Genomic DNA, 57,671 nt, shown 5'->3' on the forward strand with positions numbered 1-57,671 from the left:
TGAAATTACATTTACTGAAAAATCCCTGTCTCCAACAACTTCTATTAGATGTTGCAAGTAAACACCGCTCATATTTGTTCCTGCAAAGTAAATTTCAGGAGTCTTTCTTTTATCTTTTGGCAAGTTATTGTAAAAGCTGTGCGATAAAAATTCAATTGCAGCCTTTGCTCCTAAATATGACCCTCCAATTCCAATTACAACTAAAACTTCTGAATCATTTTTAATTTTTTCAGCCGCTTTTTTAATTCTAGCAAATTCATCTTTATCATAAGTTTCAGGCAAGTCAACCCATCCTAAAAAGTCGTTTCCTGCTCCAGTTTTTGAAGTTAATACTTCATTTGCCAATTCCACATAAGGCTTAATTTGTTTTAATTCATTTTCGTTAAAAAAATTTTTTGCAAATTGATAGCTAAAATTTAATTTCATTCTTTTTTATCTCCTTAATATACAATTTTATTTTAGTCCTTTGTAAAAGTTTATAAAATTCCATTAATAAAGGTTTTCTCAGTTTTAATCTTCTATTTCAATTTTTTAGCAAGAGATTTTAAACTCATTACTTAAATTTTATACCCATTACTTTTACAATTTCCTAATACAATTTTATTTCCTAAATTTTTTGAAAATCAAAAAACTTTTATTTATACATAGTAATACAACCTTAAAATCAAACAAAAATAAATCTTCGTAATTTCAATTTAATATCTTGATTTTGAAGCAGTTTCATAATAAACTTGCCTGATAACCACATAATTTTCAAATTACAAGCCACAAGTAAGCTAGCAAAATAAAAAATATACAAAAAAACTCTCCTCCGTTTTAAAGTAATTTTTTATCAAACTTTTTTTCAATTAAAGTATAACAAAAAACAAACTTTTTTTCAAATTTTTCCACTTATATTTTACAATTTTAAAAATTTTTTCCTAAAATTTTAAGTTTTATTATACAAATATCCTTAATATCTAGTCAATTTCCCTTTGCTTATTATCCCCTTCACATTAAAGTTTTCATCAAAATACGTCAAATCTGCAAAATAACCTTCCTTTATAAATCCATATTTTTCATCAATAGCCACCGCTTCAGCAGGATAGGAAGTTGCCATTCTAAGTGCTTCCTCAAGCGAAATATAAACTTCTTCCACTAGATTTTGTACTCCTTTTATCATAACAAGCGAAGATCCCCCCAAAGTTCCCTCTGGAGAAATACATTTTCCATCCCTATATAAAACTCTGTTTCCTTCAAACATAAATTCTGTCATATTATCAGTTCCAGCAGGGCTCACCGCATCTGTCACAAGATAAAGTCTATCCTTCATTATCTTCTTAGCAATTTCCACAGAAGCAAAATCTATATGAAGCCCGTCAACTATTATCCCGCAATTCGTAGTATCATTATTAAATAAAAATCCAACAACTCCAGGCTCTCTCGAATCCAGTCCTCTCATTGCATTATACAAATGCGTTCCGCAATTATAATATTCCTTCTTTTCCACACACTCTTTGTAAGTTGCATTCGTATGCCCAATAGCCACATTAATCCCAGCATTCCTCAATTTCTTCAAATGTTCAACTTTAGCCTTTTCAGGTGCTATCGTTATTATTCTAGTAACTTCTGGTCCTGCCTTAGCTATTTTCTCAATCATCTCATCCGACAAAACTCTTATATATTCAGAACGATGAATCCCCTTTTTTTCCACACTTATATAAGGTCCTTCAATATGAAGTCCCAAAACTCCAATTTCCTCATTATCTTCCATTCCCTTCACAAGCTCAATGGCCTTTTCTATCTTCTCATCTGGAGAAGTTATGAGCGTAGGCAAAAACGAAGTACACCCATATCTTTTATTAGTTTCATTCATTATTTCCAACGCTTTCCTAGAAATATCATCATTAAACAGCACTCCTCCACACCCATTAATTTGCAAATCAATAAATCCAGGCGACAAAACCATCCCCTCAACATCAATAACTTCCTGATTTTCCAGCTCTTTTTCATCAATCAAAGAAAAATCCACTATCTTTCTTATAAATTTCCCTTCCAAAACAACCGCATTTTCCCCAATAAACTTCTCCCCATCAAATATCTTTGCATTTTTTATAATCATCTTAACAATAGCTCCTCTCTTTATTTTTATTTTAGAATATTTTAGTTAATAACTGTTTTTTCTTATTCTACTTAGTATGTTTTTTCAAAACAACTATTATAATTAAATTAAAAATATCGTGATTTTTTTGGAATAAAATTGACTGTTTGAGCTTTTTAATAATCTTTAAACAGATGAAATAACTATTATCAAAAAGCGAGTTTCAATTTTGTTTCAAAAAAGTACTTAGACAAGCCAGGGATACAAGGGAAATGGCGATTGATTTCCCTTGCTTTGAAAAAAAGAAAAAACATAAAAACTATAGAAAAACATTCATTAACAATAAGAAAATTAATAAAACTTATTTTGCCAATTCTATTAAATATTTTTTATATTTTTCTAAATCCAAATTCTTAGCTTCAATTTCCTTAAAATACCTATAAGTCTTAACTTTTATATCCGAAGCCGCCATCTCATCAATTACCAGCACTGCCCTTCTATGCAGCTGCAAAGCCGAAATTGTCCAAAGATGATTAACTCCGCCTTCTACTCCATGATAAACCGCACGAGCCTTTTTATACCCATTTGCAAGGATCATAACCTCCTTTGAATCCATAAGTGTCCCCACACCAATTGTCAAAGCTGATTTTGGTACTTTTTCAATATCATTGTCAAAAAATCTGGAATTTGCCAAAATTGTGTCATAAGTTAAATCCTTATCACGTGTATGCGAAGAAAGCGATGAACCTGGCTCATTAAATGCAATATGCCCATCTTCTCCAACTCCGCCTAAAAACAGCTGAATCCCGCCAGATTTTTTTATTTTTTCCTCATAGTTATGACATTCTTCCTCTAAATCTTCAGCACATCCATTTAGAATATTTATATTTTCTTTTTTTATATTAATATGCTTAAAAAAGTTCTCATTCCTGAACCTCCCACGACTAAAGTCGCAGGGTTCTAAAATCTTTAAAAACATTTAAAAATTTTCTAAGAAGTTTGATAGCTTTACACTACCCTTATTCTTTTAGGCGTGTTCAGCTCACCTCTATTGTATAGGATACTTAAATCCACAACTTTACTTTTTTTTAAAATATTTAATGCTCCATTACAATCTGAATTTATAAATTTACCTGTACTTGTTTGATATAGTCCTCTTTTTATTCTTTTTCCACTGAATTTATATTCTTGCGGATTTTCTTTATCATATATTGGAATTTCATCTTCATCAAAGAAACTTGCTTTTGATGTATAACTTTCTTCTTGCAGTTTAAATTCTATTCCATCTAGTTTACATAGATATTGTAATTTATCTCTTATTTTTCCATATGGTATATTTACAAAATTTTGATTATTTATACTTCCTATATTTGAATTTCTTTGAAAATCTTCATTATATCCTAAAACTACTTTTCCTATATCATTATTAAGACAATAATTTACAATTATTCTTGCTGCTTTTGAAAGATAATCTTCTATACGATTATTTCTCTTTCTAGCTATTCTCTTTTGCCTTAATGTTATATGCTCTATCTTTTGCTTATCTTTTATACTTTGTAATTTTGCATTTATCTTGTTATAGTATTGATTTATTGATTTTAATTTTCTACCATCTATTATGAATGAAACTCCATTATTAGTTACACAAGTACATAGATTGTCTATACCTAAATCAATTCCTAGTGCATTGTTTTCATTTAATTCCCTTCGAACTTCTTCTACCTCATAAGTATATTGAATTTCAAAGTACCTAGAATATTGTTTTGGTATTATTCTAATTTCTTTTATCTTCTTGTCTTTTAATACTGATGGTAGTTTTATTGCGATTTCCTTATGTGTCTTTCTAAATGAATTTGAATAAGGAACTATCAGAATATCATCTTTTAATCTTACAAAACCTATAACAAGAGTTGTAAAACCATCTTTAGCAAGATAATTAGGTAATTTTATTTTTTTATTATCGTATTGACCATTCTTAGCAAGTTTTAAAAGTCCAAAAAATGATTTGAAACTTCCGTCTACTTCTTTTAGAATTTGTTGAGCCATATTAGAATTTAATTTTTTATAGTTCTCACTATTTTTAAGCATTTTATAGTTTTCGTTATAACTTAAATACTTTTTATTTTTAAAATAGTATTGTCTAACATTGTATATAGCCTGATTCTTTAAATTTTTAGCTATATGGCACAAATATTTTAAATTTCTAAACTCTTTTTTACTAAGATGTTTTACCTGTTGTTTTAAAGTTAAATACATAGATATCACCTTTTCATCAGAGATATTATACCATGTATTCTACATTTTATCTGTCAAAAAAGTAATATTTTTTATTTATTTTTAAATATTTTTAAAGTTTTTAAAACCCCACAACAGCGGGAAGCGTCGTTCACATAAGTACGCTACTACTTATGCAGTTCTCTTATGAACTTCTTGTTATCTCTAACAAGCACAGACTATATCTTATCCATATCCTATTTCAAGGACTTAGGCGAAACCACTTCCAATACCAATCGCTTGTATTGTACTCCCCTCACGAGGGATAGTCGTTGAACTTTCCTTTTCAGGCTTAGCTGCTGATTGTCTATTATCATAATGTTTAGGATTTAACCTTACACCATCTAGTATATTTTTTCTGCTTTCGCTACCATCACACTTATACCATATTCTCACTTAGGTATTATGTTGTGGTTATACTAGCTTTAAGAGTTCCCAGCAATTCAGTTTCTTTGTTGCACGGTTTTGCTCCGTGTCTACATACAAGTTTCCCTATATGCTTACTAAAACTTCGTGCAATTCATACCCTATGAGTACATGTCTCACGACTAAAGTTGCGAGTGTTCTTGCACTATTTAATAAAATAGTGATAACTTTGCGGATCTTCAGGCTTTAATCCCACATATTCATCCATATTAAAAGTCATGACATTTTCAAACGACAATATCCCTTTATTATACAAATTTATCAATTCCCGATAAGTCGCAAGTGGCGTAGATCCCGTAGGAAGTCCCAGCACAAAGGGCTTTTCCCTTGTAGGCTTAAATTTTAATATTTTTTTAGTGATCTGATAAGCACTCCATCTTGCCACTTCATCAGCATTTTTTAAGATAATTACACGCATTTCATTCACATCCTTAATTTTAAATTTTAAATTTTCATTAAAATATTTCTTACTACTATTATATACCCTTTTTTTATTAAGTCAAGTCTATTTTATTAAAATTTTGTTTGGAAAAAACTAAAAAAAAATTGTATAATTTATCTAGTGATGATAAATAAAAAGCTGTAAATTACAGTAATTAATTAGGAGGAAAATATGAAAACATATTTAGTGACAGGTGCTGCCGGCTTTATTGGCTCTAATTATTTAAAATATATTTTAAATAAATACAAAGATGATGATATTAGAGTAATTGTGGTCGATGTGCTTACTTATGCAGGAAATTTAGGCACGATTGCCAATGAAATTAAGAATGAAAGAGTAAAATTTGAAAAGGTTGATATTCGTGATCAAAGGGAAATTGCCAGAGTCTTTTCTGAAAATGAAGTTGACTTTGTTGTGAATTTTGCGGCGGAATCGCATGTTGACCGTTCTATTGAAAATCCGCAAATTTTTTTGGAAACAAATATTCTTGGTACGCAAAATCTTTTGGAAAATGCAAAAAAAGCGTGGACTATTGCAAAAGATGAAAATGGCTACCCAATTTACAAGGATGGAGTAAAATATTTACAAGTTTCAACTGATGAAGTTTACGGAAGCTTGTCAAAAGATTATGACATAGCCATCGACTTAGTAATTGATGATGAGGAAGTGAAAAAAGTTGTAAAAAATAGAACAAATTTAAAAACTTATGGAAAAAATTTCTTTACAGAAAAAACTACCCTTGATCCAAGAAGCCCGTATTCAGCTTCCAAAGCGAGTGCAGATCACATTGTAATTGCCTACGGTGAAACTTACAAAATGCCAATAAATATTACAAGATGTTCAAATAACTATGGTCCTTACCATTTTCCAGAAAAATTAATTCCACTTATGATTAAGAATGTGCTAGAGGGTAAAAAATTGCCCGTTTATGGAAAAGGGGACAATGTAAGGGACTGGCTTTATGTGGAGGATCATTGTAAAGGAATTGACTTGGTTCTAAGAAATGCTGACATTTATGAAATTTACAATATTGGAGGCTTTAACGAAGAGCAAAATATTAATATTGTAAAATTAGTTATTGATGTTTTAAGAGAAGAAATTGAAAATAATGATGAATATAAAAAAGTTTTAAAAACTGACTTGCAAAATATAAATTATGATTTAATTACTTATGTTCAAGATCGGCTTGGGCACGATATGAGATATGCCATTGATCCTTCAAAAATTGCAAGAGATTTAGGATGGTATCCAGAAACAGACTTTGAAACAGGTATCAGAAAGACTGTAAAATGGTACTTGGAACATCAGGACTGGGTAAATGAAGTAGTTTCAGGAGATTATCAAAAGTATTACGAAGAAATGTATGGAAATAAATAATTAAATTCATAAAAAAAGGAGTAGACTAATGAATAATTTTACAATAAAAGAAACCCCAATAAAAGGCTTAGTAATAATTGAGCCAAAAATTTTTGGAGATAAAAGAGGATTCTTTATGGAAACTTATAACAAGAAATCTTTTGAAGAATTGGGACTCACAATGGACTTCGTTCAAGATAACCATTCAAAATCTAAAAAAGGCGTTTTACGTGGACTTCACTTCCAGACAAAGCACTCTCAAGGAAAATTAGTACGTGTGATAAAGGGAAGCGTTTACGATGTGGCAGTTGATTTGAGAAAGGACAGCGAAACTTTTGGAAAATGGCATGCGGTAAAATTATCTGCCGAAAATAAACTGATGTTTTATATTCCAGAAGGCTTTGCACATGGCTTTTTAACACTTGAAGATGAAACAGAATTTACTTATAAATGCACAGATTTATATGCCCCAGAATATGATAGTGGAATTTTGTGGAATGATGAAACAATAAATATTGACTGGAAGTTTGAAGAATTTGGAATAAATTCTGACGAATTAACAATTTCTGAAAAGGATAAAATTCAACAAAAGTTTGATAAAACAAAAAATTATTTTGAATAAAAAAATAATCCAATTATTTTATATAAAATTGAGAGTCTCTCATAAATAAAAAATGATTTTTTTGACATAAATTTTATATATTCCAGAGAATTAAAAAATACTATTCTTACAGACTTTATAAAAAGGATAAAATATATTTCTTATAGAGTGTGTCTATAATTTTGTGTAAACTAATAGATAAATCCAGTAAATTCAATACTTTACTGCTCTATTCACGCAAAAATTTTTACACACTCACCTCAAAAATATTCTGTTTTTTTATAAAAAAATATAAAATAAACAAAAAAAGGCAGAAAGATTTCTTTTACAAGATTCTCTCCACCTAAATTATTTTCACTTTTATTAATTAAATCGATACTATTCCCCGTTTAAAAAGCAAATATTTATTTTAATTATTTGAAAATAAATATCAGGTTTAAACTACTAAAAAGATTTATAATATATTCATTATTTAAATGGGGTTTAGTATGAATTATTTTTTCTGATAAACTCTTACATAATCAACTTTCATTTCTGTTGGAAAATCTACATCTCCATCTTCTCCCGTTTTTTTGCTCAAAGCCACATTTATCATTATAAAATATGGTTGATTAAACGGATTTTGCAACCCTTTTTTCTCTAATTCCTTGTAACTAAATCTTTTGTATACTTTGTTATTAAATAGCCACTTTATTTCCTTATCATCCCATTCTACTGCATAAGTATTGAAATTTGTCAATTTCTCTTTAGACCATTTACTTATTTTATAGTCACTGCCTTCAAATGATTCATAAGTATTGTCACTTCTTAAAACATGCGCTGTCCCTGTAACACGATTCATCTCACCGCCATCAGTTTCCACTATATCAATCTCACCAATTGCAGGTTTTCCATCAGCTTGAGAATATCCTTCAGGCCATAGCCAGAATGCAGGCCAAGTTCCAATTCCCTTAGGCATAGCTGCTCTCATTTCAATTTTTCCATATTTCACATTATAAAGGTTTCTTGTATGAATCGCTCCTGAACTATAAAGAATTTTTCTTTCAATACCATCCACATTTACCTTTTTATCATTTTCCTTTTTCAATGTTATAACCATATTTCCATTTTCAACTTTAACATTATCTCTCAAGTAATAGTGTTTTGCATCAAATCCATACTGGTTTACTAATTTCCCATTTTCATCAATATAATTCCCTGCATTCCAAGGATTTCCATTCTCCCAGTAAGCCCACTTTGTACTGTCTAAATAATCTCCATTAAATTCATCATCCCAAACTAATTTCCAGCTTTTACCTTTTACTTTAGAAATAAACTTATTTAATTTACCTCTTTTAGTTTTTACACTTTCTTCAGCCTTATTTAAATTATTTTCAAGCTTTTCTTTTGCCTCAATTACACCATTTTCAAATTGTTGAGGAGTTATTCTTTTTTCATTTTTTCCTGCAGCAAATATTGTATTTCCAATTAATGTAAACAAAACTATTCTATAAAAAATCTTTTTTTTCACGACATTTATCTCCTTTTTTAAGTTATATTAGTCATTTGTAAAAGTTTAAAATTTCAAATAATTATAATGCTTTTATAATTCTAATTCTTACTATTTTTTATCCAGTATTTTTACAGTAAAATTTTAATATTTTTATTAAAATACTGTGTTTAGTTAAATTTTTGTATTATTACTTTTACAATCGCCTATAAGTTATATTTTTTCATTTATAAAATTATAATATCAACATAATTTTCTATTATTATAACATTTTAATAACAATAATTTCTAGTATTCTTTTAAATTTTCAAAAAATTTTAATATTTTTATTAAATACTCTATTTTCTAAATTTTAAATAATTTTAATTACATTTATATTTATCCATACATTCTCTATTTTTTATTTTTCTTTTCTTATCAAAAAACCATCCCCACTTATTAAAATACTTAATCGCCGATTTCATATGTAATATCATTAGTTTTTTTGACTTATACGAAGCTTTCTCATGCTCATGAAATATTTCAACTTTTGGATAATAAATGACTTTATATTTTTCCCCAATTCTTCGACATAAATCATAATCTTCCATATACATAAAATACTGTTCATCAAATCCACCAATTTCTTTTAATACAGAGACTCTCAAAAAAATGAAGCACCCTGAAAGAATTGGTACTTCCATTATATCATCAAAATTTGCCCATTTCATTTCATAATCATAATTCATTTTTTCAACAATGTTCTTAAATGGCAAAAACCTTCTAAAAATAAGATTTACAGGTGTTGGAAACAATCTACAAGTATAACTAAATTTTCTTTTAAAATCTCTAATTTTGGGTCCTATTTGTCCAATTTCATTATGATCTCTCATATATTCAATAATTTTTTCAATCACATTTTTTTCAAAATAAATATCTGCATTAATAATTAAATGAAATTCTGATATTTCAGAGTTATTAATTAATTTGTTAATAATAACATTATGTCCAGCTCCAAACCCCTTATTAGAATCATTAAAAATATATTCTATTCTGGCATCACCAATATTTTCAAAAAAATTCTTCAATTCATCTGTTTCTGAATTATCCGAAATCCATAATTTAAAATTCAAGTTAATACTTTGAAAACATTTAATTATTTTTTCTAAATCACTTTTTGGTGTATTATATGTTACAATACATACTGTAAAATCATACATAAATAACCTCGTATCTTTATTTATAAAATTTCTCATAAAATAAAAAAAATGGCGTCCCCGGTTGGACTTGAACCAACGGCCCTCTGATTAACAGTCAGATGCTCTAACCAGCTGAGCTACGGAGACACACATATTCAAAAAAGTTTGGCAACCGCCTATCTTCCCAGGACAAGTCCAAGTATTTTAGGCGCTAACAGACTTAACTGCCGGGTTCGAAATGTTACCGGGTGTATCCCTGTCGCTATCATCACCAAACTGGATATATATGCTGCCTATCAAGACAATGAGAAATAAATAGCAGAAGTAAAAGATCACCTTAAAAGCAGACGTAATATTAGTACTGGTCAGCTGAATGCATTGCTGCACTTGCACCCCCCCAGCCTATCAACCATATGTTCTCTATGGATACTGCGAATACTCATCTCAAAGCTGGCTTCCCGCTTAGATGCTTTCAGCGGTTATCCGTGCCAGACGTGACTACTCAGCCGTGCCACTGGCGTGACAGCTGATGCATCAGAGGTCTGTCCAACCCGGTCCTCTCGTACTAAGGTCAGATCTTTTCAGTATTCAGGCGCCTGCAGTGGATAGGGACCGAACTGTCTCACGACGTTCTGAACCCAGCTCGCGTGCCTCTTTAATGGGCGAACAGCCCAACCCTTGGGACCTTCTCCAGCCCCAGGATGAGACGAGCCGACATCGAGGTGCCAAACACTTCCGTCGATATGGACTCTTGGGAAGTATCAGCCTGTTATCCCCGGGGTAGCTTTTATCCGTTGAGCGACGGTCCTTCCATGCGGAACCGCCGGATCACTAACTCCTACTTTCGTACCTGCTCGACCCGTCAGTCTTGCAGTCAAGCTCCCTTATGCGTTTGCACTCTCAGGCTGATTTCCATCCAGCCTGAGGGAACCTTTGAGCGCCTCCGTTACTCTTTGGGAGGCGACCGCCCCAGTCAAACTGCCCGCCTAGCACTGTCTCCGTTGCCAGATTAGAATTCCGGCAGCATATGGTTGGTATTCCAACAGCGACTCCGCAATGGCTGACGCCACTGCATCACAGTCTCCCAACTATCCTATACACACACTGCCAGAACCCAATGCCAGGCTGCAGTAAAGCTCCACGGGGTCTTTCCGTCCTACTGCAGGTAGCCGGTATCTTCACCGGCATTACAACTTCACCAGGTCTCCAGCCAAGACAGCTCTCAAATCATTTCACCATTCGTGCAGGTCGGAACTTACCCGACAAGGAATTTCGCTACCTTAGGACCGTTATAGTTACGGCCGCCGTTCACCGGGGCTTCAAATCGGAGCTCTCACCCCTCCTCTTAACCTTCCGGCACTGGGCAGGTGTCAGCCCATATACGTCGCCTTTCAGCTTAGCATAGACCTGTGTTTTTGGTAAACAGTTGCTTGAGACTCTTCACTGCGGCCTGTTTCCCCTGGGAGCGTCTCTCTCTTCAGGTATGTCAGGCACCCCTTCTCCCGAAGTTACGGGGCTATTTTGCAGAGTTCCTTAGCTAGAGTTATCCTGTCGGCCTTAAGTTTCTCACTCTGTCCACCTGTGTCGGTTTACAGTACGGGCGCTGCTTCTCATCGATAGAAGTTTTTCCTGGCAGTGTAGGATCTGCGACTTATGCAAATGCACTTCCCCGTCAGGTCTCACGTCTAGGCGCGCGGATTTTCCTGCGCGCCCACGCTGGGCCCTTAGAAAGGCTAAACCGTCAGCCTTCTCACATACCTTCCTGCGTCACTCCGTCTCTCAAGCGATAACAGCGGTACAGGAATATTAACCTGTTTTCCATTCGCCGTCACAATTTTGCTTATGCTTAGGTCCCGACTTCCCCAGGGCGGACAAGCCTTCCCCTGGAAACCTTGGACTTCCGGCCGGCGGGATTCTCGCCCGCCTTCTCGCTACTCATTCCTGCATTCTCGCTTCTGATACCTCCAGGATGGCCTTGCGGCATCCCTTCGACGGCCTACAGAACGCTCTCCTACCAAGATACAAGGTACCTTCCGCAGCTTCGGTTTATGTCTTAGCCCCGTTACATCTTCGGCGCAGGCACTCTCGACCAGTGAGCTATTACGCACTCTTTCAAGGCATGGCTGCTTCTAAGCCAACCTCCTGGTTGTCTATGAATGTCCACCTCCTTTCCCACTTAGACATAATTAGGGACCTTAGCTGGCGGTCTGGGCTGTTCCCCTCTCGTCCGAGGACCTTGTCATCCACGGACTCACTCCTGAACATAATATATGGTATTCGAAGTTTGCTTGATTTCGGTAAGCAGTACGCCCCCTAGATCATACAGAGCTCTACCCCCACATATCTCAGTTCAAGGCTGCACCTAAATGCATTTCGGAGAACGAGCTATCTCCTAGTTCGATTGGCTTTTCACCCCTAGACCTGCCTCATCTCCCAACTTTTCAACGGCGGTGAGTTCGGCCCTCCACTGAGTCTTACCTCAGCTTCAGCCTGGACAGGCCTAGATCACTAGGTTTCGCGTCTATGGCCGGCGACTTGTCGCCCTGTTAAGACTTGGTTTCCCTTCGGCTCCGTCTATTAACCTTGCCACCAGCCATAACTCGCAGGATGATTAACCAAAATCCACGCAGTCACCCGGAACGGGCTCCTACCGTTTGTAGGCACACGGTTTCAAATTCTGTTTCACTCCCTTGCTCAGGGTTCTTTTCACCTTTCCCTCACGGTACTCTTCACTATCGGTCAACAGCAGTATTTAGCCTTGCGTGATTTGGTCCACGCTGATTCACGCCAGATTCCTCGTGCCTGACGCTACTCGGGTGCTTCCAGTCTCCACATACGCTTTATGTTCTACAGGACTTTCACCTTCTTCGGTCCAGCTTCCCAGCTGGTTCCACTTACATATGCAGATTAAACATTATGACAATCCGTTAATGGAAGTCCCGCAACCCCGTGCCAGCAACGCTGTCCGCTTGGCACTGGCACGGTTTAGGCTTTTCCCCGTTCGCTCGCCGCTACTCAGGGAATCGTTTTTACTTTCCTTTCCTCCTGCTACTTAGATGTTTCAGTTCGCAGGCTTGCCGTTTCACGCATGCCCTCCAGGCATGCAGGTTTGCCATTCGGAAATCCGGGGATCAGCGATTATGTGCATCTCCTCCCGGCTTATCGCAGCTTATCACGTCCTTCGTCGGCTGCTGTTGCCTAGGCATCCTCCGTGTGCCCTTTCTAGCTTTTTTATCCAGAATAACTTTTTTTACTCCAGTTCAGTTATAATCTTTTACCTACTATTCATTTCCCATTGTCCTAAATAATAATATTGGTGGAGATAAGCGGGTTCGAACCGCTGACCTCTGCCTTGCAAGGGCAGCGCTCTCCCAACTGAGCTATATCCCCAAGACATCTTATGGTGGGCATGGCTGGACTCGAACCAGCGACCCCTGCGTTATCAGCACAGTGCTCTAACCACCTGAGCTACACGCCCATAAGATACATAAAGAAGCAGTGCTTATCGCTCCTTAGAAAGGAGGTGATCCATCCGCACCTTCCGGTACGGATACCTTGTTACGACTTCACCCCAATCACTATCCACACCTTAGATGCTTTCCCCCTTGCGGTTGGACCGGCAGCTTCAGGTGCAGACAACTCTCGTGGTGTGACGGGCGGTGTGTACAAGACCCGAGAACGTATTCACCGCAGCATTGCTGATCTGCGATTACTAGCGATTCCAGCTTCATGAAGCCGAGTTGCAGGCTTCAATCCGAACTTGGACCGGCTTTGAAGGTTGGCTTGGCGTTGCCGCCTTGCAGCTCTCTGTGCCGGTATTGTAGCACGTGTGTAGCCCAGATCATAAGGGGCATGATGACTTGACGTCACCCCCGCCTTCCTCCTGCTCTTCGCAGGCAGTCTCGCCAGAGTCCCCAACCTAATGATGGCAACTGGCAATAGGGGTTGCGCTCGTTGCGGGACTTAACCCAACATCTCACGACACGAGCTGTCGACAGCCATGCACCACCTGTCTCTGCGTTCCCGGAGGCACAGCCTGCTCTCGCAGGCCTTCGCAGGATGTCAAGATCTGGTAAGGTTCCTCGCGTTGCGTCGAATTAAACCACATGCTCCACCGCTTGTGCGGGTCCCCGTCAATTCCTTTGAGTTTCAGCCTTGCGGCCGTACTCCCCAGGCGGATTACTTATCGCATTTGCTTCGGCACGGACACTCTTCATGCCCACACCCAGTAATCATCGTTTACAGCTAGGACTACCAGGGTATCTAATCCTGTTTGCTCCCCTAGCTTTCGCACTTCAGCGTCAGTTACCGTCCAGTGAACTATCTTCATCATCGGCATTCCTGCACATATCTACGAATTTCACCTCTACTCGTGCAGTTCCGTCCACCTCTCCAGCACTCTAGCCCTGTAGTTTCCGGGGCAGGCCTGCGGTTGAGCCGCAGGTTTTCACCCTAGACTTACAGGGCCGCCTAGATGCCCTTTATGCCCAATAATTCCGGATAACGCTCGCGACATACGTATTACCGCGGCTGCTGGCACGTATTTAGCCGTCGCTTCTTCTGCAGGTACCGTCATTTTTTTCTTCCCTGCTGAAAGCACTTTACAATCCGAAGACCTTCATCGTGCACACAGAATTGCTGGATCAGGGTTGCCCCCATTGTCCAATATTCCCCACTGCTGCCTCCCGTAGGAGTAAGGGCCGTATCTCAGTCCCCTTGTGGCCGTCCACCCTCTCAGGCCGGCTACCTATCATCGCCTTGGTGGGGCCGTTACCCCACCAACAAGCTAATAGGACGCAAGGCTCTCCTGCAGCATTCCTTTTCATCAGGCTGGACATGAGTCCGCCTGACTTTATCAGGTTTTATCAGTCGTTTCCGTCTGTTATCCCTGACTGCAGGGCAAGTCCCTTACGCGTTACTCACCCGTCCGCCTTGGCTAGGCTGTGCAAGCACAGCTTCGCCAAAGACTTGCATGTGTTAAGCATTCTGTCAGCGTTCATCCTGAGCCAGGATCAAACTCTTCATTCAATATATTCTTATATATTTAAATTTCACCTAATTAGTCTTGACGCCATCTTTTTCAAGATGCTTGACTTGTTGATTATACACTTAATTGCTTCTTTACATTATTAATATCTCTATTGTCCATGATACATTTTCGTATCGACAAGATATATATTATCATAAAAGGGATTATTTGTCAACTACTTTTTTAAATTTTTTAGTATACTGTAAAATTTGATTTAAAGATTTATGTTAAATACTATATTTTAAGTGTTTTATACTAGATCTATTTATTTAAAAAAAAGGAAATTATATTTTAATTATCTTAGCAATAAAGAGTTTTGACTCTTATTAAACAAATTACAGCTAATCCACTATTTTAAATATAAGAAATAATACTAAATAATTATACTTTTTTCAAAAAAAAGGATGTCTCATAAGTTAAAAATAATTTTATTAATAAATATTATATATTTTGTAAAAAGCATAAAAAGCAAAAGATATTATTTTTATTGATTTAAAAAATATAGTAAAATAAATAAAATTTATGATTTGATAATTTTATTTATCTTATGAGACAGACCTCTTACTTACTTTGTTTTTATCTTTTTTACTTTATGTTTAATACATAATTTTGTAATTAACAATTATATTTTTATTAAATTTTTTAAAAATATACTTGTTTTTTTATAAAATCAGGCTATTATATTATTAATAGAATAATTTTTAAATTTTTTATATAAAGTTATTAGGAGGTTTTCATTATGATTTCTTTTATTTTAGCAATAGTTGCTCTTATTTTGGGTTACGCATTTTACAGTAAATTTGTAGAAAAAGTTTTTGGAATAGAACCTGATAGAACACCACCCTCAATTGAATATTACGACGGTGTCGATTATGTGCAAATCAGCACTCCAAAAGCATTTTTGATTCAATTCTTAAATATTGCCGGAACAGGACCGATATTTGGAGCGATTGCAGGTGCTTTATGGGGACCAGCCGCATTTTTGTGGATTGTTTTTGGATGTATATTTGGAGGAGCAGTTCACGATTTCTTGATTGGTATGCTTTCGCTTAGGGATAAGGGAAGCAGTATTGGAGAACTTGTCGGACAAAATTTAGGTGTTGTCATGCAGCAGATTATGAGAGTTTTCTCAATTGTTTTACTTATTTTAGTTGGAGTGGTATTTATAAAATCACCTGCTGATATTCTTCACAATTTAATTCCGGGTGTAAGTGCCATGACTTTTACAATTATTATAATTGCTTATTATATTTTAGCAACAATTCTCCCACTTGATAAAATCATTGCCAAAATTTACCCAATCTTTGGTTTTGCATTGTTATTTATGGCGATTGGTATTGGGACAATGTTAATTTACGGGCAATTTAAAGGTGCTTTTGCAATTCCTGAAATTACTGAAATTTTTAAAGGAAATCCGCATCCTAAAGGAACTTCAATGTTTCCCTACTTATTTATTTCAATAGCCTGCGGTGCAGTAAGCGGTTTCCATGCTACTCAATCCCCAATGGTTGCACGTTGCCTAAAAAATGAAACTGAAGGAAGAAAAGTTTTTTATGGTGCCATGATTTCAGAAGGTGTAGTTGCGCTAGTATGGGCTGCCGCTGCGATGACAGTTTTTGGTGGAATTAAGGAACTTGCCGCTGCCGGAACTCCTGCAGTTGTTGTAAATAAAGCATCTGTTCAATTGCTCGGTGTATTTGGGGCATTTCTAGCTGTACTAGGTGTCGTTGCTTGTCCTATTACTTCGGGAGATACTGCCTTTAGAGGTTCAAGATTAATTATTGCTGATATTTTCAAAATTAAACAGGCTCCAATAAAAAACAGATTTTTAATTGCAATACCTTTATTTGTCGTTGGTATTTATTTAACAACTATTGACTTTAACGTTATTTGGAGATATTTTGCATGGGCAAACCAAACTTTGGCGGCAGTTTCATTATGGACTGCAACAGTATGGCTTGTTAAAAAAGGAAAACCATTCTTATTCGCATTAATTCCTTCAATGTTTATGACAATGGTTGTTACAACTTATATCATAATCGCTCCAGAAGGATTTGTAAGATTTTTCAAAAATGTGCCTGTTCACACTATTGAGTTTTACGGTACTTTAATCGCAAGTGTAGTTACAATTATCTGCACAGCATTATTATTCAACTACAAGCATCATTTACACGGAAAATCTCATCACGCTGAACGTTTAAACGTTGCAAAATAAACAGGCTAAACAAAAAATACAGTCAAACAAGGTTTTATTCAGGATTCTTTGCTTGACTGTTTTATTTATTTTATTTTTCTCTTTGTTTTTTAAAATTTTTCATATATAATATCCCTAAAAATAAATTGACAGAGTAAAAAATATAGGGGCGGTCATTAAATACCACAACAAATCTTTTTTGACTGCTTTTTTTAAAATATTTTACTTTGTGATATTTCTTTCAAAACTTCCCTAATCGGACATTCTCCTCCTCTCAAATATGGAATGTTTGTGCTTTTTCCTGTTTCATTAACAATTTCTGGCAAGCGTTCCATCTCTATTACCTTTTCTAGTGAACTCGTTCTTTTGCCGCTAAAGTACAGTTCATACGCCTTTTCCCTGTTTTTTCCATAGTTTGCAAAGAAAGTGTGGTATAACGCTCTTGCCTTTATCTTCCTTCTTGAAAACGCTTTCGGCCTGCTTGACAAAAATCTTGAGCATTCGTGGGACACAAGGGCTTCCGTCCTTGAGCCTATGTAATCCTCTTCAGTATATATCCTTCTTATCTTCTCATACTGGTTAAGCAGCATCTTCATCTGCTCCTTTCTTCTCTGGCTCACATTCTCCTTTTCCTTGAAATTCTCATAAAAATTTTCAAGTCCTGCAAAGTTATCTTTCTCAAGCCACCTGTAAAGATTTTTTGATATTCCCTTGTCCTTCTTGGAAATTTCAACTATAGCTTTTGCTAGATGAAACTTGTCATAAATGTGTATCGGATTGTAAATCCTAAGCTCCCCTGCAAAGCTGTCTATCCATATTCCCCCCATCAGAGTTCACAATCAGCTTCTTCTTGTCCATATTGTATCTCTTTTCAAGATAGTTAAGCACATATTCCGACACTTCCTCAAGGGATACGGATGCAGGGAACATTATTGTGTGTTTGTCAATAAGTTTGTTTCTGTCCCTGCAGAGTTCCTCAATTCCACGATGTATTGAAACCATCCTCATATATGTGTTTTTACTTCTTCTGCACTTCATATGGTCTTCATCAATCTCCATATATACTGGCGAATCGTCATCCCTTTCAAATCTTTCAATATCAAGTTTCGGCATTTCAAAAGAATTGACAAGATTGTACACAGTAGCCCTTGAAACACCGTAAGTCTTTGCAAGAAATGAAGCCGTAGCATATTGATACTCAAAAAGTATAGTAAAAATCAGCTCCTCAGAAAGCCTTCTGTACCGCTTAAGCCCAATTTTTTCATCAATGTAGTAGTGAATGCCTGTTTTCTTGTCTGCATATTTTCGACGTTCAAAAGTGACATGCCCGAAAGCAGTAGTAACAGTTCTTTTAACAAATCCTTTGCTTTTAAATTTATCTTTTCTTTCATCGGAATGGAAAAAGGCATCATCAACTCTTTTGACATAAACTCTAAACAGCGTTTCAAAGGCCTTTGAGACAAACAGCTTAAACTGCTGCTCAAACGGAAGCCTGAAGGAAAAAATATTTTTAAAAAAAGTCTTTACAAGTGAGGAAAAATCTGATATTCTAATCATAGAGGGAACCACCTTTCAATAGAGTTTGGCGATTATATTGTAACTGGTTTCCTCTTTTTTGTTAATTAAAAATTTGATTAAATTTATTTGCCCCTATATTTTTTACTCTGTCAAATAAATTATTTAGGAGAAAAAATGTTAAACTTTATACAAAATATTGATATTTTTATTATTAAACAATTTTACAATTTTCAACACAGCTTAAATTCCAAACTCCTAAGCAACATACTAATATTTTTTACCAACTTAGGAAATTACGGATTAGTATGGATTGCAATAACATTATTTCTGCTCTCTAGCAAAAAATATCGAAAAATCGGATATTTAGCGGTAATTTCATTGATTATAAATGCAATTATTGTAAATGTCATTTTAAAAAATCTTATGCATAGAGCAAGACTCTTTACAGAAATATCCGACATTATTCTTTTAGTCAAAGCCCCAAAGGATTTTTCGTTTCCTTCAGGACATACCTCAGCATCTTTTACAATGGTATATATTTTTTACAAACATTTAAAAAATACTTTCCAGCTGTGCTGATAACAAGCATTATTATTGCCTTTTCAAGACTATACTTAACTGTACATTTTCCAAGTGATGTTTTGGCTGGATTGCTTATTGGATTGTTTGCAGGATTTTTGGGGGAAAAATTTTTAATAAGAAAAATAATTTGATGAAAAGTTAGGATTTCCTAGCTTTTTTTGTATAAAAATTTATTTTTCATAATTAATACTCTGAACATTTTATAATTAGTTGCAGTATAAAAATTATAATTCCAAATATCATCCAAAAATTTGATTTTTTTCTTTCATAAGTTTCTTCCTTTATATTTCTGCCTTTAGAATTTTTTTCTATAAAATATATCAAATCGTTATCGTATTCAATTTCATAATTTTTTTCTGAAATTTTATCGCCCGCATATTCTCCCATTTCTTGCAGAAAATTCTGTGCATCTCTTATTGTTTCTCTCCCAAGTTCGATCAATCCTGTTTCATTTAATACTTTAAATGCCCATTCCTTTGATTTGTTCCCATTTTCCTGTCTATTATTGTAATATATCATATCACTAATTACAGGGGCATATTTCATATTAGCGGCTTTTTCATATAGCTTGTATACTTCCTCTTCACTTTTTGCAAATTCCCTACTGCATTCGTAAAGTATCCCAAGTTCATAAATAGATTTTACATCTCCCATTTCCTGCCCAATTTTATACCATTTTTCAGCTTCTTTCTTATTTTCTTCAACCGTATCAAAATATTTTCCCAGTTCATAAGCCGCCTCTTTCACTCCTAGAGAATAAGCCTTTTTATACATATCTTTGGCTTTTTCTCCATTGCCTGCAACATAATATGATTTTGCAAGCAACAAATATCCTCTTTCATTATATTGTGCTGCTTCAAGAAATAATTTTTGAGCATTTCCATAATCTTTCTTTTCCAAAAGTTCATTTCCCTGATTAATCAGTTCCATGTATTTTCTGTCTTTTTCATTTCCGAGCATAAATTCAATATTCTTGATTATTTCAGAATTCAATCCCATAATTTGCTTTTCATTTAATAATTTTTCCTGCCATTCTAGTATTTTTTCTCTTTTATTCTGCTTAAAGTAAATTCTTACAAGATTGTATATTAATTCAGCATTTTTTGTATTAGCAATTTTTAGATAAATACTTTCTGCTTCTTCATAATCCTTCTTTTCTTCAGCAATTTTTCCTAGTCTAATTATTGAATTAATTTCGCCATTTTCTGCACCTGCCACATACCAGCCTTTTGCAATTTCATCATTTCCCGATTCTTCTTCAATCAGCCCTATGTAATACATAGCCTCCTTTATTCCTGAATTATATGCCAAATTTAATGTGTTTACAGCACTTTGGTTATCTTTCTCGCAATAATAGTAATACTTTCCAAGCTCGTAATTTGCTCTTTGGCTGAATTTCAAGGATTCAGCTATTCTATCCCTTGCTTCTCCAAAAAATCCCGACATTATAAATATATTCGCTGTTCTAATATTTTCTTGATATTCCTCGCTTTCCTTTTTATCATATTCTATAAAATCTTTCCCATAATCTTCTGTAACAATATCATCCAACGAAACTATCTTCACGCCAAATTTATCTACATTCGCTGTTTTTCCATTTTGTTTAGGCTCACTTTCCGAAGAAATTCTATTTTCATCATAAGCACTTTCACTAAAACTTGCTCTTTCTTCAGCTTCATATTTTTGAATTTCACGAACTTTTCTTTTTCTTTTTTCCCTTTCCTGCATTTCTCTCGAAAAGTCATCAAATTCATCCATTTTTTTACGATTTCTAAAATTCATTATTATCAAAATTACAATTCCAATAACTACGACTAATACCGATATTAATATTTCCATATTTTCTCTTTTCTCCTGTACTCGCTGTTATATTTACGATTTTATCCATTATCTTAAACATTATCAATTCAGAATCTATTTTTATCATTCAATGTAAACGCTCATTATTTTTTATTATTTTCTTCCAAAATCTTTTATTTTCAAAAAAATAAAAACTATCACAGCACAGAAGATAAAAAATGACACAAGATTATTAGCATTATTACTATTATCAATACAATCCTGTCTTTCCTTAGCGTCAACAATACTTTCACAATTCCTCTGTCTTGAACTTCCTGAATGAGATCCGTGGCTTCTCCAAAAAGATGACGAATTTTCTTGCTCATCATCACCAGATTTTTTAGATTTCCCATTTCCTTCTCCATCTGAATGTCCACTTGAATGCTCTCCACTACTATGTTCTCCACCATAATGTCCACTATAATGATAACTTCCACTACTTCCATGTGAATGACTATGCCCTCCACCGTGAGAATGTCCACTGCCACCTCTTCTTACTAATTTTTCCATTTTAATCTCCTTTTTTATTCGCTAATTTTTTCTAATTCATTTGAAACTTCCAATTTTTTCACATCATATTTCCCCATATTTTCATATTCATAAGACTGATTAATCCCATTCATAAACATATCTCTACTTTCCACATCTTCCGTCAAATTCTCCTTCAAAAGCATCTTTAGTTCCAAATCATTAATCACACTTCTTTTCATTGCCGATAAATAATTATTTTTACTGATATTTTGCCAATTCACACACATTCCAAGACTTTTTATCAACATCTGATCCAGCCAAATCCTAGTAGCTCTCCCATTTCCCTCATAAAATGGATGCATTATGTTCATCTCAACATATTTCTCAACTATTTCCTCAAAAGTATTTTCAGGCATTTTAGAAACTGTCTTTAAATTATCTTCAAGATACATTGCACGACAAAATACTGTATCACCTTTCCGAATGTCATGTTTCCGTATTTTTCCTGCAGTCCCATAACATTCCTGAAACAAATACCTATTTATTTCCTTCAAGCCTTCAAAAGTTCCCACTTGAATATTTTTCAATATTCTATTATCAAACAATTCCCTTGCCCTTCTTTTACTCAAAAATTCTTCTTTGTCTTGTGAAACTAGCCTTTTTAAGATTTTGTCACTTTCATTTTCCAAAATGTATTTATTATTTACCATTTATTTTCCCCCTTTTTCCTAAATATAAGTATCAAGAATAGTATATAATTTTTTTAATAATTTTTCTACCCATTTTTTATATTTTCTAGAAAAGTTCCAATCAAAATCTGAATGATTTTCAAAATATCTATTACTGTGTTTTTTACTCCTTTTTTATTTTTTATCTTAATATTTGTCGCAATATATTATAAAATTTACGATATAAAAAAGACTAGAATTTTCTGTATTTTTTCTAGCCTTTTCTATTAGTCATTATTACAACTGCAAACCTCATCATTTAATACATGAAAAAGTACATGCTCTGCTTCTTTATTTCCTTTACTTATTGCTAATTTTAAATATTTTATTGCTTCATTTTTATTTTCATAATAATTTAGATAAAGATATGCCAAATTTATTAAACAATCTGTATCTTCTGTTTCTTCAAAACATTTCTGATATAATTTTTCCGCTTCTTCATATTTTTGATAAACATTTTCATATAACCCACCTAAATTATTATATGCAAAACTACATTTTTTATCTATTGTTAATAAAAAATACTTCTCCGCATCTTCGTAATTATTCTTGTCGATATTAAGTACTCCAAGATTATTTATTGCAACTATATTTCCTTTTTTCACTGCTTTATTAAAATATTTTTCTGCTTCTTCAAAATTATTTTCAATTTCTAAAAAATAAAATCCGATATTATTTATAGCCATATCACTTCCTAATTTAGATGCTTTTTCAAAATATTCTAATGCTTCTTTATAATTTCCTTCTTGAAATTTCCTTTCTCCAAGTTCATTTATTGCATAGTAATCATTTTTTAGTACTAAATTTTCTAATTCTTTATATCCTTTTTCTTTATATTCTTTATACAATCTTATTCTCCCTAAAATAATATAATATATTTTTATAAATATAAGGAGAGTAAGAAAATAAAATTTCTGTACTCTCCCTATAAAAATTATCCTTGTTGTTGCCACATATGATTTCCGCTTGATGTATCAGGACATCTTCCTCCTGCTTTACCACTTGGTCTTAAAGATGAATGTATTATATTACCACATGCTGAACATTGCCAAGTTACAACTGCTCCCATTTTCTCACACCTCCTCTCAATATTATTTATTATCAAATTTACCTATTTTGATAATAAATCAGTTTCTTTCTCCCTTTTTACAAATTAACTTACACAATATTAGTATAATCTTTTTTTTACTTTGTCAATAATTTGTATTTATTTTTTTGAAATTTTTTAAAAATAAAAAAGGCTAATACTCCCCCCTATTTTTTCTAGCCTTCAAAAATCACACTCAAATTAATTCATAAAAATATAACAAATATTTTTAATTTAATAAATATTTTTTATCTATAACTCAATTTCTTCCATCTCCCCACTCTTCACATCCCACTCTTCCATCTTCTCCATCTCTTCTTCTTCCAGCCTATCCAGTTTTTCCTGCACTTCCATCAGTTTTTCCATATTGTTTTCTTTTCCAGCTTTTTCGTATTCTGCATTCAAGTTTTCTCTCATTTCTGTGATTTTTTCCATTTCCTTTTCCAGTTTTTCAATATCACGTTTCAATTTTGCGATTTTTCTTGACTGTTCCTTCTGCTCCTGATATGAAAGTTTTTTCTCTTCCTTCGTTTCGATGTCTGTTCCTTGAGAAGCTGATTTTGCTGTTTTTAGGCTTTCTTTGTAATCTTCGTAATTTCCTTTAAATTTTGTAAGACCATTTTCGTCAAGATAGTAAATTGTATTACAAACTGTGTCTAAAAAATGACGATTATGCGACACGACAAGCATTGTTCCGTCAAAATCTTCCAATGCGTCTTCTAAAACTTCAATTGAGTAAATATCCAGATGGTTTGTCGGCTCATCTAAAATTAGGAAATTTGCTCTTTGCATATACAATTTTAAGAATGAAACTCTAACTTTTTCTCCACCGCTCAATTTTTCTACTTTTTTCAAAACATCATTGCCTGAAAACAAGAAAGCTCCCGCAAGTGTTCGTAAATATTCTTCCGTCAAATTTAGAGAATTATTAATTTCCTGCAAAATATTGTTTGCTGGTGTCAAATCCATGTGATTTTGGTCATAGTAACCGACTTTTACACGAGAACCGTACTCGACAGTTCCCGAATCCTGCTTCAATTTATTTACCAAAATTTTTAGCAAAGTTGATTTCCCAATTCCATTTTTTCCAATAATTCCAACTCTTTCGCCACGAAATAGCTGAAAACTCACATTATTCAACACTTTTTTGCCATCAAAACTTTTTGAAATTCCCTTCACTTTTAAAACATTGTCCCCGGTAATTGTGTCTGTCTCAAATTTCAATTTCATTCTTTGTGGATTAAAAACAGGGTCATCCATCCGCTCAATTCTATCCAGAATTTTTTGTCGCCCTTTTGCTTGTCTAGCCTTTATTCCAGCTCGAAATCTGTCAATGTATTCTTCCATTTTCTTAATTTTTTCCTGCTCTTTTTCGTAACGCTTCATTTCCCCCTTCAAAATCATCTCTTTTTGAATGATAAACGCAGAAAAATTCCCATCATACTTATGCAATTTCTTATTCTCGATTTCAAAAATTTTGTTACAAACATTATCCAAGAAAATTCTATCATGTGAAACAAGCAAAAACGCCTTCGCATACCGTTTCAAGTAATCTTCCAGCCACTCAATCGAAACCAGGTCCAAATGGTTTGTCGGCTCATCTAAAATTAGTAAATCTGGCTCAGATAGCAGCAATTTTGCAAGTGAAACCCTAGTCTGCTCTCCACCGCTCAAATCTTTCAGCACCAAATTGTAATATTCCTCAGTCAGCTCCAGCCCAGTCAAAATCTGCTTTATCTTATACTCAATATCATATCCGCCCTTCGCCTCATAAAGCGACGACAACTCCGCAGACTTATTAATCAATTTTTCCAGCTCATCATTTTCAGCCGTTCCCAAAAGCAAATTAACCTTTTGAAGTTCGTGCCAAATTTCCCTCTCTTCTGCAAAAACCGACATCATCTCTTCATAAATCGTATTTTTCTCATCTGAAAACTCATGATTTTGCGACAAATATCCAATTTTCATCGAAGCACTTTTCACAATATTCCCAACTTCATTCAAATTATCTTCCGCCCCATCAATTCGCTCTCTATCAAGTAACATCCGAATAATCGTCGACTTCCCAGCTCCATTCACCCCAACAAGCCCAATCTTATCCTTCTCCTCAATCGTAAAATTAATATCCTTCAATATATATTCCCCAGCAAACTGCTTATACACCCTATTAAATTGCACTAAACTCATCAAATTCCCTTCCTTTTCTCTATTTTTATCAAATTATTTTTTTATCCTATATTTTAATTTTATTCGTTAAATTATATCATTTTTGATATTTGTTTACAATGTTTGAGAAATTTTCAAAATATTTAAGTTTGACAAAAATATTAAACTGTGATATTATAATACCTATAAATTTTTAAAAAAGAAGGTGATTTTATGAACAAAAAGAAAATTAACACTATTGTTGGTTCAATTGGAGCATTTATTGGAGTTTTTGTGTTTATAACCTATATTCCTCAAATTATCGCTAATTTAGGAGGAGAAAAAGCTCAGCCTTGGCAACCGCTCACAGCTTCAATTTCTTGTCTAATTTGGGTTATTTACGGATGGACTAAAGAACCTAAAAAAGATTTCATCCTTATTGTTCCAAATTTAGCTGGTGTAATATTAGGATTTTTAACTTTTATTACAGCTTTATAAATTTTTATTTATAAAAAATGAAATTTACTATTAAATATTTTTATTATACTTTTATTTAAAAGCAAAAAGAGGTTTTATGCCTCTTTTTTTATTTTATCAGAAATTTTTATTTATTTTTTCTAGTATATAAGCAAAAAATATGTTATTTTATAAAGTTTTTCTAATATAAGTTGAAAAACTTTTTAATTTAGTATATAATTTCTTGTATATATTAATATAGGTGGTGATAAAATGATAAAAAGAGAGCAATATTTAAAAGAAATTAGAAAATTTATGGATAAGCCGATAATAAAAGTTATTACTGGTATGCGTAGAAGCGGGAAATCTATGATTTTAAAATTAATATCTAAAGAACTTGAAGAAAAGGGAATTAATAAAGAGAATATTATTTTTATTAATTTTGAGTCTTTAATGTTCGCCGAATTTGCAAATTTTCAAAAATTATATAGCTATATTATTGAAAAATCAAAAAATTTAGCTGGTAAAATTTATATTTTACTAGATGAAATTCAAGAAGTTGCTTCTTGGGAAAAAATGATAAATTCATTGCTAGTTGACTTAGATTGTGATATTTATATCACTGGTTCGAATGCTAATTTATTATCTTCGGAATTGGCTACCTACATTACAGGAAGATATGTTGAAATAAAGGTTTTTCCTTTATCTTTTAAAGAATTTATAGATTTTTCCAAAATTCAAAATCCAGAAAAAATTTACAGCAATGAAGAATATTTTGAAAAATATTTGCAATTTGGAGGTTTACCTGCCATCCACAATTTCAATCAAGATAAAACTTCAATTTATCAGTATTTGACTGATATTTATAATTCTGTCTTGCTAAAAGATGTTGTTGCGAGAAATAATATAAGGGATATTGAACTTTTAGAACGAATAATTTTATACATTTTTGACAATATTGGAAATATTTTTTCTGCAAAAAAAATTTCAGATTTTTTGAAAAGCCAAGGTAGAAAGTTAAGCGTTGAAACCGTTTACAATTATTTAAAAGCACTTGAAAATGCGTATATTATTTCAAAAGTTCAAAGATATGACATAAAAGGAAAATCCATTTTAGAAACACAAGAAAAATTTTATCTTCTTGACTTAGGTTTAAAACATTCTCAATTAGGATACAAAGCAAACGACATCGCTGGTCATCTTGAAAACATCATCTATTTAGAACTGTTAAGAAGAAAATACAATGTAAATATCGGAAAATTAAAAACAAAAGAAATTGATTTCATCGCACAAAAAGGAGATAAAAAATTATATATTCAAGCAACTTATCTTTTAGTCTCAGAAAACACCATTGAACGAGAATTTTCTCCATTAAAAAACATTGAAGATAACTATCCAAAATATGTTCTTTCTATGGATAATTTAGATGAATATAATATAAATGGAATTCAGCGAAAACGAATTATTGATTTTTTATTGGATTTATAATTTTGGAATTATAGTAAAAATTTTTATTTTATAGTGAAACTTCTATAAAAATGACCTAGAAATATGGTATAATAATATTATGGCATATGAAAAAGATTATAGGAAAAGAATTTTAAATTTTTATTACGGAAATGGAAAAACAAAAACGTTACTTCAATTTGGCATAAACTCTGACACATTGTACGGATGGATAAAGCTTAAAAGAGAGACAGGGAAATAATCTATGAATATTATACTGGGAATACGGATGGAACAAAAGGGAAGTCACTATTGAAGGGAAAAGAAGCGGGTTAAAGTATTCAAGAATAAATCTGGTTGCTAGAAAAACAGGAAATAGATTGACAGGGAGCATGATATACAAGGAAACCATGGAAAGTGAATTTTTTGAAGAATGGTTCAGGAAGATATATTTAAGAGATATTGAAAAATTAAAGGAAAATGCGATAATAGTGATGGATAATGCTAGATTTCATAGAAAAAGGGTATTAAAAAAGATAATAAAGGAAACAAGGCAGCATCTGTTATTTCTTCCATATAATCCGATAGAAAAAGTATGGACTAATATCAAGAAGAAATTAAAAGAGATAACCCATAACTTTAATACACTTGAAGAAGCAATTACTGCTGTTTTATTTGATAAATCAGTTCAATTTTAAACAGGTTTTACTATACTTACTAAACACAGCTTTTCATCGGTATAAACAATACAGAAATTTCACCATTTGGAAAGCCTTTGTACGTAAAGCCTGAAATTAAACATAATAATAGTAAACTTGATTTTTATCTGGAAACTGAAAAGGATAAAATTTATGTTGAGGTAAAAGAAGGATCGGCTTTTCTAACTTTATCGCCATGAATTTGCTTTAATATCAAAAAGGCATTTTTAACATTTTCCGGAATATCAATGTGAGCTATATAGCCTGTTCCTCTAGGACCATATCCATTTTCATCATCTGTAAGCCTTGGAATTTCGCCCATTAGCAAAGTTATGTATCTGTCAATGTCCCACATTCCAAATATATCGTTTTCAAAGCATAGTTTTCCATCTTTAACACAGACTTTGGATGAATAGACCGCAAAATTAATAATTTTTATATTTTCTGAAAAGTATTTTTTTAAAATAGCTTCCATTCGCAGCTGCATTGTTGCATCTTGAGAAATTATTATGTTTTTAAAAGTTATATTTTCTTCTTTTAGTAACTTTAGTAAATTCGTAATGTTATTTCCACAGTTTGTGGAATAAATTTCAAGAAAATCAGGCTGTAAATTATACTTATACTTTAAATAATTTCTAAAAATTTCAGCTTCAGAAATTTCGGATAAAATGGAATTTTTATCAGAATCCGGATATAATTTATAAAACTGCTCTTCCAATGAGGCTGTTGTATGTCCTCTTCCTCCAACAATAACATATTTTTTAGCAACATCATTTTTTCATAGCATTTGCCAAAACATCCCCACCAGCCAAAATAGAACCGCCAAAAAGCACCATCACATCCGCTTTTTCAACTCCATATTTTTTTATCAGTTCAAAAGCTGTTAATTCATCAATATCTCTCTTTCCACAAAAATTTCCTAATACATTGATACAATTTGCAATTTCATATTTACTAATTTTCTTATCCATTACAATTTTGCCCTTTCTTTTCTACTTTTAAACCAAATTAATTAAACAATTATAAAATTATTTGGTAATTCTTCTTCGTTTACATTTTCAGAATTATTACATATTATTGCGTCAAAGTCGGACGTGTTGACAAATGTGTAAAAACCTCGTATTGACAATTTTGAGTCGTCTAGCAGCAAATATTTTTTTACAGCCAGCCCCATTGCTTTTTCCTTTATAAGCATTGTTTCCATCTCAGTTGTATAAACAACCTGTCTTTCAATATCCAGTCCTGCACAGCCTAAAATCGCATAATCAAAATTGAAATTTGACAAATTATTTAAGGCAATTGAACCAACAGACATATCATACTCTTTTATATATTTCCCACCTATCACAAACAATTCAGAATCGCTGTCATTAAAGGCTTTGACAACAAGCATACTGTTTGTTACGATTTTTACATTTTTTCCCTTCAAATATTTTACTATGGGAGCTACTGTAGTTCCGCCGTCAAGAAAAATACAGTCGCCATTTTTTATAAATGATGCCACTTTTTTGCACACTTCATCTTTTTTTTCATAATTTTCTGTGCGATCCTTCATATCCTTTTCATCCTGATTGGACATAACCGTTTTTTGATTTATGCTTTTTGCACCGCCATGGACTCTAATAATTTTTCCCTGTTTTTCCAGAAATTCTGTATCCCTACGAATAGTAGTTTCCGTAACATTCAAAATCTGAGCCAGCTCTTTTGTATTTGCAATACCCTTTTCATTTACCATTTGTACAATTTTTTCAAATCTTTCGCTTGCAAGCATTTAATTTTTCACACTCCTAATTTTTCTTTTTTGTATTTAATTTTATGAAAATTAATGTTTAAATTATATTTTCTATCTTATTTTTTTAATATAACATAATTTTTTTCAAAAATCAAACAAAAAATTAAATAAAAGGATATTTTTTTATTACGCATAATTACCAGTATCCAATGGCATTTCTTTCTTTTCAAATAATATTTTAGTTTTTATTTTTTCTCTTTTAAACATTTCTGAAATTTCTTTTACTGTATCAACTCCTTTTATATTTTCAATAACTGGAGAAATATAATCTGCTCCTGCTCGTGCTGCAAGTAATGCCTGTGCTGAATAAGAGATTGATGTTATATTTACTTTTATTCCTTCTCCCGAGAGAACTTTACACGCCTTTAAGCCTTGAAGAGACATTGGTATTTCAACTATTTTGTCTAAATTAATGTTTGCTAGTTTTCGTCCCTTTTTTACCATTTTTTTCCAATCATCATTAGTTTTTATATTTTTCCCGATTAATTGATTTATAAAGATTTTCATAATTTTATCCTCCATTTTTATATTTGTATTTATATATTTGTTTTTTATCAAATAATATTAATATTCGCCTGTACTATTATCATTTTCAACGTTCAAATTCAAAACAACTGGAACAGATTTATAACCAATCCCCATTCTATCTATTCCCATATCTATCAGTTCAAGGAAATGCTCTCTTGTCCGTATTGCTCCACTTCCCTTTACTTTACATTTATTTCCAACTTCTTCTTGCATTATTTTTATAACTTTAGGAATCGCCCCTTTATTTTCGTGTCCAGTCAAAAAACCTGTACTCGTCTTTACAAAATCGGCTCCCGCTTCAATACAGCATTTGCAAGTTTTTCTAATTTGCTCCTCATTCAAGGCATCCGTTTCAAAAATAATTTTTATTTCCTTTCCAAACTTGTGTGCCACTTTAACACACGCTTTTATATCTTTCGTAACTTCCTCATATTTTCCACTTCTTATCAGCCCAAAATTTGCAACTATGTCGATTTCCTTAACCGTATCATATTTCGCAACTGCTTCAATTTGCTTAACTCGTGATTCAGTAGAACTTGTTCCAAATGGAAAATCCGTTACAGGACACAGCATTGTGTCGCTTCCTTTTACATATGGCTCGCATAATTCAATATACGCTGGATTAATGCAAATCGTAGCACACCCCAATTTCACCCCGTCTTTTATCAATTTAACAATTTCTTTTTCTGTAAATTCAGGCTTTAAAACTGAATAATCAATATACTCCGCCAATTCCTTTAAATTCATTTCATTTGCTTTTTTAGTCAATTTTTTCATAATATTTTCCGATAACACTTTTCAATTTTGTTTTATTATGTGCATCATCTTTCCTCCTGAAAACATAATAACACATAAACACACATTTGTCAACAAATTTTTTTCATTTTTGTTTGAATTTTTATGAAAATAGCAAAAATTAACAATAAAACGAATAAAAAACATAAATTTTAGTACATTTTAAAAAAAATCAGAACAATCTTTAAAGATTCATCACGACTTATTAATTTAATTTTCGTTATTTACTAATTTTTTTAACTTTTCTTTTGCCTCCTCCACAACATGTAATTTACTCCCATTTTCAACAACCTCTTCATATAATTTTCTTGCTTCTTCCCTTCTTCCAATTTTATTTAACAAAGTAGTTTTTCTAATATTAATTGATAATTTGGAATTTTCATCTAACACTGATTTTTTGATAAATCAATATTTTCTAAAAATTTATATGATTGTTCTATATCCCCCTTAAAATAATATCCAAGACTAAGATTAATATTTAAAAGTATCTTATATTTTTTATATTCATGTTTTATACATTCTATAAATTTATCTGGATTCAATTTCTCATATAAAAAATTCATATTATGTTCATATTTTTCATTCAATGGAAAGTGAATTTTTTGAAGAATGGTTCAGAAAGATATTTTTAAGAGATATTGAAAAATTAAAGGAAAATGCGGTAATAGTGATGGATAATGCTAGATTTCATAGAAAAAAGGCATTAGAAAAGATAATAAAGGAAACAAGGCATCATCTATTATTTCTTCCGCCATATACTTAAATCCAATAGAAAAAGTATGGGCTAATATCAAGAAGAAATTAAAAGAGATAGCCCGTAACTTCAATACACTTGAAGAAGCAGTTACCTCTATTTTATTTGATAAATCAATTCAATTTTAAACAAGTTTTACTATAAAATATTACATTTTTTCAATTTTAATGATATGACTGTTTTGTAAAAATAAACCATAATACTAAATAAAACTAACTAACCAAGTAAGTTCTCTTTTTTTACCGTATCAAACAAAGCTATAGTTTTACCCTACTACTCTCAAAACTCTACAATTTCTCACAAATAAAAACGAAATATCTTCAATCAATATTTCTGATTTAGAAACAAAAATTCCACTTCCCTTATCTATTTCCCGCAAAATCAATCTATCATTCTCAAATTTTTCAATTATCCCAAATTTCTCAAAATATGATTTTTCATACTCAAAATGTACTAATATTTTATTTTCAAAACATTTTTTCAAGATTTCCTTTATTTCCATATTTGAAATATCAGGCAAAATTTCTTCTAAAGATACATTCTCTGTTTCTATACGATAAACTTTTTCTGTAATTTCCCAAATGTCTGATGTTTTTATTATTATAAACTTGCAATCTGCCCAGAACAAATCATTTTCATAAATTAACGTGTAATTTTCATCTTGAAAAATAACACTTCCTTGAATATCATTTCTCGCTATTACAATTTTATTTTTCTGAATTTTATCATCTTTAACGATAATATCTTTAACAACATTTTTCCCTATCTCTATACTTTTCATTTCACTTTTTCTTATAAATTCTTCTGATTCCCTATCACCTTCATCACACCATTGAAAGTGTAAAATTTCTTTTGATTCTTTTACTAAATATCCTTCTCTCTGATAGTCATCTTCATAAAATAATCTTAATTTAATTTTATTCTTTTTGAAATATTTAAACAATTCCTTAAAAAATTTATTTTTTTCAAGTTCAATAATTTTTCTGTCACTAGATTTTCTTTCTTCTATTTTTTCCTTCATTAATTCCAAATATTCTGTATTTTTCCCAAATTTTTTCAAATCATCTATCTTTATAAATCTAAATCCACCATTTTTCCCATACAGACTGATTGATGTAAAAATAGCAAATTCACCATTAATTCCTACAAAATTCCCAGCATCAAATCTCCCTTTAGACAAACGCCAATATTCCAACAACTCATCTTTCCCTATTTTTTCTAAAATTTTTTTCATAAAATTTCCTCCTTAAAAAATCATCTTCCCATAACATTAAGTTTCAATTCCCCCAACAATTTTTTATCACAAAAAACAGTCGAAATCAAAAGTTTTTCATAAATAAATTCTTTTTTCTCAGCAAAATTATTTTTCTCCAAAGTAACATCCAAAAATTTCAAAAATCTTTTTTCAATTCCCAAAGCAAAAGCATAAATATACATTTGCTGAAAATTTTCGATTAATTCATTTTCACTTGAAAAAGTGGGAACTTCTAATTTTTCAAAATTTAAAATGTATTTTCTGAATGATTCAATTTCATTCATAGCCAAAAGTCCATTTTCAGTATATCGCGCGATTAACTTTTTGTAAATAAAAAATAAAATTATAAATGTCAGTGGAATTAAAATATAAAATCTTAGTCCAAATATGAACGCAATATTTGGCAACATAAAACTATACAACGAAAATAAAAATACCAATGCAATAAAAATTTTTAGTATTTTTGGGATATACTTAGAAAATATCGGTAAAAATAATATTCTTAGCCAAAGACTTTCCAAGAAAAAAACGATTATTGCAGCTAAAACTATAAGTCCAAAATTTCCTTCTGTACTTCCAAATTTTACATCTTTACTTGTCATTATAATTGAAGCTAAAATAACTCCAAAATAAAAAATATAAAACCCTGAATTTTTCTTGTAAATTATAAATTCTTCCAATTTTTCAGGCGACCAAAATGAACCTAAAAACTTTTTCTTCGTCCTTTTATAAATTTCAAACATTTTTTCAAAAAAAGGATCTAAAGATTTTTGATTATATGAACTCCTTGAAGAACCGTTACTCGAATTATACGACGAAGAATCCGAAGAACCCTTTAAAATTACATTTATCAAAAAAGCTACTAAAAAAGTTATTAACACTTGCAAGACTTCTCTAAAAATCTCTTTTCTTTTATCAATATTTTTTTCATCCATTTTTGGCAATTTCTCTCTATTCCCAAAACTTTGATAATCACTTAAAATCCCATTTTCAGAATCCGACAAACTATCTAAAACCCATCGCTCTTCCGCAAAAAGCTCATCTTGTCTGTAGTAATTACTTTTAGATTTTTCCAAATTTTTCTTATACAAAATATCCGATTGAAAATCCATATTTTCAAAAAGTTTTTCTCTTTTCGCAGTTATAAAATTTTTCTCAACCAAAGAAAATATCCCAATATGAAAATTTTTCTCCGTCCTCGAATTATTCAAAATTCCAACTCCCATTGCAGAAATACTTTTCGGAACTTTCAATTTTGGTAGTACATCTTTTTTGAAAAAGTTTTTACCCCAAAATTTTACTGTCAAAAAGCAGTAAATCAATAAAATTGTAATCGCAATTATATAAATAATTGTTATTTCTCTCATAAAATCCTCCAATAATAATTAAAAAATTTCAAATGAAATTTCTTCATTATTCCTTATCATTCTCAACTTCTTTCTCATCATTCCACTCGTCTCTAGATTTGCTAGAATTAAGAACATATCTCGATCCTGAAAACATTATTTTTGAGAACATACTTTTCATACTTCCACTTCCTCCAGCATACACAAATGTTTTTTCAAATGAATAAACCCTTGTCAATTCCAATAATGAAAATAATCTTAAAATAAATCCTATAACAAAAGCAAATCTTATAGTGTAAAATTGTTCTCCAAAAATATAAATTACACCATTATTAATAAATTTTCCTAAAATTCCACCAAATATTCCTGCTACTATTGCCATTGTCTTTTTTCTACTTCCAAGAATATTATTTACCTTACTTGTAAATATTTGCAATAGATATCCAGCCGTCGGTAAAGACGACACAATCGAGATAAAAAAAGAACTCATATTAAAATAAATCGCCAGACTTAACAGTACAAAGCTCTGCATTCCTACCGAATACCCATTAAAGAACATAACTTCTAATATTGTATATTTTTTTGTATTTTCTATCGAACGTTCTCTATTCATATTTTCCTCCAATTTCTCCTGTCGCCACTAATCGACGATCTAAAAAAATAGGCAAAGAGAATTAAATTCAAAACTGAACAATCTCTTTGCCTAACTACATATTTATTTTCTAATTTTAATTATTTATTACCACCAAATAATTTACCAATCATTCCAGTCAAATCATCCATTACATTTCCATCTTTATTCGCATCCAACAAATTTGTAATCATACTCATAATTCCACCTTCTCCAGCAAAATTCGCTGCAAGATTTGAAGTTAAATTACTAATTCCTTGTGCGTCTAAATTATTTTCCTTTTTTTGCTGCCCCAATACTCCTAAAACTAGTGGTGCTAAAGTTTCTAGAATTTTTATACTGCCTTGTGCATCTAAACCGCTTGATTGGGAAACAGCATTTGCCACATCCTGTGTATTTCCACCAAATAAATGGTTCAAAATTCCTGCTCCATCTTTTAAATCAGGATTTTGCAAATAGCCCCCAAGATTATTTAATACTGCTCCATCGTGCTGTTCCAACGCTTTATTCAATCCCTGTGCTTTTTCACTATTATTTGCATTTTTATTAACTGCCGCCAATATTGCAGGTAGAGCTGCTGCTACTCCTTTTTTCACTTCTTTGCTGCTCCCACCAGCTTGCTGAGCTAATTTCTCTAAATCCTGTCCTTGTAAAAGTCCCAATAATGCTTCTAAATTCATTTTTCCTCCATTTTTTATTCAATTTAAAGTTATTTATTTTCTCCTAATTTTGCCAATGTTTTTTCATCTACTTTTTTCTTGTTAATAAAGTTCAATCTTTGAATACTTGTTACAGCTTTTTCATCTTCTGATTCTCTGGCAAAAAATATAAGCTCTCCTGTTACAGAATCTATTCTTATTCCATAAATTATACCATTTGTATAAGTTAGAAGGCTTGTTAATTCTTTTTCTCCTAAACTTGACAAAATTTTTGTATAAATTGCTCTCGCTTCTGAATCTTTAATATTTTCATCAGACACTTGTATTAAATTTACAACCATATTTTCAATAATTCCCAAATTAGCTCCATTTACATTATTAACTTTCAAAAATATGCTAGTTGCACTTATTCCACTATAATCAAGGGCATAAATAGCATCTCCTCTTGAATGTATTTTGGCATAATAATAATTTTTATTCTCATAGGTTAATTTTTCAAAATTTTCAATACTTATCTTATTTTCTTTAGATTTTTTTGAAAATGTTTCAATTATTTTTTCTATTGAATTGTTTGAAAAAATATTTTCCTTTGCAGTTTTGCTTTGTATATTTTCAAGGTTATTCTTTTTTTCTTTCTTTACACTTTCTTTTTTATCACAACCTATCAAAAAAATAAATAAAAAAAGTAAAATTATATTCATTTTTTTATTCAACATTTTTATTACCACCTAATTCTTTTTATACAGTAAAACCACTTCAAAACCGAACTTAAATATTATATTTTATTTCACTATTTCTAAATTCAATTTTACTTAATTTTAGTTCGATATTAAATGGATTATGTATATTTGATACATTATACAATATTAATCTTAATTTTTCCACATTTTTTCATAAAAAAAGACTATTTATAAATAAGCTAATACTTATTCTTTAAATAGTCTTGATTTTTCTAATTACAGCAAATTATAAATATACAACCATAATTTTTTATAAAGACAAAAACTTATTATTATTTTTCAATTCTTGTATAAGGCATTAAAGCTATTTGTCTAGCTCTTTTAATTGCTTTCGCAATTTTTCTTTGAACTTTAGCTTCTAATCCTGTTACTCTCGCAGGAGAAATTTTCCCCTTATCATTCATAAAGTTTTTCAACAATTCAACATTTTTATAGTTAATATCTTCTACTTTAAATTTAACTTTTGGTCGTCTTTTTCTTCTTTTAAATTCCGTAACTGGTTTAGCTCTCATTAAATTTACACCTCCTAAAAACTTTTATAACAATTTTTATTATAAAACTTGCCTAGCTATTAAAATGGAAAATCTTCATTATCATCTGTATCATCATCATTTTCGTATGTATCGTTATGAACTGGCTTATTGCTATTATTTCCGCTATAAGATTGGTTTTGATTATATCCACCACCATTATTGCTACTTCCTGAACTTTCAACAAATTCAAAGCTATTTACAACAACTTTTGTTGATTTTCTTTTTTCACCATTTTGTTCATAACTACTTACATTCAAACGTCCTTGTAAAAGAATCTTTCTACCTTTTCTAAAATATTCAGCAATAGTTTCCGCTGTCTTTTCCCAAGCAACACAATCAATAAACTCAGCGTCATCTTTTGTTTTTTGTACAGCTAACGTAAAATTAGCATACGCTTTACCTCCTGAAGTATACTTCAATTCAGGATCTCTTGTCATTCTTCCCATTAACATTACTACGTTCATAAATTCCCCCTAATTTTGATATTTATTAAATTTTAAAATAAAAACCTCAAATTTTTGTATTTATCAATCAGAATACTTTAAATTAGTCATTTTTAACAATCATATATTTTAAAATTGATTCATTAATATTTAGTTTTGATTCAATTTCAGTAAATTTAGTTCCATCTGCTTGGAATGTTGTTAAAACATAATATCCATTTTCTTTTTTCTTAATTGGATAAGCTAATTTTCTATCTCCCCAAACTTCTGTTTTAACTTCAGTTGCTCCAGCAGCTTTTAATGTATCTTCTACAAATGCAACTCCAGCTTGTTTTTCTTCATCTGTTAGTTGTGTAGATAAAATAAACATAATTTCGTAATTTCTCATTTTCTTTCTCCTTTCCTATGGCTTTTAGCCCTACTTCTAAAATAGAGCAGGTTCTTTAATTATAACAAAAAAGCCTAATAAAATCAAGTTATTTTCAAAATTTATTTTAAATTCTTTTGAAATTACATCAAAATATACTCAAATTACTTTAACTTTAATCAAGCAAACTTAACATTTTAACAAGAGATCCAAAATTTTTAAGTTAAATTTCAAAGTAATTTTTCCACATAAATTTATCAAAATTTTGTAATTTACTTTAACAATATTAGACTTTTGAATCTAATTATTCTTCAAAAAATGGTGGTAATACAAAATCTCCTGGATCTTCCACTTTTTCTTCATCATCTTCATAATCATTTTCTTCGTTTTGATAATTAATTTTTTCGTTATTTTCTTCTTCTTTAACTTTTTCTTCTGATGGTGCAAATCTTATTGTTTGTGAAGATTTTGTATTATTTGAAAAAGATTCTTCTTCAAAGTCTGTTGCTACCAATGACACGCTTATTGTTCCTTCTAATTCAGGTTCCATAATATAACCCCATAATAAATTAGCTTTATCATGTCCTGCTTTTTCTGAAATTGTTTGAGCAACTTCTTGTATTTCCTGTAATCCAATATCTGGACCAGCTGTAACATTTATCAATATTTTTCTTGCACCTTCAATAGATTTTTCCAATAGTGGACTGTTTAATGCTTGAGCTGTTGCACTCTTAGCTTTTTCATCACCATTTGCCTCACCAAATCCTAACATTGCGATTCCAGAATTTTGCATAATAGATTTTATATCTGCAAAATCCAAATTTACAATTCCTTGTTTTGTAATTAAATCAGAAATACCCTTTATTCCCATTTTTAAAACTCCATTTGCTTCTTTAAATGCGTTCATTAAAGAAATATTCATTCCAGGTATTTCAAATAATCTGTCATTTGGAATAGCAATTAAGGTATCTACATTTTCTCTTAAATTATCAATTCCAATTGCGGCATTGTTCTTTTTTAACGGTCCTTCAAAACTAAAAGGCTTAGTTACAATAGCTACAGTTAAAATTCCCATTGCCTTTGCCACTTCAGCAATAATCGGAGAAGCTCCTGTTCCAGTTCCACCACCCATTCCGGCAGTTATGAATAACATATCTGTACCTTCCAAAACATCTTTTATTTTTTCTTCTGATTCCTTCGCAGCAATTCTTCCCTTTTCAGGATCTGCACCAGCTCCCATTCCTTTTCCTAAAAGTACTTTTATAGATGCTTTTGATCTATCTAAATCTTGCTGATCTGTATTTATCGCTATAAAATCAACAGTTGTTATATTACTCTCTATCATATCGTTTATTGCATTTCCACCTGCTCCACCTACTCCTACTACTTTCAGTTTTGCCGCATTGCTAAAGTTATCCATTTTTTCTTTGCTACTTAAATTTTAAATTAACTTAATAACTTTTAAAGTAGCTTCTCCTTTCTTTTAATTTCACGTAAAACATCATTTTACAACAATTTTATCTATAAATCTCAGATCCATAGAAATTACTGGACGTTTTTTTCTTATTTTTTCATATAATCTATATGCTTCTTCATATTTTTTTTCTGTTACTGTCGTTTCTGTTATTATTCTTACATTATTTGTAAGAAGTATTTCATAATTTTTTTCAGATTGTCTTATTTCTGAAATCATAGCATAAAAGTCTTTGTTTTTTATTTTAGAAAGTATCGTCTTCATTGCATTTAGACTTTCATCATCTGTGTAATCTATTATAGGAATATTTTTTGCAGGTTCTTCTAGAATATCACCATATATTTTTAAATCCTTGTCAGCTAAAAGTGTTTCATCTCCCTTTTTTATATATACATAAGGCTCCCTTTCCTCAAGAACAACTTTAATTTTACTCGGAAAAAGTTTTTTTACTGATACTTTTTTTACTCGCACATCCTTTTTTATATGGTTTTCAATCTCATCAGTATTTAAATATATGATATTTTTACCTTTCATTTGTTCAAGTTGAGCTGTTATATCTTGTCTAAGTAAATCAGACTTACCTTCCACTAAAACTTCCTGAACTTTAAAATAATCCGTATCAATAAACATTTTACCAAAAAACATTATTCCTGCCAATAAAAACAGTAAAATCAATACTTTAACTGGATTCTTCATTTTTAACTCCATTTTTTATATTATTATACACTTTTTTTTGATTTTATTCAATATATTAAATAAATTTATTTAAATTTAATAGTGAAATTGATTCAAAACTGAACTAAAAAACTATAATTTTCATTTTAAAACTTATATTTTAAAATTTTTGATTTGATTTTTTATTATTTTTTTAAAATTATAATTTCCGTTTCTAATTTTATTCCAAATTTTTCAAAAACAACTTCCTTTACATGCTCAATAACTGAAATAACATCATTAAATGTGGCATTTCCTAAATTTGTCACAAAATTTGGATGTTTTGTAGAAACTGCCGCATCTCCAACTCTATATCCCTTCAAATTAGCATCGGAAATTAATCTTGCTGCAAATTTTCCTTTTGGATTTTTAAATGTGCTTCCTAAATTTGGCAAATCCAGTGGATGTTTTACTTTTCTTTGCTGTCTTTTATCCTCTGAAGCAGCCTTGTCAAATCCAAATCCAAATTTGAAAAGGGCAGAAATTACAATCCATTTATTTTCCTTTATCTCAGTTGTTCTATATTTAAAATTTAAATCCGTTGTTTTAATTTTTATAATTTCCCCATCATTTTTACAAACTTCCACTTCTTCAATACAGTCGAAAATTTCTGTTCCATAGGCTCCGCCATTCATATTCACAAGCCCACCAACAGATCCTGGAATCCCAGTAATATTTTCTAAACCTGAATAATCATTTTTTTCCATAAATTCTATCAAATCATCCAAATCTAATCCAGCCTCTACTCTTACAAGATCATAATTATTCTCTTTATTTTCATTTCTAACTTTTTTTTCAACTGTTATATTTTTTAATCTTTTTAGCGATAGAAAACTTATATCTAGATTTCCATCGTTAATAAGAGTATTTGTACCATTTCCCAAAAGGAAAATATTATTTCTAGTTTGTAAAACTTCCTTTAATTCATTTTTATCATCTATGAAAATAAGCTCCTTTGCAGTTCCACCAACTTTCATATTTGAATATTCCTTCATTTTGGCATTTTTTACTATTTCCATTTTTTATTTTACTTCTCCCTCTTTGGATTTCTATTTTTTAATCATACTTATTTTTCCATCTTTTTTAAGTCATCTGCAATTGCATGAGCTACTCTTGATACACTTCCAGCTCCCATAAATACATAAGTATTTCCACTATTTCTATCATTTTTTATAATATCTTCTATTTCTTCCTGAGTTTGCACTCTCACATTTCCACCAATTTTTTCAGCAAGAAGTTCTGAAGATACACCATAGGTATTGTCTTCACTTGCTGCGTATATTGGAAGTAAAACTAAATCGTCAGCTTCCTTTAATGAAGTTACAAAATCATCAAAAAAGAATTTTGTACGGCTGTATCGATGTGGCTGGAAAATTACAGTTACTTTCCCTTTTTCAGTTTTATGTGCCGCATTTATTGTAACTTTTACTTCTGTTGGGTGATGTGCATAATCATCAATTATTCTTAAATTATTATCATAAATAACTTGATATCTTCTCTTTGCCCCTTTAAATTTCAAAATTCTTTCCTTTACTTTTTTCATATTACAATTAAATTCATGGGCAAAATAAATTACTGGAAGTGAATTTGCAACATTATGCTCTCCAGGAATACTCAAGCTAAATGTTCCCAAATTTTCACCTTTTTTTACAGCTTCAAAACTTGTTATTCCATTTTCCACTCTTATATTTTTAGCATAAATATCAGCTGTCTTGTCCTTTATGCTATACCATACTATATTTTTATTTTTTAAATTAAGCCCAACTTTTCCAACAGTATCTTTACAAAGAATCGCGATTCTTTCTGTACTGTCAATAAATTGTTCAAATGATTTTTTTATATTTTCAAATGTTCCGTGATGATCCAAATGATCAGCTTCCACATTTGTTACAACAGAATATTTGGGTTTTATATACAAAAATGAATTGTCACTTTCATCAGCTTCAGCAATAAAATATTCTGAATTTCCAATTTTACTGTTACTTTGAATTTCAGGAATTATTCCTCCAACTACGATAAATGGCTCCTTTTCTAAAAGTGCTACACTCATCATTGAACTTGTAGTAGTTTTTCCATGAGTTCCTGCAACAGCGATTCCATCAAATCTATTCATTATTTCTGCAAGTAGCTGCCCTCTTTTTACTTTTTTGATATTATTATCAACAATATATTTGTATTCCGGATTTGTTTCTTTAATTGCTGTTGAATATACAAACAAATCTATTCCCTTATCTTTCACATTTTCTTCAACTTGTCCAATATAAACCTTTATTCCCAGATCTTCCATATCTTTTGTTACAGCTTTTCTTTCTAAATCTGAACCTGCCACATTAAATCCATCTGCTGCTAAAATTTTTGCAAGTCCACTCATCCCAATTCCATTTATTCCGCTGAAATATACATTATTTACTTTTGATAGCATAATTTCCTCCAAATTTTTCTTTTTCCAATTTTATTTTTATCTCTGTATTTTCTGTTTAAAGTCCCATTTCATTTACTATTATCTCTGCTGAATTTCCCTTTTTCAAGGTTTTTACATTTTCACTCATAAATTCAAGCATTGATGCCTGACACACTATTGATAATGCTTCATCAATCGCTTCTTCTGCAGTTTCGTTTGTAAATATTTTTGCACCATTTGCATATTCCAATACATCTGCATTTTCCTTTTGTCCGACAAAGTCATAAGGAATCAATATTGATGGCTTTTCTAGCTGAATAAGCTCAGAAATAGTCGAAGCTCCAGCACGACAAATTACAATATCAGAAGCCGCCATCAATTCTGGAACATTTTCAAAATACGGTTCAACTACCGCTGTACCAAAATCTCTTATTCTATAAGTTGAAGCCTCGTAATTATCCTTCCCAGTTGCCCAAAATAGTCTTATTTTCCCATCTTCCAATATCGTTTTCCATTTTTTTAAAATAGCTTCATTTATATTTTTGGCTCCCAAACTCCCACCAATTACAAGAATTACTTTTTCATCATCCTTTATATTTAGTTTTCTTCTTTCCTCAGCTTTATTTTTTCCATAAAATTCTTCCCGCAATGGATTTCCAGTTACTACAAATTTACTCTTGTATTTCCCCTTAACACTTTCAAGTGTATTCTCAAAAGCAACAAATACTTTTTTTGCACCTTTGTAAAACCATTTGTTTGCCTGACCCATTGTGTGATTTTGCTCTTGAAGATAATATGGTATTCGCAATATATTAGCTGCTACTAATACCGGTATTGTTATATAATTTCCAAATGCTATTATTTTTGTAGGTTTTTCCTTTTTTAGTAGCTTTATTGTGCCTATAGTTGCTGCCATCATTTTAAATACAGATTTTATACTTCTTAACGGCAATACATCAAGTCCTATAAATCTAAAATTTTCCTTTGGAACAATATCCTTTTCCATTCTATGCTTTGTACCAATAAATAAAGTATCTATTCCCCTTTCTCTAACTTTTTTTGCAATTGATAGGGCAGGATAAATGTGTCCACCTGTTCCACCTGTAGTAAATACTACTTTTTCCATCGCTTTGTTCTTCCTCTCATTTTATTTGATTTATTACATCATATAATCAATTTCATTTAGTTCATCCAACTGGCTTCCCATCTCCTGCTTATACAATGTTCTTATTATATTATAAACAACACCTAATATCATCATCATTCCAATCATTGTACTTCCTCCATAGCTCATCATTGGAAGTGGAATTCCTGTAGAAGGCATAATTTTACTTGCAACCGCCACATTTCCAATTACCTGTGTTGCAATTGTTATAAAAATCCCAGCTAAAAGATATTTTGCATATAAGTCTTTTATTTTTTTTAGAGTAATTCCTATTATAATTAGCAACGCCGCATACAATCCAAGCAAAAATACTACCCCTAAAAATCCATTTTCTTCAGCATACCCTGCAAAAATATAATCTGTATGTATTTCAGGTAAAAATCCATATTTCTGAAATCCATTTCCATAGAATTTTCCAAAAATTTTGCCATTAGCTATTGCTATCAATGACTGCGTTGTCTGAAATCCAACATCTTTAGAAGCATGGGCTGCAATCCTGCTTGCCCTATAACCAACTTTCATTATCCCAAACCATCCTAAAATTCCACCTAATGCCGTATAAAGTGCAATTATCGAAAATTTTAATTCTGAAACGAATAAATAAGTCATTCCGATTATTGCAATTTGTACTGTATTACTAAATGATTTTTCAAAAAAAATAAGAAACATATAAATTCCTGTGGTTCCCATTATAACGATACTTGATAGCCAAGGATATTTACTTATTTTATTTTGTATTTTAAGATTATACACAAGAGTCGAAAGAACGATAATTAATATCAATTTTACAAATTCTGAAGGCTGAATAACAACACCCATTCCAAGATCAACCCAACGCTTGGCACCATTTACAGTTTTCCCTATTACTAGAACCATCACAAGTGAAAAAGCACCTGCAACATACAAATATTTTGTTATTTCCCTATATTTTTTATAATTAAAATTAGCAGTAAATAAAAATCCTAGCCAACCAACAGTTAACCAAATTATTTGCCGTAGCAAAAAATAATAGCTTACTCCATACTCATTTTGTGCCCTTGGAGCACTAAGGCTCGCCATGGTTATGATACTCAATGATGAAAGTATTAAAATTACTATTACAAATCCTGTTCCTAATATTTTTTTTCTATTCAATTTTTTCTCCTAAATTCTATTTTTTCCAAAAGAAAAACTATTTTCCAATAATTTTTTCCGTCAATTCCTTAAACACTTTTCCTCTGTGCTCAAAACTTTTAAATTGACAAAAACTAGATGTTGCAGGTGAAAACAATACTGTCTGATCTTTTGAGAAATCCACTTTTTCCTTCAAATAATTCAACACATTTTCAACTGTTTCCAAATTTTTATAATTTTTATATCCGACTTTTTCCATATCATCAATCAAAATCTGAGCATTATCCCCAATCAGATAAACAAAATCAACCTTTTCCTTAACTCTTTCAATCAAAGGCATATTATCAATTTTCTTATCATCTCCTCCTAAAATCATAATAATAGAATTATTAAACGAATCAATCGCCTTTAATGTTGATTCTACATTTGTACCCTTAGAGTCATTGATAAACGTCGTATTTTCTTTTACAAAAAAGTTTTCCAGTCTATGCTCAAGCGCAGTTGTCGATTTTAAAAATTTCACTAATTTTTCATTTTCCACATTCAATATTTTTGCTGAACTTATCAAAAATAACATATTTTCCAAATTATGTCTACCCTTTAATGATAGTTCATCCGTTTTCATCAAAATTTCTGAAATTTCATCAATTTTTTCACTAAAATTCTGAATTTCATCAATTCGTTTATTCAAATCCTTTATTATACGAATATTATTTTCATAAACAAAAACATTTCCTTTTGCTTTTGTACTCAAATATATCTTTTGAGCCTTTATCTTTTTTTTTAGCTCACTTCTTTCATACAATTTTGCAAAAATTTCGTCATCCAGATTAATCAATGCAAAGTCATTTTCTGTCTGCTTATCAAAAATCGCAAATTTTGTAATATAATAATCCTCAACTGAATTATATCTTGTTAAATGATCTGGTGTCAAATTAATTATTCCAGCAATATTTGAATGAATTTGCGGATTATTTTCCAATTGGTAGCTGCTAAGCTCCAACACAATATAATCCAGTTCTTCCTCATCAGCCACCAGCTTTGCAAATGAAAAACCCGCATTCCCGGCAAGTTTTGCACGAAATCCAGCAAAGTTAAGTAATTCTGCCATTTTAGTAGATGTGGTAGTTTTCCCATTTGTTCCAGTAAATGAAATAATTTTTATATTTTTATCCACATATTTATAAGCCAAATCTATTTCTGAAATAACTTTAACATTTTTTTCCTTCGCAACCTTTAAAAGTTCTGCCTTCCAAGGAATTCCAGGACTTTTCACAACAAATTCAATTTCCTCTTCATTCAAAAGCCTAATTCCTTCTTCTGATGGCATTGCAGCCTTATCATCTATTAAATATACTTTATATTCATTTTTTTCCAGTAATTCCTTTGCACCAAGTCCACTTAACCCAGCGCCGAATACAATACCTTTTTTATCCATGTGATTTTTTCCTCTCTATATTATTTCTATATTTCAAATCCCTAAGTATTCAACTAAGTTATTTTTTATTTCAACGCAAAGGGGAACAGTCACCATCCCCTTTTATTTCGCAATATTAGTTATTACAATTTCTTCAAATTATAACATCTGAATATTTTGGCGAAAGTGCTACGCACTAATCCCCGCTTGTCTAAGCATTTTTTGAAAACAAAATCGAAACTCGCTACGTGTAACTTCGCTCAAACAGCCGATTTTATTTCTAAAAAATCACGACACTTTTAATTTTAATTACAAAAGTTATTTTAATAATATTACCAAGCAAAAAAATTTGTTAAAAGAAAAAATAACTTGGTTGAATACTTAAAGAATAAATTTATTATATTCTTATTTACAATTTCACTTTTCATAAAATAATAAATAAAAGCATAATTTTAAAAAACAAAAAATTAGATTGCAGGGGAAAATCCCCTGCTTTATTTATCTTAATTTCAAGATTACAAATGTCAATAAACAAGTCATTATCGAAACAATCCAAAATCTTATTGTAACTTTAGTTTCAGGCAATCCTAGCAATTCAAAGTGATGATGAATCGGTGCCATTTTAAACACTCTTTTTCCAAAAGTTTTAAAGTGCCAAACTTGGATCATAACCGACAATGCTTCCATAATAAATATAAAACCTGCGATTGGAAGCAGTAATTCCTGTTTTATAAAAATGACTACAATTCCTAAAATTCCTCCCAATGTCAAAGATCCTGTATCTCCCATAAATACTTGCGCTGGATAAAAATTATACCATAAAAATCCAATTAATGCTCCAATTACTGCAGCAAGATAAACTATTATTTCAGCCGCTTGTGGAACGTAATAAAGATTTAAGTATCTTGCATATTTTACATTCCCAGTTAAGTAAGTTATGATTAAAAGCGTAATACTTACTACAATTATAGGTCCACTTACAAGACCATCTAATCCATCTGTTAAATTTACAGCATTTGAAGATCCAATTATCACAAAAGCTATAAATACAAAAAATAAAATTGGTGTTATATAAATATAAGAATTTTTTATTATTGGATTAATTATTGAAAAATCAATCGTTTTATTGACAAGTCCATATTTATAAACAAACCAAAATGTTAATGCTGTAATTATCATTTGTCCCAATATTTTTTTCTTTCCAGAAAGCCCATTTTTATGTCTTGTTAATTTTAAATAATCATCATAGAATCCTATTGTTGTAAATAAAATTGTAATTATAAATAAAAATATAATAAATTTATTTGTAAAATTTCCAGCGACGGCAGTTGCAAATAGAATTGCTCCAATTATTAAAATTCCTCCCATTGTAGGTGTTCCAGATTTATCAAAATGTGATTTAGGCCCCTCTTCTCTTGCCGTATCTCCATATTTTTTCTTTTTTAGCCAAGTAATAAACGGTTTTCCAAAAATTAGCATAAATAAAAATGCGATCATAAATGCTACAGAGGCTCTTAACATTATTGATTTAAAAATACGTAAAACTCCCCAGTTGTTTATAAATAAACCTTGTAATAAATATAACATTATTTCCTATAGAATCTTCTTATTTAGTAATTTATAGTTAATAAAAAAATTCTTCTCCTTTCCAATTGTAAATATTTTTATTTTTCTATAATTTCTTCCAGTTTCATTCCCCTTGATGCCTTTAATAGCACTGCTTTTTTTTCTGAAATCTGTCTTATTTTTTCTTTTATTTTTTTCTTTTCATCAAAATGCTCAAATTTCCCATTTTTCAAAGCTTTGTTAATTTCCAAATTCTCATTGTTCAAATTTTTATCATCAACATTTTCTTTTATTTTTTCAAATAAACTTTTCATTCTTTTTCCAAATAAGTAAAGTTTGTCAAATTTTGTATTTTTTATTGTATCAAAAAGATTGCTATGAAGTTTTAGTTCATTTTCTCCCAGTTCCAGCATATCTCCCAAAACAACGATTTTTAACCTATCGTTATATATTTGAGAAAATGTTTCAAGTGATTTCTCCATAGACATTGGACTTGCATTATAGGCATCATTAATATATGTTGTATTGCCGTTTTCAATTATTTGAAACCGCATTCCAGTCAAGCCAATATTTTTTATAGCTTCACTGATTATTTTATCTTCCATCCCGAATTGCTTAGCTACAGCAATCGCCATAACTAAATTTAGTACGTTATGTTCTCCCAGAACATTCGTTTTATAATTTCTTTCAACTGTGCTTTGACAAATTTTCCCAAAATATTTCAGAAAAAAATCAGTTCCACTTTCGTTAAAACGAACGTCTCCATAATAAAAATCAGACGTTTTATCCCTAAACTCATTATTTTTCAAACTCAAAGCCCTTACAACTTCAATATTTTCAGTCTTTACATTTTTCAAATATTCATCATCACCATTAATTACAAGTGTACTTTTAATATACGGAATAATCTCCGTCTTTGCCAAAAACACATTTTCCTTCGTTTTCAAAAACTCCAGATGAGATTCTCCAATATTTGTAATTACATTAATATCAGGTAATGCAATTTGCCCCAGCAAATCAATTTCTCCAAAGCCACTCATTCCCATTTCCAAAATGATAAACTCATCATCTTTTTCAGCACGCAATAAAGTGAAGGGCAGTCCAATATGATTATTGTAATTCCCTTCAGTCTTTTTCCCTTTATATTTTTGTGAAAGCAAATGGTAAATCATATCCTTTACCGTTGTTTTACCGTTACTCCCTGTAATTCCAATCACTTTTATATCTAAATTCTTTCGCCATTCCTTCGCAAATTTTTGCAAGAACTCAATACTGTCCTTTACAAAAAATGCACGGTCAACATATTTTTCATCAATTTTCACAGCTTCGCTATCATAAACAACAGCAGCTCCTTTTTCCAACGCTTCATTAACAAAATTATTTCCGCCTCTAATGGCAACAAAAACATCACTTTTTTCAAGTTTCTTTGAATCAATCGAAACATTTTTTATTTCAAGATCTAATGTTTTTTCTTTATTAAAAAGCCTTTGAAACACTTCACTTTTATTCATAAAATTTCTCCAAATCCTACTTGTTTTAATACTTTTTTTATAATAGTTCACATTATAAAATTATATCATTTAGAGAGTATTTTTTCAATATATTTTTATTTTTTTTCCAAATTTTTCTAAAAGAATTTATCCTATGCTCAAATCCGTTTAAAGTCAAGCTGGAAAAAATTATATAAACCTAAAATTTGAGCAGAATAGCCTCGATTTTTAAGTTTAGTTTCAAAACATTTTTATTATTAAATTTAAGCTTTATAATTATCTTACTTCTATCATTTTTATCTCTGTTTTATCCCCTCTATGCCGTGATTTTGAATATTCAAAAATTTGTCCGTTTGACAGAAAAGCGACTTGTTCAACTTCCAGAATAGGAATCGGCTCCTTGATTCTTAAATACTTTTTTTCCAGATCCGTTGGTAAATCCGCCTTTATTACCCTATGTGCACTTTGAATACTTAAATTTAATGTGTTTTCTATATATTCATAAATAGAATCCTTTAATACATCCTCTTTTAACCCTTTGATTGTAGATATTGGCATATAGGTGTATTCGATAACGCAAGGTTCGTCGTTTAAGTAACGCACTCTTTCAATATAATAGACAAAATCATTTCTTTCTATTTTTAGCTTTTTGGCTATTTCGGCTGAAGCCGGGATAACTTTGAACTTTATAATGTTGGATGTAACCTTTTTACTTCCATGAGTTGCCTTAAATCCCATAAACTGCTTTTTCATGGCGATTTCTATTGCATCGTCATCCCTCATGTCCTTTACAAATGTTCCAGAACCTCTCCTTTTTATTATCAGCCCTTCTGAAACCAGTAAATCCATGGCTTTTTTACGGTAATCCTGCTTGCCTTGTATTTTTCACACATTTCCTTTTCATTTGGAAGCTTTTCATTTGGAATATAATCTCCATTTATTATTTTATTTCGTAATTCCTGAACAATTTCCCTGTATTTTAACATTGTCTTTCATCTCCTTGAGTAATTTTTTTCATTATAAGATATTTATCCTTTAAAGTCAATATTGTAAAAAAGTGGAACGGATAAAAAATGGACTATATTTGTTCAAATAACATAGCCCATAATTTTTAATAACTATTCTCTCTCTTTCGCTTCATTTTTATTTTTTCTTTTTTCTTCTTCATACTGCTTTTGGGAATACAGTATAAACGGTATCCATAAAAGCACCATTACAACAAATCCCACTATTTGCACTACTCCCCCCATAATTGAATTTGTTGCAAGCGTTCCGCTTATTCCAAGAGGCATAGTCCATGGTACCGCCACTCCCGTTGTTCTAGGCATTATTCCAATTTTTGTTGCAAAATAGGCAATCGAGATTGTTATTGGTGATCCCAGTATCCACGGTATTGCAAGTATAGGATTCAATATTACAGGAAGTCCAAATAATGTAGGTTCGGATATATTAAATATTCCTGGTATAAATCCTAATTTTGCCACTTCCCTTTGCTGTTTTATTCTGCTTACAATAAAAATCGCTGTTAATGCTGACAATGCTCCCATCGAACCGATACTTACCGAAAACATCTCCATAAACTGCTTTGTTACAATATGAGGTAATGGCTGTCCTGCATTATACGCATTCAAATTTTCTAGTGAAGCCACATTCCAGATTGTATCCATTATCGGATTTACAACAAGATGTCCGTGTACTCCAAAGAACCAGAAGAATTGCACCAATGTTGCGGCTATTATTGTGGCAAAGAAAGATGTTCCCAAACCAACAAGCGGTTTTTGTAAAAATTCATACACAAAAGTATGTATTGATTCAAATTTAGTATGTTTAAAAAGAATGTTTATTATCATAAATACACTTAAAGTCAAAAATCCTGGAATAATTGCTGAAAATGATTTTGAAATCGCAGGTGGAACATCTTTAGGCATTTTTATAGTCAAATTCTTATTTAACAAAAACCCATAAATAGTTGTCGATATAATTGATACAAAAATTGCAACAAACAGTCCTTGAGCCCCGACTAACGAAGTCGGAATAACTCCTGTCATCAATTCCCATTTTCAAGTTTTACTGAAAAAGGTGTTACTATAAAAAATGATACGAGCGCTACAGCTCCAGAATATATTGCATCCTGTGTTCTCTTCGGATTTTTATATAAGTACAAATAATAACCAATCCCTATACTTACAAATATCGACATAAGCAGCATTGAGCTCTCTATCGAATGTCCCATCAAGGCTCCAAGCCCTTCCCTAGCCTTTTCGCTAAACCCGGGAAAGTTTGTTACAACAAGCAAAATTGAACCAAACATTGTAAGCGGAAATGAAAGCATAAAAGCATCCCTTAAACTAAGCAAATAAATATTTTTCCTAATAATTCCCGCAAAGCTCATTAATTTTTCAGATAATTTTTCCTTAAAAGTTCTTTCCATTTTTTTCACCTCAAACATAATTTCTATTTTTTATTATTTTTAAAAATTGTATAAATTTATAGTAAAAACACTTTAAAGCTAAGATTCAGAAGTTATAGATATTTTACTTAAATTTAAATATCCCAACTATCAATTTCGTTAGTTTCAGAAACTTTCTTTATCCAGTATCCTGATTTTTTTATCGTTTTTATTTGTGTTGGCAAATCTACCGAGATAAATCCGTATCTGTTCTTGTAGGCATTTGTCCAAGACCAGCAGTCTATCGGTGTCCATGTGTGGTAACCAAAGCAGTTTGAGCCTTCTTCTATTGCTCTATGAAGATGTGTCAAATGTTCCCTAAAAAAATCTATTCTATAGTCATCTTCAATTATCCCCTGTTCATTCTTAAATTTTTCTTCACCTTCAACACCCATTCCATTTTCTGAAATAAACCATTTTATATTTTTATAGTTATCCTGAATATTTTTAGCAATATCATAAATCGCCTGTGGATAAATTTCCCATCCTCTGTAAATATTCATTCTTTTCCCTGGCATATCATAATTTTCAAAATATTTATCAGGCAGCCACCCATTTTTAGAAATATCAAACTCTGTTTCTCTTGCCTTTATTCTTCTAGGCTGATAATAATTCACTCCCAGAAAGTCAACTGTATTTTCTGAAATAATTTTTAGTTCCTCTTCTGTATTTTCCCACAAAACTCCATCCTTTTCCAATATATCTGTCAGCAATTCAGGAAATTTACCATAAATCGCAGGATCCAGAAATGAATTGTTAAAAAAAGCATCTGATATTTTGGCAGCCTTTACGTCCTCTTCATTTTCACTCCTTGGATACGATGGCGTTAAATTCAAAATTATTCCTATTTCCCCATCTTTTTTCAGCATCTCTGTTTTTCTAAATTCCTCAATTACCTTTGCCGAAGCAAGTGCCGTATTATACAAAACCTGCATAGCTTTTTTTCCATCTACAATAAGCGGATAATGGAATTGATACATATATTGTGCCTCCACAGGCACTATAGGCTCATTAAATGTTGTCCAGTATTTTACCTTGTCCCCAAACAGCTCAAATGCTTTTCTGGCATATTTTATAAACAATTCAACCACATGCTTTGATTCCCAGCCACCATATTTTTCCTGCAACTCTATTGGCATATCAAAATGGAACAAGTTCATCACAAGAGTAATCCCATTTTTCTCAAATTCCTCTATAACCTCTTTATAAAATCTCACTCCATCCTCATCAACTTCCCCAGTTTCAAAATCCTTTATGAGCCGTGTCCATTGAATCGATGTTCTTAGTGAATTAAGCCCAATCTCCTTATAAAGCCTTATATCTTCCCTAAAACTGTTATAAAAATTTGAAGCCACATCAGGCCCTACACCATCAAAAAACGCCTTCTTATCTGTATCAAACCAGTAGTCAAATATATTTCTGCTCTTCTTATTAAATCTCCCCTCACTCTGTGGCCCCGAAGTAGCCGATCCCCACCAGAAATTATCTGGAAATTTCAATTTTGCCATTACTATCCCTCCATCTATCTAATTATCTATATCTTTATCTTTTCCTTATTTTCAATATTATTATATTTTCATTTTTAATAAAAATCAAGTCTTTATTTTTAAAAGATATATCTTTTATATTAAAAAGACTATAAAAACGATTTCCTTATTCTATAATGAATATATAGAAAAAATAATACAATAATGCTATAATAACAAAACAAAATCTCCTAGCAAGAGGAGTAACTTATGAAAAAACTATTTAAAAGCAAAATAGAAATTATCAAATTTTCAGAAAAATTTTGCTATATCAAACTTATACCCAATTATATAAATAATATACAAAATATAATTCAAAAACAACAAATGAAAATACCTACAAAATAATAGGAAGGAGATATCAAAATGTCAGAATATACAACAATTTGGGAAGCAGTAAGATTTGGAACATTAAAAAATGTTATAGAAATATTCAAAAAAGGAGATGAAAAAATTGGAGATGCATCAGGAGATAGTATATTATTTGATGCATTAGCAAATACTAATAGCTTTGCACGTTATGAAATTACTAATTTTTTAATAAATAAAGGAGCTGATGTTAAAGCAGTAACAGAAGATGGGATAAGTTTATTTTTTCCGTTATTCTCATATGGTTGGACAGATATAGTAAAAACAACAATATTATGTAAAACATTATTGGAAAAAGGTGCAGATATAACAACAATATATAAGAAAGAGAAAACGGTTTCTTTCAAGGAATTATTTAATATTGGTGCTCCTGAAATGGAAATGTTACCACTATATCAGCTAATATTTTCTCAACCAGGACTTCCTCTTTTAGTAAAGGATAAATGGGGATTAACAGTAATTGAATTTGCCAGAAGATCTAATAGGCCAATAGCAGTGAAAATGATGGAAGATTATGTAAAAAAATATAATTTGAAAGAAGACAGTTAGAATTTTTAGATAACCGTTGTTGTAAAAGGCAGCGGTTATTTTTTAGTAATTTTTTTATAATCAAACTGCTTTTTATTAAAATACAAGAAATTAACTTTTACCGAATATCATTATTGAGAATAACTTTATACTATTTCCTATTTAAAGAGTTGAAATCAAAAATTCATGAAATTAAAGTCATTTTTTTACATGATTATAGTAACTATTAAAATATCCTTTAATTAAATTTAATCATTAAGTATCCATCTTAAAGACTTTTATAATTTTATTTATAAGTATTATGATTAATAATAGTTTTTTATATTTTTTATTCAATTTTTTTGTAACGTAAGGGCATCAGACGCTATGCCCTTTTTCGCAATAATAGTTATTTTAACATGTATAACTGGCTACTACTTAGAGATAATGGCGAAACGTTCTACGAACTACCCCACTTACGCAAAACTTTCTTATAAAGAAAAAATAAAACTCGCTTCGTAAAACTACGCTCACTTTCGCAAATAAGAGTTATTTTTACATAAATAAGTTTTAGTTTTATAAAAATTATGGCGAAAGAAATACATTCGTATTTAGTTATTTTTCCTTTAACGAAATTTTGTTTATTTAATATTTTCCAAATGTAAAAGCTTAAAATTTAAATACAATAATCTTTATAATTTAATATAGAATGTCGTGATTTTTTTGAAATGAAAACGATTGTCTGAGCGTCAGCGAGTTTCGTTTTTGTTTCAAAAAAATGCTTAGACGAGCCAGGGTTGCAAGGGAAATGGCGACTGATTTCCCTTGCTTTATAAAAAGAAAAAACATAGAATTATGAAAAAATATTTATTAATAATAAGCAGTTTTTCAAAATTTAAATAAAAATCCCTTATATGGATACTTAAGAATTAAATTTGATTTTTTAGCAAAACTATCGAATTAATTGTTATAGAATTTTATTGCTATTTTTCAAATAGAGTTTAGTATAAAAATAAAGTTATAATCAAAAAAGACTAAACTTAGAATTTACTATTCCAAGCAAGCCTTTTTTCTATTTCATTTTAAACTAATAGTATCTAATTTTCAAATGCTGTCTTGCCATCCATTCAAACAAATGTTCCCCTTTATCATTCACAGGCATATTTCTAAGGCTATAAATCCAGCTCCAGTGTCCATTGTACTCAGTTTTACCAATTTTTACATCTGGATAAGAGGAAAGTATTGCTCCATATTTTGAAAGAACATCGTAAACTCTTTTACTTGTATTTTCGTAGGAAATAGTCGGATCATTTTGTGCGTGAACCATCCAAAGCGGTTTATTTCTTATTTTCATCAAATCCTGTGTAGTAGTTGCAACTCCGCCAGAAGTAGCCGCTTTATCAAGAGCAGCCGCACTTGTACTAAATGCCGCAAAATAATCTGGATATTCAATCATCATTCTAAATGACATATATCCACCAGCAGAAGCTCCAAAAACATAAATTCTATTTTTATCAACATTATTTTTAGAAGCAAATTCATCAATCATAGCCTTTACTGATTTTATATACCCTTTGGTATAATTATTGTACCAAGTGTCATCAGCCTGTGGTGCTACAACATAAGCCCCGCCAAATATCTTTTGTGTTTTATCTTCTGCAAAAGCCACTGCCCCACGATTTGCCAATTTTTGTGAAACATTATTCCGATAATCCTTGTATCCGCCTTCACCATTCCCATGAAACCATATTATAAGCGGATGTTTCTTCCCATCATCTTTATTAACAGGTTTAAAATATTGATAATTCACTCCACTTTTAGACTTCGCCGCTACAAACTTATCAGCTTCCTCATCAACAATTTTCCCTTGTCTATAAATTCCAAAAAAACCATGTGTTCCAGGACCTGTTTTCATCAATTTCTTCTGTTCCACTCGATATTCCAAATCCATTAGGACATTTCTTGAAACACCCCCAGTAACATAACTCAAAGTATTTGCTCCAGCTACATCTTTTCCATATTTTAAATTAATAACAATATTCCCCTTATCATTTACAAAAATATTCTTAATTTCCCTCTCAACTTCAAATATCCCAAGAGATTTAGTTTTTTCGTCAAGCACAATCCCAGTATCTGTTGGCAAAGTCCCTTTAGCAAAAACCTTGAATGTATCTTTATCAATCTCTTTTTCTCTGATAGTCCTTCCCCTACCTTTTGTATCAATTTCAATTGAAATGATATTTTGCCCATAATCAAATATTTTTGCATTTAATATATAATTAAAATTTCCTTGCATAGAATTACTAAGGGCATAATTAACTTGGCTAGAAATTCCCAACACACTTACCAAAAGCAAACCTACAAACACCAATGTCTTCGTTCTCATAGCCATCACTTCCTCTACAATATTTTTTATTTCAAATTTAATTGATAAAATTATTAAACGAAGCAAAAATTTAAAAGCAATCTATTTTATTCTTAATTTCCTATATCTATTTACCGCCGCACAAAATTCCTGCTTTCTAGGCAATGCCAAATTTCCCGGATGCCCTGTGTACGACGAAATCGAATCAAGCCCGTCCTTTTCAATTTTTTCATAAATCCTGTCAGTCGCTTGCGAAAGCGTCAATTTTTCATCCAGCACTTTATTTTTAAAATAGTCAATCATTACGGCAATGCAGTTTGTCTGGCTGTCATCCACAAGCTGCTCTAACCCCGAAATGTCGATTGATTCTTTTCCATACAGAATGCTGTATTTCCCTTTGGCTTTTGTTTTATCCAGTTTTCCAGATTGTGAAAAACTTTTTTTGAGTGGAATACGCTGTGTAACTCCTTGAAATTTATCATTTGAAGAAAATTCTCTCTTGTTTTCATCCAATTTTGCAATCTCTTTTGCTTTTTCTGTCACATCTTTTGGCACATATTCATCCATCATTATAACGTGATTTGCCACATCAAAATAATCTCCAGAGCCACCGACAATCAATATCGTAGAAACTCCAAAATTGTAATAAAGTTCCTTTACCCTGTCAATAAACGGTGTTATTGGCTCTTTTTCCTTTGCCACAAGTTTTTGCATTCTTCCATCACGAATCATAAAATTTGTAGCCGAAGTGTCCTCATCTATTAGAAGTAAAGAAGTTCCATATTCCAGTGCTTCTGCCACATTTGCCGCCTGTGATGTACTTCCACTCGCATTTTCAGTCGAAAAAGCCCTTGTATCCTTATTTTGTGGCAAGTTATTAATAAATCCGCTTATATTCACTTTTTCCACATTTCTTCCATCTTCCGCACGTATTTTTACCGCATCCGATTCAGAAATTATAAATTCACGCCCATCTTGAGCAATGTGATTGTAAATCCCTCTTTCAAGTGCTGCAAGTAACGTGGATTTTCCGTGATAACCTCCACCCACAATTAGCGCAATTCCTTTTGGAATCCCCATTCCACTTACTTCTTTACCACTTGGAAGTTTTAACGTAATCTCAAATTTTTCTGGACTTTTAAACTTAACCGCATTTTTCATAGGCTTGTCCGAAACTCCGCTTTCACGTGGAAGCACAGAATCATTAGCCACAAATGCAACAAGCCCTTTTTC

General features: G+C 31.2%; 53 protein-coding genes, 3 tRNA genes, 3 rRNA genes and 4 pseudogenes (2 of these 63 cut by a window edge). 11 read left to right on the forward strand and 52 right to left on the reverse strand.

All coding sequences use genetic code 11. The features are described 5' to 3' along the window. From FVE73_RS10065 to FVE73_RS10085, 5 genes and pseudogenes are all read right to left on the reverse strand, one after another. On the reverse strand, positions 1 to 426 hold the start of the coding sequence (locus tag FVE73_RS10065; RefSeq protein ID WP_018499185.1) for a glucose-6-phosphate isomerase. 930 nt of this gene lie to the left of the window's left edge; the window shows 426 of its 1,356 coding nt (coding positions 1-426); the start codon lies at positions 424 to 426; its stop codon lies off the left edge, out of view. Positions 427 to 952: 526 nt separating this feature from the next. After that, positions 953 to 2,101, reverse strand: coding sequence for an N-acetylglucosamine-6-phosphate deacetylase (nagA, locus tag FVE73_RS10070; RefSeq protein ID WP_018499183.1), 1,149 nt, complete (start codon positions 2,099 to 2,101; stop codon positions 953 to 955). A 340-nt stretch (positions 2,102 to 2,441) separates the two neighbouring features. Continuing rightward, positions 2,442 to 3,014 (reverse strand): annotated as a pseudogene (gene nagB / locus FVE73_RS10075) (glucosamine-6-phosphate deaminase); the annotation flags it as partial. Positions 3,015 to 3,088: 74 nt separating this feature from the next. After that, complete coding sequence (locus FVE73_RS10080; protein ID WP_146997867.1) at positions 3,089 to 4,336, reverse strand: RNA-guided endonuclease InsQ/TnpB family protein; 1,248 nt, start codon at positions 4,334 to 4,336, stop codon at positions 3,089 to 3,091. A 595-nt stretch (positions 4,337 to 4,931) separates the two neighbouring features. After that, a pseudogene (locus tag FVE73_RS10085) lies at positions 4,932 to 5,198 on the reverse strand (glucosamine-6-phosphate deaminase); the annotation flags it as partial. 195 nt (positions 5,199 to 5,393) lie between these two features. On the opposite strand from FVE73_RS10085, the gene FVE73_RS10090 reads away from it, so the two are divergent. Together FVE73_RS10090 and rfbC are read left to right on the forward strand one after the other, a co-directional pair. Next, positions 5,394 to 6,599: a dTDP-glucose 4,6-dehydratase gene (locus tag FVE73_RS10090; RefSeq protein WP_018499459.1), complete on the forward strand. Its 1,206-nt coding sequence runs from the start codon at positions 5,394 to 5,396 to the stop codon at positions 6,597 to 6,599. A 28-nt stretch (positions 6,600 to 6,627) separates the two neighbouring features. After that, complete coding sequence (rfbC, locus tag FVE73_RS10095) at positions 6,628 to 7,200, forward strand: dTDP-4-dehydrorhamnose 3,5-epimerase (RefSeq protein WP_018499460.1); 573 nt, start codon at positions 6,628 to 6,630, stop codon at positions 7,198 to 7,200. A gap of 472 nt (positions 7,201 to 7,672) precedes the next feature. On the opposite strand, the gene FVE73_RS10100 is transcribed toward rfbC, so the two are convergent. The 8 genes from FVE73_RS10100 to FVE73_RS10135 all read right to left on the reverse strand — a co-directional run bounded on the left by FVE73_RS10100 (position 7,673) and on the right by FVE73_RS10135 (position 14,874). After that, positions 7,673 to 8,689, reverse strand: coding sequence for a glycoside hydrolase family 16 protein (locus FVE73_RS10100; RefSeq protein ID WP_018499461.1), 1,017 nt, complete (start codon positions 8,687 to 8,689; stop codon positions 7,673 to 7,675). 341 nt (positions 8,690 to 9,030) lie between these two features. Further along, positions 9,031 to 9,867: a glycosyltransferase family 2 protein gene (locus tag FVE73_RS10105; RefSeq protein ID WP_026239113.1), complete on the reverse strand. Its 837-nt coding sequence runs from the start codon at positions 9,865 to 9,867 to the stop codon at positions 9,031 to 9,033. Positions 9,868 to 9,916: 49 nt separating this feature from the next. Next, a tRNA-Asn gene (locus FVE73_RS10110) sits at positions 9,917 to 9,993 on the reverse strand. A 16-nt stretch (positions 9,994 to 10,009) separates the two neighbouring features. Beyond that, positions 10,010 to 10,122, reverse strand: a 5S ribosomal RNA gene (rrf, locus tag FVE73_RS10115). Positions 10,123 to 10,183: 61 nt separating this feature from the next. After that, positions 10,184 to 13,079, reverse strand: a 23S ribosomal RNA gene (locus FVE73_RS10120). An 81-nt stretch (positions 13,080 to 13,160) separates the two neighbouring features. Further along, positions 13,161 to 13,236, reverse strand: a tRNA-Ala gene (locus FVE73_RS10125). Between the two features lie 11 nt (positions 13,237 to 13,247). Further along, positions 13,248 to 13,324, reverse strand: a tRNA-Ile gene (locus FVE73_RS10130). A gap of 38 nt (positions 13,325 to 13,362) precedes the next feature. Continuing rightward, positions 13,363 to 14,874 (reverse strand): 16S ribosomal RNA (locus FVE73_RS10135). The 16S, 23S and 5S rRNA genes sit together here with 3 tRNA genes alongside, the layout of an rRNA operon. A gap of 740 nt (positions 14,875 to 15,614) precedes the next feature. On the opposite strand from FVE73_RS10135, the gene FVE73_RS10140 reads away from it, so the two are divergent. Beyond that, positions 15,615 to 17,090, forward strand: coding sequence for a carbon starvation CstA family protein (locus FVE73_RS10140; RefSeq protein ID WP_018499568.1), 1,476 nt, complete (start codon positions 15,615 to 15,617; stop codon positions 17,088 to 17,090). A gap of 191 nt (positions 17,091 to 17,281) precedes the next feature. Here FVE73_RS10140 and FVE73_RS10145 read toward each other — a convergent pair. Further along, positions 17,282 to 18,626 (reverse strand): annotated as a pseudogene (locus FVE73_RS10145) (ISLre2 family transposase). Between the two features lie 254 nt (positions 18,627 to 18,880). Next, positions 18,881 to 19,063 carry a hypothetical protein gene (locus FVE73_RS10985; protein WP_232058514.1) on the reverse strand — a complete coding sequence of 61 codons (183 nt, stop codon included), beginning with the start codon at positions 19,061 to 19,063 and terminating at the stop codon, positions 18,881 to 18,883. Between FVE73_RS10985 and FVE73_RS11135 the strand changes: the two are divergent. After that, positions 18,996 to 19,300 (forward strand): annotated as a pseudogene (locus FVE73_RS11135) (phosphatase PAP2 family protein). The gene FVE73_RS10985 and the pseudogene FVE73_RS11135 overlap by 68 nt on opposite strands. Before the next feature lie 52 nt (positions 19,301 to 19,352). On the opposite strand, the gene FVE73_RS10155 reads toward FVE73_RS11135, so the two are convergent. The 7 genes from FVE73_RS10155 to FVE73_RS10180 all read right to left on the reverse strand — a co-directional run bounded on the left by FVE73_RS10155 (position 19,353) and on the right by FVE73_RS10180 (position 25,481). Next, positions 19,353 to 21,008 carry an SEL1-like repeat protein gene (locus tag FVE73_RS10155; RefSeq protein ID WP_018498429.1) on the reverse strand — a complete coding sequence of 552 codons (1,656 nt, stop codon included), beginning with the start codon at positions 21,006 to 21,008 and terminating at the stop codon, positions 19,353 to 19,355. Next, positions 20,941 to 21,096 (reverse strand): hypothetical protein, encoded by a 156-nt coding sequence (locus FVE73_RS10160; protein ID WP_021745922.1) that lies wholly within the window; start codon positions 21,094 to 21,096, stop codon positions 20,941 to 20,943. The genes FVE73_RS10155 and FVE73_RS10160 overlap by 68 nt, the downstream gene beginning before the upstream one ends. A gap of 26 nt (positions 21,097 to 21,122) precedes the next feature. Next, positions 21,123 to 21,518, reverse strand: coding sequence for a hypothetical protein (locus FVE73_RS10165; RefSeq protein ID WP_018498430.1), 396 nt, complete (start codon positions 21,516 to 21,518; stop codon positions 21,123 to 21,125). Positions 21,519 to 21,532: 14 nt separating this feature from the next. Then, positions 21,533 to 22,189 carry a protein adenylyltransferase Fic gene (fic, locus tag FVE73_RS10170; RefSeq protein ID WP_018498431.1) on the reverse strand — a complete coding sequence of 219 codons (657 nt, stop codon included), beginning with the start codon at positions 22,187 to 22,189 and terminating at the stop codon, positions 21,533 to 21,535. A 245-nt stretch (positions 22,190 to 22,434) separates the two neighbouring features. Next, a complete protein-coding gene (locus FVE73_RS10175) occupies positions 22,435 to 23,055 on the reverse strand; it encodes a tetratricopeptide repeat protein (protein ID WP_018498432.1) in 621 nt (206 codons plus the stop codon). 86 nt (positions 23,056 to 23,141) lie between these two features. Beyond that, positions 23,142 to 23,276: a hypothetical protein gene (locus tag FVE73_RS11080; RefSeq protein WP_018498433.1), complete on the reverse strand. Its 135-nt coding sequence runs from the start codon at positions 23,274 to 23,276 to the stop codon at positions 23,142 to 23,144. A gap of 270 nt (positions 23,277 to 23,546) precedes the next feature. Then, positions 23,547 to 25,481, reverse strand: a complete 1,935-nt coding sequence (locus FVE73_RS10180; protein ID WP_018498434.1) for an ABC-F family ATP-binding cassette domain-containing protein — start codon at positions 25,479 to 25,481, stop codon at positions 23,547 to 23,549. Between the two features lie 192 nt (positions 25,482 to 25,673). On the opposite strand from FVE73_RS10180, the gene FVE73_RS10185 reads away from it, so the two are divergent. From FVE73_RS10185 to FVE73_RS10995, 5 genes are all read left to right on the forward strand, one after another. After that, entirely contained in the window at positions 25,674 to 25,937 is a 264-nt protein-coding gene (locus FVE73_RS10185) for a SemiSWEET family transporter (RefSeq protein WP_007070517.1), read from the forward strand. Positions 25,938 to 26,168: 231 nt separating this feature from the next. Beyond that, positions 26,169 to 27,383 carry an ATP-binding protein gene (locus FVE73_RS10190; protein ID WP_018498435.1) on the forward strand — a complete coding sequence of 405 codons (1,215 nt, stop codon included), beginning with the start codon at positions 26,169 to 26,171 and terminating at the stop codon, positions 27,381 to 27,383. A gap of 79 nt (positions 27,384 to 27,462) precedes the next feature. Then, on the forward strand, positions 27,463 to 27,603 hold the full coding sequence (locus tag FVE73_RS10990) for an IS630 transposase-related protein (RefSeq protein WP_018498436.1): 141 nt from the start codon (positions 27,463 to 27,465) through the stop codon (positions 27,601 to 27,603). A gap of 49 nt (positions 27,604 to 27,652) precedes the next feature. Continuing rightward, a complete protein-coding gene (locus tag FVE73_RS10195) occupies positions 27,653 to 28,039 on the forward strand; it encodes a transposase (protein WP_232058549.1) in 387 nt (128 codons plus the stop codon). Between the two features lie 77 nt (positions 28,040 to 28,116). Further along, positions 28,117 to 28,239, forward strand: coding sequence for a DNA/RNA nuclease SfsA (locus FVE73_RS10995; RefSeq protein ID WP_231370117.1), 123 nt, complete (start codon positions 28,117 to 28,119; stop codon positions 28,237 to 28,239). On the opposite strand, the gene FVE73_RS10205 is transcribed toward FVE73_RS10995, so the two are convergent. The 6 genes from FVE73_RS10205 to FVE73_RS11085 form a co-directional block, all read right to left on the reverse strand. Beyond that, positions 28,191 to 28,757, reverse strand: a complete 567-nt coding sequence (locus tag FVE73_RS10205; RefSeq protein ID WP_197739257.1) for a hypothetical protein — start codon at positions 28,755 to 28,757, stop codon at positions 28,191 to 28,193. The genes FVE73_RS10995 and FVE73_RS10205 overlap by 49 nt on opposite strands. Positions 28,758 to 28,809: 52 nt before the next feature. After that, positions 28,810 to 29,010, reverse strand: a complete 201-nt coding sequence (locus FVE73_RS10765; RefSeq protein ID WP_197739258.1) for a hypothetical protein — start codon at positions 29,008 to 29,010, stop codon at positions 28,810 to 28,812. A gap of 41 nt (positions 29,011 to 29,051) precedes the next feature. Continuing rightward, the gene (locus tag FVE73_RS10210) at positions 29,052 to 29,810 is read right to left on the reverse strand and encodes a DeoR/GlpR family DNA-binding transcription regulator (protein ID WP_018498438.1); all 759 of its coding nucleotides are present in this window, start codon (positions 29,808 to 29,810) and stop codon (positions 29,052 to 29,054) included. Positions 29,811 to 29,957: 147 nt separating this feature from the next. Next, positions 29,958 to 30,338 (reverse strand): transaldolase family protein, encoded by a 381-nt coding sequence (locus FVE73_RS10215; protein WP_018498439.1) that lies wholly within the window; start codon positions 30,336 to 30,338, stop codon positions 29,958 to 29,960. Between the two features lie 57 nt (positions 30,339 to 30,395). Next, on the reverse strand, positions 30,396 to 31,136 hold the full coding sequence (gene deoC / locus FVE73_RS10220; RefSeq protein ID WP_026239038.1) for a deoxyribose-phosphate aldolase: 741 nt from the start codon (positions 31,134 to 31,136) through the stop codon (positions 30,396 to 30,398). Between the two features lie 228 nt (positions 31,137 to 31,364). Continuing rightward, positions 31,365 to 31,496: a hypothetical protein gene (locus tag FVE73_RS11085; protein WP_269473108.1), complete on the reverse strand. Its 132-nt coding sequence runs from the start codon at positions 31,494 to 31,496 to the stop codon at positions 31,365 to 31,367. A 244-nt stretch (positions 31,497 to 31,740) separates the two neighbouring features. Here FVE73_RS11085 and FVE73_RS11000 point away from each other — a divergent pair, with 244 nt between their 5' ends. Beyond that, the gene (locus FVE73_RS11000) at positions 31,741 to 31,917 is read left to right on the forward strand and encodes a transposase (protein ID WP_018498443.1); all 177 of its coding nucleotides are present in this window, start codon (positions 31,741 to 31,743) and stop codon (positions 31,915 to 31,917) included. A gap of 256 nt (positions 31,918 to 32,173) precedes the next feature. Here FVE73_RS11000 and FVE73_RS10230 read toward each other — a convergent pair whose 3' ends face one another. The 22 genes from FVE73_RS10230 to FVE73_RS10330 all read right to left on the reverse strand — a co-directional run bounded on the left by FVE73_RS10230 (position 32,174) and on the right by FVE73_RS10330 (position 53,179). Then, complete coding sequence (locus FVE73_RS10230) at positions 32,174 to 33,142, reverse strand: hypothetical protein (RefSeq protein ID WP_018498444.1); 969 nt, start codon at positions 33,140 to 33,142, stop codon at positions 32,174 to 32,176. A 20-nt stretch (positions 33,143 to 33,162) separates the two neighbouring features. Continuing rightward, positions 33,163 to 34,530, reverse strand: a complete 1,368-nt coding sequence (locus tag FVE73_RS10235; RefSeq protein ID WP_018498445.1) for a DUF2207 family protein — start codon at positions 34,528 to 34,530, stop codon at positions 33,163 to 33,165. A gap of 46 nt (positions 34,531 to 34,576) precedes the next feature. Further along, positions 34,577 to 35,122, reverse strand: coding sequence for a hypothetical protein (locus FVE73_RS10240; RefSeq protein ID WP_018498446.1), 546 nt, complete (start codon positions 35,120 to 35,122; stop codon positions 34,577 to 34,579). 119 nt (positions 35,123 to 35,241) lie between these two features. After that, positions 35,242 to 35,820, reverse strand: coding sequence for a DUF937 domain-containing protein (locus tag FVE73_RS10245; protein WP_018498447.1), 579 nt, complete (start codon positions 35,818 to 35,820; stop codon positions 35,242 to 35,244). A gap of 29 nt (positions 35,821 to 35,849) precedes the next feature. Next, on the reverse strand, positions 35,850 to 36,515 hold the full coding sequence (locus FVE73_RS10250; protein WP_018498448.1) for a hypothetical protein: 666 nt from the start codon (positions 36,513 to 36,515) through the stop codon (positions 35,850 to 35,852). Between the two features lie 296 nt (positions 36,516 to 36,811). After that, the gene (gene rpsR / locus FVE73_RS10255) at positions 36,812 to 37,051 is read right to left on the reverse strand and encodes a 30S ribosomal protein S18 (protein WP_018498449.1); all 240 of its coding nucleotides are present in this window, start codon (positions 37,049 to 37,051) and stop codon (positions 36,812 to 36,814) included. Positions 37,052 to 37,110: 59 nt separating this feature from the next. Then, on the reverse strand, positions 37,111 to 37,536 hold the full coding sequence (locus tag FVE73_RS10260; RefSeq protein WP_018498450.1) for a single-stranded DNA-binding protein: 426 nt from the start codon (positions 37,534 to 37,536) through the stop codon (positions 37,111 to 37,113). A gap of 82 nt (positions 37,537 to 37,618) precedes the next feature. Next, complete coding sequence (gene rpsF / locus FVE73_RS10265) at positions 37,619 to 37,903, reverse strand: 30S ribosomal protein S6 (RefSeq protein WP_018498451.1); 285 nt, start codon at positions 37,901 to 37,903, stop codon at positions 37,619 to 37,621. 283 nt (positions 37,904 to 38,186) lie between these two features. Then, the gene (gene ftsZ, locus FVE73_RS10270; RefSeq protein WP_018498452.1) at positions 38,187 to 39,302 is read right to left on the reverse strand and encodes a cell division protein FtsZ; all 1,116 of its coding nucleotides are present in this window, start codon (positions 39,300 to 39,302) and stop codon (positions 38,187 to 38,189) included. A gap of 81 nt (positions 39,303 to 39,383) precedes the next feature. Then, a complete protein-coding gene (locus FVE73_RS10275) occupies positions 39,384 to 40,052 on the reverse strand; it encodes a cell division protein FtsQ/DivIB (protein ID WP_018498453.1) in 669 nt (222 codons plus the stop codon). Positions 40,053 to 40,216: 164 nt separating this feature from the next. Continuing rightward, positions 40,217 to 41,089: a UDP-N-acetylmuramate dehydrogenase gene (gene murB, locus FVE73_RS10280; protein WP_018498454.1), complete on the reverse strand. Its 873-nt coding sequence runs from the start codon at positions 41,087 to 41,089 to the stop codon at positions 40,217 to 40,219. A gap of 47 nt (positions 41,090 to 41,136) precedes the next feature. After that, a complete protein-coding gene (gene murC, locus FVE73_RS10285; protein WP_018498455.1) occupies positions 41,137 to 42,492 on the reverse strand; it encodes a UDP-N-acetylmuramate--L-alanine ligase in 1,356 nt (451 codons plus the stop codon). A 55-nt stretch (positions 42,493 to 42,547) separates the two neighbouring features. After that, on the reverse strand, positions 42,548 to 43,597 hold the full coding sequence (murG, locus tag FVE73_RS10290; RefSeq protein WP_018498456.1) for an undecaprenyldiphospho-muramoylpentapeptide beta-N-acetylglucosaminyltransferase: 1,050 nt from the start codon (positions 43,595 to 43,597) through the stop codon (positions 42,548 to 42,550). Positions 43,598 to 43,630: 33 nt separating this feature from the next. After that, positions 43,631 to 44,770 carry an FtsW/RodA/SpoVE family cell cycle protein gene (locus FVE73_RS10295; protein WP_018498457.1) on the reverse strand — a complete coding sequence of 380 codons (1,140 nt, stop codon included), beginning with the start codon at positions 44,768 to 44,770 and terminating at the stop codon, positions 43,631 to 43,633. A gap of 37 nt (positions 44,771 to 44,807) precedes the next feature. Beyond that, the gene (gene murD / locus FVE73_RS10300) at positions 44,808 to 46,187 is read right to left on the reverse strand and encodes a UDP-N-acetylmuramoyl-L-alanine--D-glutamate ligase (protein ID WP_018498458.1); all 1,380 of its coding nucleotides are present in this window, start codon (positions 46,185 to 46,187) and stop codon (positions 44,808 to 44,810) included. Positions 46,188 to 46,664: 477 nt separating this feature from the next. Beyond that, complete coding sequence (gene mraY, locus FVE73_RS10305) at positions 46,665 to 47,753, reverse strand: phospho-N-acetylmuramoyl-pentapeptide-transferase (protein WP_018498459.1); 1,089 nt, start codon at positions 47,751 to 47,753, stop codon at positions 46,665 to 46,667. A 77-nt stretch (positions 47,754 to 47,830) separates the two neighbouring features. Continuing rightward, the gene (locus FVE73_RS10310; protein WP_018498460.1) at positions 47,831 to 49,243 is read right to left on the reverse strand and encodes a UDP-N-acetylmuramoyl-tripeptide--D-alanyl-D-alanine ligase; all 1,413 of its coding nucleotides are present in this window, start codon (positions 49,241 to 49,243) and stop codon (positions 47,831 to 47,833) included. 255 nt (positions 49,244 to 49,498) lie between these two features. Further along, positions 49,499 to 50,071: a GntR family transcriptional regulator gene (locus tag FVE73_RS10315; protein WP_197739259.1), complete on the reverse strand. Its 573-nt coding sequence runs from the start codon at positions 50,069 to 50,071 to the stop codon at positions 49,499 to 49,501. Next, positions 50,044 to 50,208, reverse strand: coding sequence for a GntR family transcriptional regulator (locus tag FVE73_RS10770; RefSeq protein WP_197739260.1), 165 nt, complete (start codon positions 50,206 to 50,208; stop codon positions 50,044 to 50,046). The genes FVE73_RS10315 and FVE73_RS10770 overlap by 28 nt, the downstream gene beginning before the upstream one ends. A 132-nt stretch (positions 50,209 to 50,340) precedes the next feature. Further along, positions 50,341 to 51,270, reverse strand: a complete 930-nt coding sequence (locus tag FVE73_RS10320; RefSeq protein ID WP_018498461.1) for a PTS sugar transporter subunit IIC — start codon at positions 51,268 to 51,270, stop codon at positions 50,341 to 50,343. Beyond that, positions 51,270 to 51,653 (reverse strand): PTS transporter subunit EIIC, encoded by a 384-nt coding sequence (locus FVE73_RS11090; RefSeq protein WP_018498462.1) that lies wholly within the window; start codon positions 51,651 to 51,653, stop codon positions 51,270 to 51,272. The genes FVE73_RS10320 and FVE73_RS11090 overlap by 1 nt, the downstream gene beginning before the upstream one ends. 113 nt (positions 51,654 to 51,766) lie before the next feature. Beyond that, positions 51,767 to 53,179, reverse strand: coding sequence for a glycoside hydrolase family 1 protein (locus FVE73_RS10330; RefSeq protein ID WP_018498463.1), 1,413 nt, complete (start codon positions 53,177 to 53,179; stop codon positions 51,767 to 51,769). A gap of 384 nt (positions 53,180 to 53,563) precedes the next feature. Between FVE73_RS10330 and FVE73_RS10335 the strand changes: the two genes are divergently transcribed. After that, complete coding sequence (locus FVE73_RS10335; RefSeq protein WP_018498465.1) at positions 53,564 to 54,115, forward strand: ankyrin repeat domain-containing protein; 552 nt, start codon at positions 53,564 to 53,566, stop codon at positions 54,113 to 54,115. A gap of 1,045 nt (positions 54,116 to 55,160) precedes the next feature. On the opposite strand, the gene FVE73_RS10340 is transcribed toward FVE73_RS10335, so the two are convergent. Both FVE73_RS10340 and FVE73_RS10345 read right to left on the reverse strand, forming a co-directional pair. After that, complete coding sequence (locus FVE73_RS10340) at positions 55,161 to 56,465, reverse strand: prolyl oligopeptidase family serine peptidase (protein WP_146997868.1); 1,305 nt, start codon at positions 56,463 to 56,465, stop codon at positions 55,161 to 55,163. 75 nt (positions 56,466 to 56,540) lie between these two features. Then, positions 56,541 to 57,671: the 3' portion of an ABC-ATPase domain-containing protein gene (locus tag FVE73_RS10345; protein ID WP_018498467.1), read on the reverse strand. It continues 573 nt past the right edge of the window; only the last 1,131 of its 1,704 coding nucleotides appear in the window; its start codon lies off the right edge, out of view — the gene reads right to left on this strand; its stop codon occupies positions 56,541 to 56,543.

This window comes from Leptotrichia wadei, from assembly GCF_007990545.2.
GTDB lineage: Bacteria > Fusobacteriota > Fusobacteriia > Fusobacteriales > Leptotrichiaceae > Leptotrichia > Leptotrichia wadei.

What these genes read in the sequence shown, in the direction of transcription:
- FVE73_RS10210 (WP_018498438.1), bottom strand. Translation starts at nt 29,810, where the DNA reads ATGCTTGCAAGCGAAAGATTTGAAAAAATTGTACAAATGGTAAATGAA.
- FVE73_RS10335 (WP_018498465.1), top strand. Translation starts at nt 53,564, where the DNA reads ATGTCAGAATATACAACAATTTGGGAAGCAGTAAGATTTGGAACATTA.
- murB (WP_018498454.1), bottom strand. Translation starts at nt 41,089, where the DNA reads ATGGAAATAGTAAAAAATGCCAAAATGAAGGAATATTCAAATATGAAA.
- FVE73_RS10235 (WP_018498445.1), bottom strand. Translation starts at nt 34,530, where the DNA reads ATGAGAGAAATAACAATTATTTATATAATTGCGATTACAATTTTATTG.
- nagA (WP_018499183.1), bottom strand. Translation starts at nt 2,101, where the DNA reads ATGATTATAAAAAATGCAAAGATATTTGATGGGGAGAAGTTTATTGGG.
- FVE73_RS10215 (WP_018498439.1), bottom strand. Translation starts at nt 30,338, where the DNA reads ATGAAAATCTTTATAAATCAATTAATCGGGAAAAATATAAAAACTAAT.
- murC (WP_018498455.1), bottom strand. Translation starts at nt 42,492, where the DNA reads ATGCTATCAAAAGTAAATAATGTATATTTCAGCGGAATAAATGGAATT.
- FVE73_RS10240 (WP_018498446.1), bottom strand. Translation starts at nt 35,122, where the DNA reads ATGAATAGAGAACGTTCGATAGAAAATACAAAAAAATATACAATATTA.
- FVE73_RS10250 (WP_018498448.1), bottom strand. Translation starts at nt 36,515, where the DNA reads ATGTTGAATAAAAAAATGAATATAATTTTACTTTTTTTATTTATTTTT.
- FVE73_RS10080 (WP_146997867.1), bottom strand. Translation starts at nt 4,336, where the DNA reads ATGTATTTAACTTTAAAACAACAGGTAAAACATCTTAGTAAAAAAGAG.
- murG (WP_018498456.1), bottom strand. Translation starts at nt 43,597, where the DNA reads ATGGAAAAAGTAGTATTTACTACAGGTGGAACAGGTGGACACATTTAT.
- FVE73_RS10165 (WP_018498430.1), bottom strand. Translation starts at nt 21,518, where the DNA reads ATGGAAAAATTAGTAAGAAGAGGTGGCAGTGGACATTCTCACGGTGGA.
- FVE73_RS10990 (WP_018498436.1), top strand. Translation starts at nt 27,463, where the DNA reads ATGGCATATGAAAAAGATTATAGGAAAAGAATTTTAAATTTTTATTAC.
- FVE73_RS10260 (WP_018498450.1), bottom strand. Translation starts at nt 37,536, where the DNA reads ATGAACGTAGTAATGTTAATGGGAAGAATGACAAGAGATCCTGAATTG.
- FVE73_RS10340 (WP_146997868.1), bottom strand. Translation starts at nt 56,465, where the DNA reads ATGGCTATGAGAACGAAGACATTGGTGTTTGTAGGTTTGCTTTTGGTA.
- FVE73_RS10245 (WP_018498447.1), bottom strand. Translation starts at nt 35,820, where the DNA reads ATGAATTTAGAAGCATTATTGGGACTTTTACAAGGACAGGATTTAGAG.
- FVE73_RS10320 (WP_018498461.1), bottom strand. Translation starts at nt 51,270, where the DNA reads ATGACAGGAGTTATTCCGACTTCGTTAGTCGGGGCTCAAGGACTGTTT.
- FVE73_RS10185 (WP_007070517.1), top strand. Translation starts at nt 25,674, where the DNA reads ATGAACAAAAAGAAAATTAACACTATTGTTGGTTCAATTGGAGCATTT.
- FVE73_RS10275 (WP_018498453.1), bottom strand. Translation starts at nt 40,052, where the DNA reads ATGAAGAATCCAGTTAAAGTATTGATTTTACTGTTTTTATTGGCAGGA.
- ftsZ (WP_018498452.1), bottom strand. Translation starts at nt 39,302, where the DNA reads ATGGATAACTTTAGCAATGCGGCAAAACTGAAAGTAGTAGGAGTAGGT.
- FVE73_RS10315 (WP_197739259.1), bottom strand. Translation starts at nt 50,071, where the DNA reads ATGGATTTACTGGTTTCAGAAGGGCTGATAATAAAAAGGAGAGGTTCT.
- FVE73_RS10140 (WP_018499568.1), top strand. Translation starts at nt 15,615, where the DNA reads ATGATTTCTTTTATTTTAGCAATAGTTGCTCTTATTTTGGGTTACGCA.
- rpsF (WP_018498451.1), bottom strand. Translation starts at nt 37,903, where the DNA reads ATGAGAAATTACGAAATTATGTTTATTTTATCTACACAACTAACAGAT.
- FVE73_RS10180 (WP_018498434.1), bottom strand. Translation starts at nt 25,481, where the DNA reads ATGAGTTTAGTGCAATTTAATAGGGTGTATAAGCAGTTTGCTGGGGAA.
- rfbC (WP_018499460.1), top strand. Translation starts at nt 6,628, where the DNA reads ATGAATAATTTTACAATAAAAGAAACCCCAATAAAAGGCTTAGTAATA.
- FVE73_RS10765 (WP_197739258.1), bottom strand. Translation starts at nt 29,010, where the DNA reads ATGGATAAGAAAATTAGTAAATATGAAATTGCAAATTGTATCAATGTA.
- FVE73_RS10190 (WP_018498435.1), top strand. Translation starts at nt 26,169, where the DNA reads ATGATAAAAAGAGAGCAATATTTAAAAGAAATTAGAAAATTTATGGAT.
- FVE73_RS10090 (WP_018499459.1), top strand. Translation starts at nt 5,394, where the DNA reads ATGAAAACATATTTAGTGACAGGTGCTGCCGGCTTTATTGGCTCTAAT.
- FVE73_RS10330 (WP_018498463.1), bottom strand. Translation starts at nt 53,179, where the DNA reads ATGGCAAAATTGAAATTTCCAGATAATTTCTGGTGGGGATCGGCTACT.
- deoC (WP_026239038.1), bottom strand. Translation starts at nt 31,136, where the DNA reads ATGAAAAAATTGACTAAAAAAGCAAATGAAATGAATTTAAAGGAATTG.
- FVE73_RS11000 (WP_018498443.1), top strand. Translation starts at nt 31,741, where the DNA reads ATGGAAAGTGAATTTTTTGAAGAATGGTTCAGAAAGATATTTTTAAGA.
- FVE73_RS10310 (WP_018498460.1), bottom strand. Translation starts at nt 49,243, where the DNA reads ATGAATAAAAGTGAAGTGTTTCAAAGGCTTTTTAATAAAGAAAAAACA.
- murD (WP_018498458.1), bottom strand. Translation starts at nt 46,187, where the DNA reads ATGGATAAAAAAGGTATTGTATTCGGCGCTGGGTTAAGTGGACTTGGT.
- mraY (WP_018498459.1), bottom strand. Translation starts at nt 47,753, where the DNA reads ATGTTATATTTATTACAAGGTTTATTTATAAACAACTGGGGAGTTTTA.
- FVE73_RS10105 (WP_026239113.1), bottom strand. Translation starts at nt 9,867, where the DNA reads ATGTATGATTTTACAGTATGTATTGTAACATATAATACACCAAAAAGT.
- FVE73_RS11090 (WP_018498462.1), bottom strand. Translation starts at nt 51,653, where the DNA reads ATGGAAAGAACTTTTAAGGAAAAATTATCTGAAAAATTAATGAGCTTT.
- rpsR (WP_018498449.1), bottom strand. Translation starts at nt 37,051, where the DNA reads ATGAGAGCTAAACCAGTTACGGAATTTAAAAGAAGAAAAAGACGACCA.
- fic (WP_018498431.1), bottom strand. Translation starts at nt 22,189, where the DNA reads ATGGTAAATAATAAATACATTTTGGAAAATGAAAGTGACAAAATCTTA.
- FVE73_RS10770 (WP_197739260.1), bottom strand. Translation starts at nt 50,208, where the DNA reads ATGTTAAAATACAGGGAAATTGTTCAGGAATTACGAAATAAAATAATA.
- FVE73_RS11080 (WP_018498433.1), bottom strand. Translation starts at nt 23,276, where the DNA reads ATGGGAGCAGTTGTAACTTGGCAATGTTCAGCATGTGGTAATATAATA.
- FVE73_RS10155 (WP_018498429.1), bottom strand. Translation starts at nt 21,008, where the DNA reads ATGGAAATATTAATATCGGTATTAGTCGTAGTTATTGGAATTGTAATT.
- FVE73_RS10230 (WP_018498444.1), bottom strand. Translation starts at nt 33,142, where the DNA reads ATGAAAAAAATTTTAGAAAAAATAGGGAAAGATGAGTTGTTGGAATAT.
- FVE73_RS10160 (WP_021745922.1), bottom strand. Translation starts at nt 21,096, where the DNA reads ATGATAAAAATAGATTCTGAATTGATAATGTTTAAGATAATGGATAAA.